We start from the raw sequence: 57671 nt of genomic DNA, 5'->3' as shown, positions 1-57671 counted from the left end.
CAAGGCAACAACTTGCGAACACGTTTCCGTCATCCCATAAGATTGAATGACTGGAATCCCTTTTTCCTCACACTGCGCTAATTTATCCGGAGCAATCGGTCCGCCGCCTAATAGCATTCCTTTAAAGCTGACGCTGTAGCCAGCTTCAGGATAGACAGACAATAATTTTTGTAACATTGTCGCAACCACTGAAATAACGGTTCCACGGCCTTCTTGTAAATCTTGTGTCACTTGCTGTTCATCAAATTTATCGTAAAGGCGAATACTACAACCTAAGACGAGTTGTCGAACAACAATCGACAATCCGCTAATGTGAAATAATGGGACTGCACACAACCAACAATCTTCAGCAGTAATCCCCATATTTTCTTGGGTGCCTCTAGCACTGGCCAAATGATTTTTAAACCGTTGCAAGACCCCTTTAGGCTGTCCTGTAGTTCCAGATGTATACATAATAGAAGCCACCGACTCTAAGTCACTTGGCTGTTGAAACTCCTGATGTGAAAGACTATGCTGTTTTTTAATCATTGGCTGAACGTCGACAAAAGAAATTTCTTCTAACAAAGCCTGCGTTTCAGGCGCACCAATAATCGTTTTAACTTGCGCATCTTTTAACTGAAAAGTCAGTTCAGCAAGTGTCAAATGCGTATTTAAAAATAATAACTCTTTCCCCAATTCCCATAAGGCTAGAATTGAAAAATACAACTCTTTGCTGTTCTTACTGAATAAAGCCACACGTTTTTCTTCTGGTGCAAGCACCTGTTGATATGTGGCTACCCAATGGCTGACTTCTTGTTGCACTTCTAAAAACGTCCAAGATTCATCCTGAAAATAAAAAGCAGGATGATCGGGACGTTTTTGTACTTGTTTATTTAACCAAGTCATTGGTTTATGGGAATTTAGGGAATTGATCGAAATCTGGTGTCCGTTTTTCTTTAAATGCATCTCGGCCTTCTTGTGCTTCAGCCATTGTATAGTAAAGAAGTGTCGCATCACCAGCTAATTGTTGCACACCAGCCAAGCCATCTGTATCGGCATTTAAAGAGGCTTTAATCATCCGTAAAGCAATCGGGCTTTTGGTTAACATTTCTTCTGCCCACTCCATTGTCACATCTTCTACTTGATCCAATGGAACAACGGTATTAATCCAGCCCATATCTAAAGCTTCTTGGGCAGAATATTGTTTACACATAAACCAAACTTCTTTCGCTTTTTTATGGCCGATAACGCGCGCCAAGTAACCTGAGCCGTATCCACCATCAAAGCTACCGACATTTGGTCCTGTTTGCCCAAACTTAGCATTTTCAGCCGCAATTGTTAAATCACAAACTAATTGTAAAACATTGCCGCCGCCAATGGACCAGCCTTTCACCATTGCGATGACTGGTTTGGGAATGACACGGATTAACCGTTGTAAATCTAACACATTTAAACGTGGAATGTTGTCTTCGCCAACATAACCACCATTACCTCGAACTTTTTGATCGCCACCCGAACAGAATGCTTGGTCACCTGCCCCTGTTAAAATAATAACCCCGACATCTTCTTTATCACGACTAATGTTGAATGCATCAATCATTTCCATGACTGTTTTTGGTGTGAATGCGTTGTGAACATGCGGGCGGTTGATAGTAATTTTTGCTACTTTGCCTGCTTGCTCAAATAAAATTTCATCATATTCTTTAATTGTTGTCCAGTTTCTCATTAGGAAACCTCCTTCATTAATCTCATCTTTTCTATTATACACAAGAATCGGCACTTTAGAGAAAAAGTCGCTTGAATTTTAAGAAAAAACATGGCTATTTCAAATTTTCTTCATTCCTGTATAATAAATAAAAAACCTTTTATTCTCTCTTTTATTAGAAAGGACTGATTACTATTCATCTTTTAGAGTATTTAGGCATCACGATTCAACACGTTTCTGCTGAGAAATGTCAGCTTACTTTAACGGTAAAAGACGTGCATAAACAACCCTATGGCCTTGTCCACGGGGGCTTAAACGGCGTCTTAATTGAAACTGCCTGTAGTTTAGGCGCGAACGAAAACGTTCCTGAAAACACTTTTGCTGTCGGCATAGACTTACAAGTAAATCATCTTCGTAGTGTCCATGATGGTAGCCTTACCGTGATTGCGACACCCGATCACTCGGGAAAGACCCTTCAAGTTTGGGAAGCAAAAATATATAACGCAGACCACCAATTGACGAGCGTGGGGCGTTGTACCTTAACAAATCGACAAAAAAAACAGTAATCTTTACAGGTTACTGTTTTTTTGTTTATGGTTTTTAATAAGTAATTAGATTACTTCGTTTATTTAATTTTAGTACCAACCATTTGCTAACCAGAATGATTTAGCTGCATCCCATGAACCATAGCGACCTGCTACGTACTGATCTGCCACGCGTTCTTGGTTGGCAGGTGAATAGTCACCATTTAAATAAGAGGCAGATAATTGGTAACGACCGATATACTGACCGTTTGTTGCATCGTAAGAACCACTAGATTCACGTTGTGCAATCCACTCTTTTGCATCACTGCTTGCGGCAGGTGCTGCTGGTTGCGCTACTTCTTGAGCAACAGGTTGTTGTACTTCTTGTTGTACTTCTTGTTGTACTGGTTGTGCAACAGGTTGTTCAACTACTTGTTGAACTGGTGCAACTTCTACAGCTGGTGCTGGAGTATTAGCAACTTCTTTTTCTGAACGAATAACTAATTGTTCTCCTTCAAAAATTAAATCAAGGTTTGGCAATTTGTTATCAGAAGCAATTTTTTGAATTAAGCTATTGTCTCCTGCAAATTGATGAGAAATTGTTGATAAAGTATCTCCTGCTTTAACTGTATATAAGCTTTCTGCGTTTGCGTCTGTTCCTAAGAATAATCCTAAACCTGCGGCCAAAGTTGTTCCAAGTAAAATCGTTTTGATTGATTTCATGTATGTTTCTCCTTTGTAATTAAAAATATTTGATTGTTGCTCTTAGCTCTCGGCAACAACCACGTCTGCTTCGCTTTATCGAAACGACTTCACATACTTTATCATCGAATGGCCGGCCGTAGGTGAATATCTCGTGACAATTTATTACTAGAATGTCGGTTTTGTTACATTTTGTAATAAAAAGCTGCTGGAAGCTTGATATTATCCTGTTTATATTTTGCGAAAAAAAGTTAAAAAAACAGGATTTTATTTTTGAGAAACCGTTTTCTAACCCTTGATTAGCCATTAAATGTCGTTTTTTTTACATTCGTTTCAGTCAAAAAGTAACAAAATGTTAAAGATACTAGACATGAGAATGTTTTTTTCAAAAACTCACGCCTAAAAAGAACAAGTGTTTTCTTTGAATTTTTTTTATCATTCACTACTTTTATTTTTCCTTCTATTATATAGATAAATTTTTTGTCGTATTCATTTTTCGATTCTGAAAAAACACTAAGCACTTCCTATTGAAACAAAAAGAGTTAAACAAAAAAATCTTATATTTTGCTTGTTATTTATTCATTTTAATCTTATTCAAAAAAAGAACAGCTAAAACGACTGTGAAAACAAATTATTGAAAATAAAGCAGAATAAATATTCATTTTCATCATAATTCACGAATAAAAAACAAACAATCGCTCGAACGCTTGTTATTTAAAAACATAATCAGTTTTTTCTCTTTCTATTTTCCAATCTATGAGTAATAAAATATATGAATCTACATTTAAGTCATTTTATTATCAAATATTCTGAATATTATAAGAATTGGAGTTTTATCTATGAGTGACAAAGAACAACTTGAGAAATTAGACAAATCCTTTCTGGGACAACCGAAAGGACTAGCAACACTGTTCTTCACAGAAATGTGGGAACGTTTCAGTTACTACGGCATGCGTGCTATTCTAATGTATTACATTTACGATACCGTAGCCAATGGCGGTTTAGGTCTCCCCAAAGCAACTGCCTTAGCCATCATGTCCATTTATGGATCAATGGTTTTCATGTCCAGTATCATTGGCGGTTGGGTCTCTGACCGTGTCTTAGGTTCAAGGAAAACTGTTTTTATTGGTGGTTTGCTAATCATTGCTGGACATATTGTTCTCGCTACCCCATTTGGTGTCCCCGCCTTATTCGTTTCTATTATGTTGATTGTGTTTGGGACTGGGATGTTAAAACCAAACGTTTCAGGGATGGTTGGCCATCTTTATTCAAAAACTGACTTACGTAGAGATGCAGGCTTCTCCATTTTTTACATGGGGATTAATATCGGAGCCTTAATCGCTCCCCTTGTTGTCGGAACTTTAGGACAAGAATATAATTATCATTTAGGCTTTTCAGTTGCCGCAGTAGGGATGTTCTTCGGGCTACTACAATATTATTTCCAAGGACGTAAATCTCTTGCTGGAATTGGTCAGGCCCCAACTAATCCAATGTCTAAAGAAGAGCAAAAGAAATTTGCTAAAGCATTTATGTTGGCAATTGTCGTTGCTTTACTTATTTTTGGTGGCGCCTATGTCACAGGACATTTAACAATTGATTTCTTTATTAATACCATCAGCGTGTTAGGAATCCTGTTACCTGTTTATTATTTCAGCAAAATGTTAACGTCTAAAGATGTCACTGCTGAAGAAAAACCAAAAGTTCTGGCTTACTTGCCATTATTCTTAGCAGCAATTGTTTTCTGGTCATTGGAAGAACAAGGTTCGTCTATTCTTGCTCTATTTGCAAATGAACGGACGCAAACGAGTTTGTTTGGCTTCCCGATTGCCGCTAGCTGGTTCCAATCATTAAATCCTGTATTCGTAGTTATTTTGACCCCTATTTTTGTTACATTATGGACAAAACTAGGTAAACGTCAACCATCAACAGTTGTGAAGTTTTCACTAGGGCTAGTCTTTGCTGGTCTTTCCTTCGTCTTATTAATGTTGCCAGGTCTACTTTATGGTACCGAAGGACGGGTGAGTCCACTTTGGTTATTCTTTAGTTTCTTCATTATGATTGTCGGAGAAATGTGTTTATCTCCCGTTGGCTTATCGATTACTACAAAATTAGCACCGAAAGCTTTCGAAGCTCAAACCGTTGCTATTTGGTTATTAGCAGATGCCGCTTCACAAGCCATTAACGCTCAAATTGCTCGTTTCTATACACCTGGAACAGAGTCAGCATATTTTGGAATTGTCGGACTTGTAGCTGTCGTTGCTGGGATTCTCTTATTCATTGTGAAAAAACCAATCCAAAACTTAATGGGTGACGTCCGTTAAACCGTCAAAAAGTTGCCTTTCTCTTTTTTGAAAGGCAACTTTTTTATACAGCGTTTTGATAACGCTTTCATCAAGTGGTATACTAAATAGAAGGAGGACGAGGACATGCGTTACTTAATTGGCGGTATTTTTTTATTGATTAGTATCTGGCAATTCATTGTTACTGGACGAACATTTTCCTACTTAAAGAAAGAGGGCGGCAAAAGAACCTCACCATTTATTCTGTTAGGACTATGAAGTAGTTTAGTGTTTGCTATTATTTCATTTGCTGTGGCGATTGCTTCTTTCTTTTATGTGAGTTTTTAGTAGAAGGCTAGCCATAAGTAAAAGGAGCGAAATTGCTAGTCTCGCTCCTTTTACTTATTTTTTATGGTTGTTTTCCAATATAAGCTAAAATTCCACCATCGACATATAAGATATGTCCGTTAACAAAGTCAGAAGCGTTAGATGCTAAGAAAACTGCTGGGCCAGCTAAGTCTGCTGGTGTGCCCCAACGATTAGCAGGTGTTCGTCCCAAGATGAATTCGTTAAATGGATGCCCTGGTTCTCTTAATGGTGCCGTCTGCGGCGTTTCAATGTAGCCAGGTCCAATCCCATTACATTGAATATTATATTGTCCATATTCAGAAGCAATATTTTTCGTTAACATTTTTAGTCCGCCTTTTGCTGCTGCGTACGCACTAACTGTTTCACGACCTAGTTCACTCATCATTGAACAGATATTGATAATTTTGCCATGACCCTTTTCAATCATATCTGGAATAACCGCTTTTGCCATAATAAATGGCGCATTCAAGTCAACATCAATCACTTGACGGAACTCTTCTGCTGACATCTCCACCATTGGAATTCGTTTAATAATTCCCGCATTATTGACTAAAATATCAATAGAGCCGACTTCTTCTTTAATCTGAGCAACCATCGCTTGAACTTGCTCTTCATCAGTGACATCACACACATAACCACGTGCTTCAATCCCTGCGGCCCGATAATTTTCCAAGCCTTGTTCAACTGATTCAGGAGATAAGTTATTAAAAACAATTGTTGCTCCTGCTTCAGCTAGGGATTTCGCAATCTCAAAGCCAATCCCATAAACAGCACCTGTAATTAACGCTACTTTTCCATCTAATTGAAAATCATTCATTTTAAATTCCATGTTTTCTCCTCTTTCTTTGGTTTATTTTAATTGATCCATTGCAACCATATCCATGTCTGTGTACGTAATATTTTCTCCGCACATGGCCCAAATAAAGGAATAATTACTTGTACCAACCCCAGAATGAATTGACCAGCTTGGTGAAATAGCTGCTTGTTCATTACTCATTACTAAATGTTTCGTTTCGTCTGGTTTACCCATCATGTGGAAAATCCGCGTATCTTCTTCCATATCAAAATAAACATACGCTTCCATACGACGTTCATGTGTATGACAAGGCATTGTATTCCAAGCGCTACCTGGTTCTAAAATGGTGTAGCCCATTTGTAACTGGCAACTTTCACAAACGTTCGGATGAATGTATTGGTAAATTTTACGTTGGTTCAATGTTAATGGATCACCCGTTTCCATTGGGGTAATTTCATCAATACTAATTTTTACGTTGGGATATTTATGATGTGCTGGCACACAACTAATGTAAAATTTCGCTGGATTATCAGGGTTTTCTGAAGAAAAACGAACATGTTTTGTTTCTTTCCCAATATAATAGCCATCTTGTTTTTTCATTGTTTCTTTGGCGCCATCAATTTCAATAAAGCCTGGTCCCCCAATATTAATAACTCCTAGTTCACGACGTTCTAAGAAATAATCAACTCCTAATTCTTTGTCCAAAATAATTTCTAATTCTTCTGTGGTCGGTGTCACACCACCAAAAATCATCCGATCATTATGTGTGTAGGTTAAGCTGATTGCACCTGGAATAAAAACTTTCTCTACTAAAAATTCATCTCTCAATTGTTCTGTTGAATAGTGACGGATATCCGCCGGACTATGTGTATAACGTGTTTCCATATTTTGCATAACTAAAATCTCCTATCTATTTATTTTTCCTGAGCCCGTTGCCAAAAAAGCAAGGACTTCTTTTTGACTAAATTGATTACAATCACCATGGACAGTATGTTTTAACGCACTAGCCGCTGTCGCAAAATCAATGCAGGTTTGTGGATCATAGGCAGCTAATATGCCATGTAAAACCCCACCAGCAAACGCATCACCGGCACCGACACGGTCAACAATCGGTTGTAATCGATGACATTTGGACGTATAATACGCACCTTTGTACCATAGCGTTCCGATTAATTCATTATCTGTCGCTGAATGAACTTGACGTTTGGTTGAATAAAATACTTGAATGTTGGGATAACGTTCTTGCATTTTTCGGTAGTACCACGTTAATGCGTCTTCAAGTTCTTCCTCTGGTTCTGGAATCTCCAGTAAATAACGAGCATCTAATACCCCAGCTGAACAAATATCAACAAATGGAAGAATGGCCTTCAATGCCACGCTCGCTTCTTTCTGGGACCAAAGTTTCCCTCGATAATTAATGTCAAAACTTACTTGGCACCCTGCTTGCTTCGCTGCTTTAACTAACGCAACCGTCATACTTTGCCAATTTTTTGATAACGCCGCTGTAATCCCTGAAATATGAAAGATCTCTACTCCTGAAAACAGCTCATGTAAGTCCCATTCCATTTCTTCGATTTGAGCAAAGCTTGAATAGGCGCGATCATAGACAACACTGGCTGCTCGTTCTCCTGTACCAGTTTCCAAGTAATACGTTCCTAGACGTGTTCCGCCAGTTCGTACAAATTCCGTTGAAACCCCATAACGACTTAAATGCTTTTTGGCGGCTTCTCCTAATGAATTATCGGGCACTTTACTAGCAAAAGTCACTTGGTGGCCATAGTTCGCTAACGAAATCGCTACATTCGCTTCACCACCGCCGTAATGTACAGCGAAATTTTCTGTTTGTGCTACGCGTATTCCGACAGGCGTAGACAAACGCAACATGATTTCTCCCAATGTTACGACTTTCCCCATGTGCCTACACCCCTTTGATTGCTTGGAATTTTTCCATATAGGCTTGGGCAACCTCACGAACTTTTTCAAAATCCCCAGTTGCTGCTGGCGCTAACAGATTGCCACCAACACCGACGGCCGTCACACCTGCAGCGAACCACTCGGCCATATTTTCCAAACTGACACCACCCGTTGGCATAATATTTAACTGAGGCAATGGCGCTTTAAATGCTGAAATAACACTCGGTCCATAAACACTTCCCGGAAATAGTTTAATAATATCTGCTCCGCTTTTCAGTGCTTCTTTCATTTCTGTGATGGTCATACAGCCTGGCAAGTAAGGAACTTGATATAAATTGCAAATTTTAGCGGTTTCTTCATCGAAGCTTGGACTCACAATATATTCAGCCCCTGCTACAATAGCTAAACGAGCAGTCGTAGCATCCAAAACTGTCCCCGCACCAATGACTACGTCAGGATTCTCTTGGTATAACGCAACTAATTCCTGAATCACTTCTGTTGCTTGAGGAACAGTAAAGGTTAACTCAATCCCCCGCATACCGCCTGCTACAATGGCTTGACTAGCTTTTAGCGCTTCCTCTTTTGTCTTTCCGCGAACCACAGCAATCACGCCAGCATTTTCTAATTTTTGTAAAATTGATACTCGCTTCAACAGACTCCCTCATTTCTTATTTAGAAATATATATTTATTATAAAGAAATTCACAACTTCATTATACAGATAAAAAAAGAAAATGCAAACGTTTTTACAAAAATAAAAAAAGAAAGACAAACAAAAATCCCAATCGACTTTTGTTTGTCTTTCTTTTTCTACTATAATTTCGCTTCAATCGCTGCTTTTGTTGCCAAAAGGGCTTGATTAATCGTCGTTTTATTTTCCTCTGTCAAACGATATTTCGGCATGCTTACACTAAAAGCACCCGCAATTTCGCCATCTTTCATTAAAGATACTCCGCTACAGAAAATATCTTGTTCAATTTCTTCATCATCGTAAGCAACCCCCGTTTGTTGCACTTGTTTTAATTCTTTTTTCAAACGCAAGGGATTGGTAATCGTATTTTCGGTATAGGGAATTAATGTCTGCGTGTCTAAATATTGTTGCACTTGTTCTTCCGAAAATTCTGCTAAAACGGCTTTACCCATGGCCGAATTATACAAAGGTCGAGTAATTCCCACTTTCGAGGACATGCGAATCGTTTGATTTTTCGGTTCTAATTTATTGATATACAGAATTTCATTATTATTTAAAATCCCTAAATGAATGGTTTCATCGACCGTATTTTGAAGGTTTTCTAAATAAGGTACCGCAATTTCAGCTAAATCGATTTGCTCCACACTTTGATTCGCATAGCGAATCAATTTTGTTCCTAAGCGGTACGTCTTGTTCGTGTCTTTTTGAACATAGCCAATTAATGTTAAGGTTTCTAAAATTTTGATTGCCGTTGATGCCGTCATTTCGGTATTCTTTGCAATTTCCTGTAAGGTTTGATCGGGTTGTAAACTTAGACAGTCCATGATTTTAGCCGCTTTTAACAAGACTGTTCCGTAAGGTTTTGTTTCTTTCATCGAAACCCTCCTTTTCCATATAAGAAATTATATAGAAAAATAAAGAAATTGCAAGAAAAAAAGAACTCGAAGATTCATTCAGTAACGTTTTACTTTCACTTCAGGTCTTTCTCCCAGTCCTATTTCATTCTTATTTTCTTTTCTTTAACTCATCAGAAACATCTGCATCCTTAGGAATTAAAAGATACTCACTGACTTCTGTGGTTTCATTAAATACAACATATAATTTTTGTTCTTCATCGAAATCGCCCAAATCAATCGCTACGTAATTGGGACAAACTTCTGAGATACCATGAAACATTTGACTAAAGATTTTTTTCGTCATCCCCACATTACGATGCTGCTCTTCTGCTTTTTCCACCGCACTTTGTAACGTATATCCTTCATCTAAAAAACGCTTGATCCAATGCACTTTGACGACTGTATGTAACCGATATTTCCGTGGACCGTTTGCGTCTTTCGCAATAGAAGAAATATACCCTTTTTCTTCCCAATAACGAAGTTGACGTGGCGAAACTTCAGCAATTTCACTTAGTTCACTAATTCCTATCAACAAATTTTCTTCATTTAACAAACGCTGAATCATTTTTGACCACATTAGTTTAACTTCCTTTCCCTTATCCTTTCCTTAATTGTAGTTTTTTTTACACCTTTGTCAAGTAAGTTGACAAAGATTCTAATTAGTTGTAAAGTAGTTAATGCAATTTAATTTGAAACTTACAGAAAAAGGAGCGATATATGTGACTTCACAACAACCTGTGGATATTCACGGAAAACCTTATAACCGGTCGTTACTAGTCGGTGTTTTACTAATCGGAACATTTTGTACGATTTTAAACCAAACGCTTTTAACGACGGCCTTACCTACATTAATGAAAGAATTTGATATCTCAGCTTCAAGTGTACAGTGGCTAACCACTGGATTCCTACTTGTGAACGGCATTATGATTCCCATCAGTGCTTGGTTGATTAACAAATTCAGTTCAAAAAAATTATACATAACAGCGATGTCAACGTTCTTAATCGGAACCATCATCTGTTTTGTAGCGCAAGACTTCGGCATGTTATTGACTGGACGTCTTGTTCAAGCCGCAGGGGTCGGTGTATCTATGCCTCTTTTACAAACAATTATGCTTTCAATTTTCCCGCCTGAAAAACGTGGCGCTGCCATGGGCACAACGGGAATTGTTATCGGATTAGCACCCGCTTTAGGTCCAACATTATCTGGTTGGATTATTGATTCTTATACATGGCGTGACCTTTTTGGGATGGTCATTCCAATTGTCGTTTTAGTCCTAATTTTAGCTTCATTTTTAATGAAAAATGTCATTCAATTATCTAATCCAAGTATCGATGTCTTATCGGTCATTCTTTCTACTCTCGGCTTTGGTAGCTTACTTTACGGTTTCTCAAGCGTTGGTGATAAAGGTTGGGGTAGCCCGCAAGTCTATGGATTCTTAATTGTTGGTGCGATTGTTTTATGTCTTTTTACATATCGACAATTGCATTTAGAACAACCTTTCTTAGAACTACGCGTTTTTAAATCAAAAGTCTTTACTGTTGCGGCCATTTTATCTGGCGTAACCAACATGGCAATGATTGGCGCCGAAATGGTTTTACCTTTGTATATCCAAAATATTCGTGGCGAATCTGCCTTCCATTCAGGGTTAATGCTTTTACCAGGAGCGTTAGTCATGGGACTTATGATGCCAGTAACTGGTCGCATTTTTGATAAAATTGGTGCCCGTCGTCTTGCGATTACTGGGATGTTTATTTTAACAGCTGCAACGTTACCGTTTGCTTTCTTAACAAAAGCAACACCTATTATTTATATCATTGTCCTATATGCGATTCGGATGTTTGGTATTTCGATGGTCATGATGCCTGTGACAACTTCTGGCATGAATGCTTTACCAATGAATTTATTAAGTCACGGGACTGCTGTAAACAACACCTTCCGACAAGTAGCCAGCTCAATTGGAACAGCTGTTTTGATTAGTGTTTTAACAAATGTTACCAAAGACGGCTTACCTGCATCGGACTTATTAAAAACAGCCCCACTCACTTATCGCGATCAAGCAACAAACGCAACACTAAACGGTTATCACGCAGCCTTCTTCGTGGCAACAATCTTTGGCGTTCTCGGCTTGGCGATTACTTTCTTCTTAAATAAAAAAGAAGCGATGCCTGTTAAGGAAGTAGGTGCAATGAAATAATGATTATTTTCCTTTTAATCCTTTGCGTGTTAGGCTTTGCCTATACGAATGTATTTGGCCGAAAAGTCTGGCATAAATTCTGTATGGTTATTTTTGGTTTAGGGTTCTTAGCTTCGTTAAGTCTTATCGTTTTAAACGATAAAGATCATTTTGGTATGACCGAAGTTACTCAGGACAAAACGTTTGAACTAAAAAGCAGTAGTTCAAGCAAAGATGGCCCCAACATGTTATTGTACCAGCCGTTGGGCGATGGTTCCGAAAAAGTTTATTTATATAACACACCAGATAAAAAGAAACTACAAAAAACAGGAACGGAAAACGTCACAAACACGGTTCAAAAAGATGCTCAAAAAGCCACATTAGTCCAAAAAACGACGAAATGGTCCTATCAAGAGTCTTGGGCCAAAACACTATTTGGCCTTGCTGACAACGATAACCAATTTGCAAAACAAGAAAACACCTTCAACGTTGCTAGTGACTGGCTAGTTTTAAGTGCTGATCAAGCCAAAAAATTAGGCGAATATATGGAACAACATGCCGCTGATATCAAAAAAGAAGGGACTGAAACAGTTGGCAAAAAAATGATGGCTGCTATGATGGCGAATCCATCAATGTCCCAAGAAGAACAAGCGAAACTCACCGAACAATATACCAAAGAGTTTCAACAAGAATTGATTCAGAAAATTCTTAGTGACATGAAATAAAAAGAAGGACTGCCTGAGAAACTTATCAGGCGGTCCTTCTTAACGTTATTCCTATAAACTACACTTATCAATAAACGAGAGTTCTAAACATATCATTAATCATCGAAAACAATCTTACATGTCTATATTAATGTTCCAACTTGTCCAAAATTCCAAATAGCTTTATTTTTCTTTTTTAACTTTATTTGTTGCTTATTCTTCCAATTTAACGGATCTTGCTCATAGGTTTCAAAATCAATTTCAGCGACAAGCCATTCTTTTTTATTCTTGTCATAAACTAAAGTAACCGTAGCATTTTCACTTCCATCTCGAACATTTTCTTCCACTTTATCGTCTTTTAATCGAATTGAAATAGACAGGTCAATATATAAATCAAAACGAATCATTTGCAAATCATCAGTCACTTTCAAACTATCATTATTCATTATCAACACTTGAAAATCCTGACAATACATTTCCATTATCGGTTTGATTATTTCAAATGTTTCAATTAGCTCTTTTTTGACATCTTTTTCCACATTCGTTAATAAGTCAAAATTAAAATTATTTTGTATACAGTCATTATATGACTGATAAAAATCTGCAACCACACCTAAAAGCTGTTTTTGAATTGCCTGATTATTTAGAAATGTTTTTGAATCTGTTAAAATTACTTCCTTGTCCTGATCTAATGTGATTGTTTTCTCTTTAGACTCCAAGCCAAAAGAAGGATTTTCAACTTCAAATTCAAACTGATATTTTCCTGGAATCAATGGACCAATTTTATTGTTCTTGATTTCAACAGCTCTTTTCTTGTGAACAACAGAAACTTTCTCCAAATCACTCCCTGTTAATAACTGAATATAACGTTTTCGAGGTAAAAATGTCGTTTTCGGGAATAACCCTTTGGTTGTAACCTTCTTAAAATTTTTCGGATTCAGCAAAAACTGTTCATCTACATTCCCCGCTAATTGAGCAAAGAACAATGAATAGCTTTCTTTAGATATTGCTGAACCATCTGAATAAGTCGGACAAATCATCTTACCTGTGTCAGCGTCTCCCTCAGAGATAGTTCTAACTAATTTTTTTGCTATTGCTTCTGGTGCATAATAAATCCTTCTAATGACATAACTAGTAACGAATAGCGACAGCGTGAATACACACAAACTACCTATAACCAGTAGTTTCCTTTTTTTCATTATAAATACAAATCTCCCATAAATGCTTGTTTTAAATATTTAAATGAATGATTATTACTATTATCTGCGGTATCAATTGTCCACTTATCTGAATTTTTTGTTAAACGAACTTCATAGCCTTCACCACTTGAATAATCATTAGTATTAGTAGAAGCAGATTCAAACTTAGCAGGTAGTTGTTCTAATACATACTTTTCAGCATCGGTTTGCGCTTTGTCATAATCTGAATATTTCCCTTCATTTTTATCCACAAATTCAGAGACAATTCCTGTCAGATCAATACTATCAAAGTGAATTGTTTCTGGTTTTACATAAACAATCGCTGATTTTGGATAAAATTCTTTAAAAGAATAACTGATTTTTGCTTTTTTAGCATTTGCTGATTCAAATGCTTTCACCGCTGTCTCCAATTCTGCTTCTGAAGGTTTGTAATCGTAAAACTGTTCATTTAGCACTTGTCTAAACTCTTTACTAAATGTTTGTTGTTCCTCCCCTAAATTATTCGTTAAATTTTCTGCTGCTTTTTCAACTTGTTTATTTAAAAACACTGTATCAACAAAACCTTCAACTAGTTTTTGAGCTTCCTCTGAATTATCTGGATAATCTTTTGATTCAACAGCTACTTTGATATCCTTTTTCTTATCACCTAAAAAACTAACGGGTGCATAGTGAAGTTCATATTTTTTATCTTTATCTACTTTGAAAATAACATATCCATTAGTACTTTTTCCACCAGAAATAGATTCAAACTTAATCTGTTTAAAATTCTCATCCTCATTATATATATTTTTTTGAGCAATTTTATTGTCGTCTTCATCATAAAGATTAATTTCATCTGGAGATAAACTAAGTGTTTCTTTTCCTTTATTTTTGATTTTAATATTTAATGCTAAATAGCCCGTATCTTCTGTTACAGTTTCTTTTTCAGGAATAACATATGTTCCGTCTACAATCTGCATCGAAACCACTTTACTTGAAACTTCACCTTTCTTCTTTTCCGATTTATTTCCCCCTGTATTACCACACGCTCCAAGAAACACTATCCCGCACAAAAGTAATATACCCAACGACTTCCTAAAATATTTCATCTAAACACTCCTACTCTTTTTTTTATTCCGCAAGTAATCACTCACACAACAAATTATACCTAAATATTTTTAAAGTTCAAGATAAATATTTTTTTAAAAATATTATAAAAATAATAAATATAATAAATTTTACCAAAAAAATAATATTATAATGTACCCGAAACTTTGTAATGTTGTTACTTTTCCAATCTCTTTTTTCATTTAGACAAGAAAGGATATCCTTTTTTTAGTGAACAAACCTTAATAAATCATTTCTTCATAAAATCCAAACTATCTTATATAAAATTTAGTAGAATAATTTTAACAGTTATTTTAAAGTAACTATTTACAAAAAGAAAAACAAATAAATTTATAGAACTAGCATGGTAGATTTTTATCCACCTAAAACAAGCCTGTACAAAGTCAAACAAAAAATTCAAACTATTTTATTGGACTCCAATATTATTCAACATTTTTTCTACTATTTTTTAAATGTACATGTTTACATTTTAATTATTATTTTAAATTGTTTTTTAATAAAATATGCTTCCAGCACAATCATGTTGGAAGCATACCAAAGAATAAAAAACCCAAAATATATCTTTTTAATTATAAATCGCTTTAATCGGATCCATCCTCGAGGCACCAATTGCTGGAATAATCCCGAAAAAGATACCTGTGAAGACCGAAACTAATGTTGAAATAGCAAAGATGGACGGCGTAATAATTGGCGTAATCGAAATATACCCACCGACCACAGTTGCCAATAAATAGCCGCAGCCGACACCAATCAAACCACCAATCAATGTGATAAACGCTGCTTCCATTAAAAATTGGAATAAAATGACTCGTGGTTTAGCACCAATGGCCCGACGAATCCCGATTTCTCGTTTCCGTTCCGTGACAGACACATACATGATGTTCATGACGCCAATTCCCCCGACTAATAGGGAGATTGCAGTAATTGCCATCAGAAACATCGTCATACCCGTGACCATTTCTTCCATTTGTTGTTGGAGTTGTTGGTCTTGGTCGTTTTCTTTAAACGTTCCTTTCACTTCAGGATGATTTTCACTTAAAATAGTGATTGCCTGTCCTAAAATTGCTTCACGGTCCGCTCCCTCACGAACCTTAATATTGATGCCACTAATTGCTTTTGTTTTCGCTAATTTATTGTATGATTCTCGAGAAACAAAACTACTCATAGCAGTTGCCCAATCATCGTTCATACCCAAACTATCTAAATCTTTTGGTGCTAAAATACCAATCACCTTGTACATATAACCACCAATTGAAACAGCTTTTCCAATGAGTTGGCTAGGATCATCAAGCCGAATTTGCGCTTCAAAGATATCATGATTTAAGACAATCGCATCTGTATTTGCATCGCTCGGTTGAAAATCACGACCATATAAAATATCATTCTGCCCTTTAGTCGACGTAATGGATAAATTCGCTTGCGCCCCAAAATAATCCATTGGTACAAACAAATTGTCTCCGCCCCCCATCATTGATTCACCATATTGAGGATAAATACTTTCAATTCCTTGAATGTCTTGTAATTTTTTCAAGTCCACTCGGCTAAACGTATAATCTGGCTCTTCATAGGACATAAAATTGTCACTGCTACCATCTGACATTGTATAATGAATCTTCAAAACATCCGCGTTCACTGCACTGGATGCCTTCACAACTTGACGCTTCATCCCTTCACCTAGCGCAGAAATCGTTACGACTGATGTAATCCCAATAATAATCCCGACCATCGTTAAAAATACCCGCAACTTATGCGCCTTTAAGCTTAAAAAAGTACTAACAAATAAATTAGCAATCATCTAATCACCTCTTCTTCCAAAAAGCGACCATCTTTCATATGAATCACTCGTGAGGCATATTTTTTCATATCTTCATCATGTGTCACCATGACAATTGTTTTGCCCTGTTCATTCAATTCTTTCAATAATTCCATGATTTCTGTACCCGTTTCACTATCCAATGCCCCAGTCGGTTCATCAGCCATAATCAATAATGGATCATTCACCAAGGAACGAGCAATGGCTACTCTTTGTTGCTGTCCTCCAGAAAGTTCAGTAACTTTTGATTTGGCTTTTGTTTCCAAACCGACAATTTTTAGGTATTTTTCAGCAATCGCTTTTTTCTCAGCGCGGCTTTTTTTCCCTTCATAAACACAGGGCAATTGAACATTTTGACTAACATTTAAAGAATTAATCAAGAAAAATTGTTGAAAAATAAACCCTAGATATTCATTGCGAAAGGCTGATTTTTTATTTTCAGACAATTTTGAAACATCTGTTCCTGAGAAATGATAGCTTCCGTCTGTTAAGCGATCCAAGAAACCAATAATGTTCATCAGCGTTGTCTTACCGCTGCCGGACTTCCCCATGATTAAAATGAACTCTCCTTGATGGATGGTCAAGTTCAATTCTTTTAAAACATGTAGTTTTTCCTTACCTACCGGATAGAACTTGTTAATGTCCCGCAATTCAATGAGGGGTTGATTTGTATTGTTTGCTTCCACCATCAAGCCCTCCTATTTCGACGCATCTGTCATTGATTCGTTGGTTGCTGATTCATCAGAAGCAATCGCTGCATCTGATTCCACAATATCACCGACTTTTACTGGTTTTTTTGAAGAAATAACCACTCGGTCGGCTGATTCTAAGCCAGATTCAATCGCCATTTTGTCGCCATTTTCTTGCCCGACTTGGACATCACGACGAATGATGGTTCCAAAATCATTCACTAAAACGTAGGCCTGTTCACCCTCTTTTTGAATTGCTTTTTTCGGTAACTCAATCGCCCCTAAATCGCCTAAATCAATGGTTGCTTGCATATGATAGCCATTTTTGACTTTGTCTAAATTGGCCAACGCAATTTTGACGCTATAACTAGACATCGTCGTGCCGCCCTCTGGATTGCCACTCGCGGCATCGCTGTTGCCTTCAGGAGGATTATCATCGATGTAAGAAATTGAGCCATCCACAACCACATTGTTGGAAACAGAAGTTAGTTTAGCTTTTTGCCCAACACTAATTTTAGTCAAATCCTTTTCATTCACTTTCCCAGCTAAATAAAGATCTTCTGAAGTTAACCGTAAAATCGGTGAATTGGCATCTTTTACTTCTGGAATTGATACGCGGCCTTTGAAATTAGCCTTTGTGGAAATATATTGCTTCGCTCCTAAATCCGCTAAGGTTTCATTGGTAAAGGTAATCTCTTCATCTACCGCATCGACTTCTGTTTGATATTGTTCATTTAAATCATCACCAGACATCGTGCGGTCTTCTTCTTTAGTTTTATTAAATTTATCAATGGCCCGATTCCACTTATTATAGATATTCGCCCGCTTCGTTTCTAATTTGGCTAAGCTATTTTGTTGTGCCTCAATTTCTTTTGTGACCGCCTCATCTTCATAAGTAAATAATTCTGTGCCTGCATCTACGACATCGCCGTTTTTCACCTTAATCTCTGGATCCTTTGTTATTTTTTGATCGCGCGCAAAGGCTTCCATTTGTTCCGGTTGGATGACACCGTTAATATAAATTTGTTGCAAGTCAGGAACGTCAAAATAGTCAATTCCCCAGTCATCTTTAGGCGCTTGCTTGACAGCTACTTGTTGTGCATTTTTATTTAACGCATTCACAGTTACGATGCCCCCAACCGCAATTACCGCAACTGCCCCCAATATAATTATCGTTTTCTTCTTCATTTTCTTCGTTTCATCTCCTCATTCTGTCTATTTTCCCCAACAAACTAAATTGCTCGGTCGTTCACTTATAACTATTTAACCATGCTTGAATTCAAGAAACAAGGGCATTTCTCTAGGCCTTTAGTCTGATTTATTTCATTTTTGTTCATTTTTTTATTTATTTCACGACAATAAATAACCATTGTTGGGTCTTTGTATTTCAACAATCTAAAAAGGTTATTTTTATGTTATTTATAACTAAACTATGCGCAATCGAGATTTTTTGCTTCTTTTTTTATTTAAGGTACACTAGAAGAAACAATTGAAAGTGAGGGCTTGCCATGAAAATCATTATTTTTGGCGGTAGCGGTTTTTTAGGTCAACAAATCGCGAAAATTTTAGTCCAACGCCAACATCAAGTCATCAGTGTTTCACGTCATGGAAAGCCTGCCACGCTCTCCGCATCTTGGAGCCACCAAGTGCAGTGGGTATGCTCCGATGTTACTCGTGACACGAATTGGCAAGAACAAGTCCAACGTGCTGACTGGGTCATTGATACAGTAGGTATTTTATTTGAAAATCCACGAAAAAAGAAAACCTATCAACGGCTAATTCTGACGCCAGTGAAAAAAATCAGCTCTTTTTTAGCACAACAAAAAAAGCCAGCTAAGTTTTTATTTATTTCAGCCAATACTGTTCCTTTCCCTTTGAGAAAATATATGGATGCCAAATTGGCAGCAGAGGAACTAATCCACCAAGAAGTCGCCGAAGCAGTAATTTTTTATCCTAGTTTACTCGTAGGTCAAGAACGTACCGGCACCATACTTTTTAGTAAATGTATTTATTTTTTTAAGAAAATCCCCTTTTTAAAGAACTTATTTATTGGCTATGATCCCGTGCCTGTGGCAGAAATGGCACAAGAAATTGTTCACGTTTTAGAAGGCGGCAATTCTATTTACACACATAGAAGGACCCGTTAACAAGTTATCTCCCAATCGTCTCTGTCTAGAGGCGGTTTTTTTGTGTTACAATACAACTGTTCGAAGGAGAGAAGAAGCATGAAAAAAATTGCCATTATTGGCGGCGGCATTATCGGAATGACGTTAGCTAATTATTTAGATCCACAAAAATTTGACATTACCGTTTATGATGAAGGGATCGGCCAAGCGACTAAAGCGAGCGCTGGGATTATTTCCCCTTGGCTATCCAAACGTCGGAATAAGAAATGGTACCAATTAGCGCGAGAGGGCGCTGCCCTATTTCCAAAGCTAGTCAAAGATTTTCAGCTGACGGAGGATATTTATCGTCAATCAGGGACAGTCATTTTGCGTCCGGCAGCTGCTTTGGCAGACTTAGCCCATTTGGCAGAAGAGCGTAAGCAAACTGCACCCGAAATTGGAGAAATCACGATGTTGTCAGCAGTTCAAACAGCGAAGTTCTTACCGCTACTTAAGGAAACTCCCTCACTTTTTATTTCTGGCGGCGGTCGCCTAGATGGACCAGCTTATCTAAACCATCTTCAGAAACGCGCCGAAGCTAAAGGGGTCACTTTTTGCTCACAACGGGCGCACTTTCGACAACTGAATCAAGGGTGGGAAATTGTCACAAATTCAGGAAAAAAGAGCGTTGATTTTCTCGCTTTAACACCTGGTCCTCATTTAAAGGAATTACTCGCTACTTTAAATTTATCTGTGGACATTCGTCCCCAAAAAGGACAATTATTAGTTTTCGAGACCCCTTTTACAAACAGTCAGCAATGGCCTGTTGCTATGTTAGATGGCGAAGCCGATTTAATTCCTTTTAATCAAGGAAAAATTTTATTAGGTGCCACCCACGAAAATGATCAAGCCTGGGATTTAGAAGAGACTGTTAGCGCTTTTCAACAACTAACTTCTGGGACTGCACCATTTCTAAAAGAAGCAGAGCAGCTTTTTAAGCAACCCATGCATTACCGCGTCGGTACACGTGCTTATACATCTGATTTCGCTCCGTTTTTTGGCCCTTTGCCAGAAATGCCCCACCTTGTGGTTGCTAGCGGACTTGGTTCATCAGGACTCACTACTGGCCCATTCATTGGTTACCAATTAGCTGAATACTTCAATACAGGTGCCTTCAAAGGAGAGCTTTATCAAAAACCACTTAGTCAATATGTTAAAAACAACCCCTCACTTTAATCAGCGAGCGGTTGTTTTTTCCCTTTAATTAAGAAATGTGAAGTATCTTGGTAGAAGGATTTTGTTATTATGCTACTTGTGGTCGCGCATAGCGTTCTACGTTTTGTTTAATATTTTTAACCGTTTCTGGATCTTCAATGCCCGTTACTTCAGCAATCACTGTATCAACGCTTTCTTGGTCAAGCATTTCCTGTAATTGACGGCTTTGTTCATCTTCTGGATCATGATAATTAAAGACAATACCAATCATTGCTAATAAATGCGGCGACACTAGATTGCGTTCCTGTAATTCACGTATTGGTCGAATAAACCGTTCTTGCGCACCTAATTTTCTGATTGGTGTCCGTGCTACACGTGTAATAGCATCTGAAATATATTTATTTTGGAAACGTTGAATAATTTTTTCAATATAGGCTGCATGTTCTTGTTCATCAAAATTCCATTTAGCCACTAAAAGTTTACCGGTTTCCTGCAAAACTGATTTGAGTTGTGCTACCACTAAGGCGTCCTGCATCGCTTCGTCAATAGTTTGATAGCCTAACAACGCCCCTGTATAGGCAACTGTAGCATGGCCAGTGTTTACACTAAATAATTTTCGTTCAATATACGGCTCTAAATCAGCAACGTAATGAACGCCTTCTAACTGAATCTCTTTGGCTTTTCGGTTGGTATCATCAATGACCCATTCACAAAAAGGCTCAACTTGAACAAAAAGTGGATCTTCATGTTTTTGTAATGGAACAATCCGATCAACCGCCGCATCAGGAAAACCAATCCATTGTTCAGCATAAGCTGGGTTTTTCAAATATTTGGCCACTTCTTCTGCTAAAAAGGTTGAACCACCAATCATATTTTCACAAGCGATAATATCCAGCGGCTTTTGACAATTTGCTTCGGCACGTGCATCAATTCCTTGAGCAATTAATTCAGCAATTCTTGGTAAAATATTGGGACCAATCGCCGTCGTGACTAAATCGGCTTCCGCAATTGCTTCTACTACTTTTTCTGGTTCTGTCATGTTATTTAACCCGGTCACATTTTCAACGTTAATTTGTTGATGTGAGGCATCGGCCAATTCAATTGTATAACTTTTACGTTCTTTTAACGCTTGAATGATGGTTTCATTAACATCCACAAACGTAATATGAAACCCGTTTTTAGCTAAAATTTCGCCGATAAAGCCGCGTCCAATATTTCCTGCTCCAAAATGTACTGCGTTCATTCTTATTCTCTCCTTTAAGCAATGGCTAAATTTTCTGTTATTTCTTCTTTACTTAATGCGTCGGCAAGTTGCACCACGTTATCCATATCACTACAATAAAGTGCAATTTGTTGGACTAATTGCAAATGTTCTTCACCGACTCCGGCAATCCCAAATAATACGGTAGCAATTTTTTCATCTTCTTCGGTGCCAAAATTAACGCCCTCTGGGACTTGCACTACACAGATTCCTGATTTTTTCACTAATTTTTTGGCTTCTTCTGTTCCATGAGGAATGGCAATAAAATTCCCCATATAAACAGATAGCAATTGGTCTCTTTCAATCATTGCTTCGATATAAGCGGGCTCAACACAGCCTGCCTCGACTAGTTTTTCGCCGCAAAAGCGAATAGCTTCTTCTTTTGTATTAAACTGTTGATTTAATTCAATTGAAATATTCGTAAGATTTTCCATTGTTTTCTTCCTCTCTAGGCACTTTCTTTTAAGAGCGAAACCACTGTTTCATATTTTTGGGGATTAACCATACTTTTTACTGATAAGTGTGTCGCTTTCGGTGCTTTTTTACGGGCTTGTTCCGTTAGTTCAGCTTTTGTGACAATTAAAGCCTGTGTTTGTTGAGTTAATTCATTAATATTAATTTTTCGAATCGGCATTGAAATTTTCTCTTTATCTAAAATTTCTTCTAAGACTTTCATTCCCATCGTTGCTGACCCGACACGATCATCGTGAACCAAAAGAATCTCATTGACATTTGCTAAATCTCCCTCAATTTCAGAAGCAGGTGTTGCTTTGGAGGCTGTTGGTTGTGCGTCGTTTTTTTCTTTGGTACCTGATAGTTCAGCCACAATTTCATCATAACGTGGTGAGTTCAAGAAGTTTTCAACTGCTACAAAGGTTGCATTAGGTGCTTTCTGTTTGGCTCGTTCTTGCAATTCCGCTTGTGTGACAATCAATGTATTTCCCTCATCGGTCAAATTATTAATAGCCCGATTCGTCACAGTTTGTACTAAACCAGCCTCTTGGACCTTTTTCCGTAAGATAGACGCACCCATTGCACTAGAGCCCATCCCAGCATCACAAGCAAAAATAATTTGTTGAATTCCTGACAATGAAGCACTACCATTTGTGACAGTTAATCCTTTTGATGCTGCTTTAGCAGCTTGGGTTTCTTTCACTTTTTGGGCAAATTCATCACTTTCTTCTTTCGCATCTGCTTTTAAAATGACTGCGGATACTGCAAAGGAAACAGCAGTTGCTGCCAAAACACCTAAAATAACTGGTAAGTAAGAACCCATTGGTGTCATCGCTAAAATAGCTATAATGGAGCCTGGGGAAGCGGGCGCACGTAAACCAGCATCTAACGTTTGGAAAACCAAACTACCTGTCGCGCCACCTGCAATAACCGATAAGAATAATAACGGTTTCATCATTACATATGGGAAGTAAATTTCGTGGATACCACCAAGGAAATGAATAATTATTGCTCCCGGCGCAGAAGATTTTGCCGCACCTTTTCCAAAAAACATAAATGCTAATAAGACACCTAACCCAGGACCAGGGTTTGCTTCTAATAGGAAAAGAATTGATTTACCAGCCGATAAGACTTGTTCTGTCCCTAAGGGTGTTAAGATGCCATGATTAATCGCATTGTTTAAAAAGAGCACTTTTGCCGGTTCAATAAAAATACTCGTTAATGGAATCAAATGAGCATTTAAAATGATTTCCACACCACGTGCCATTGCAGCAGTCAGCGCATCGACAATTGGGCCAATCGCTGAAAAACCAAGTAAAGCTAACGCAAAACCAATTAATCCAGCTGAAAAATTGTTTACTAACATTTCAAAACCAGCTTTAATCCGATGTTGGAAATACTGATCAAATTTCTTAATTGTAAAGCCACCAAGTGGACCCATAATCATGGCACCTAGCATCATCGGAATATCGGTTCCCACAATCACGCCCATTGTCGCAATTGCGCCAACTACGGCACCGCGATCACCTGCAATTACTTTCCCACCAGTGTAGCCAATTAATAATGGAATTAAATAGGTCAACATTGGGCCAACCATCGTGGCAAAGGCTTTATTGGGCAGATATCCATCTGGGATAAATAGCGCTGTCAAAACGCCCCACGCAATCAACGCCCCGATATTGGGCATCACCATGCTAGATAAGGTACTGCCAAGTCTTTGGACTTTCGCTTTAATTGATACTTTATTTTTTTCTGGTACTTGTTCCATTTTTATTCCCCTTCTCTCAAGTAACTTTTCTTGTTGACTAAATTGTATCCGCTTTCCGAATCTGGAAAAAGTCGTACTTTGGCACAAACCATTGTGCCAAAAGTTGAAAGAAAAAAGCACGTGTTCTCTAGTTACGAAAACCAGAAAACACGTGCTTATTCCATTTCTAATAATTTCAATAATAAATGAACAACTTTTTATGCTATACTCAAATTGGCGACTTGCCTCGAAAGGAGGTGCATCACATGTACGAGATTGTCACAAAAATTCTTGTGCCGATTTTTGTCGGGATTGTCCTGAAACTTGTAACCATTTGGTTGGAAAAACAGAACGAGGAATAAACAAGTTGCTTTCAACCGCTGCTGTCTAAACAGCAAAAAAAGACACCCTACTACTGATAGGGTGTCTTTTTAGTGCATCCATGCACGACTTTGTCACAAGTTACCTTAAATTTATCATAGGGCCTATTTTTTGTCAAGGAATCTTCTTATCTTTTTTGTTTAATCTCTTAAATAAAAATATTTTAATTTTTATTATAAAATTATTTAAATAATTATTGAACATTTCAGAATGAATTGATTTTTTACTACCAATTTTTTTCAGACGTAACTTTAGGCTTGAGTCAGAATTTTTTGTGCTTCATCTATTGTTTGACAATCACTGAGCCGCTGAATGTTTTCGAGATCTGAACAGAAAAAAGCTAATTCTTGAAGCATGCTTAGTTGCCGTTGACTTTTTAAAGCAACGACAAATAACAAAGTAGCTATTTTTCGATCTGCTTCCGTACCAAAGTTGACCCCATCAGGCACTTGAATAAAGCAAATCCCTTCTTTTAAAACTTGTTCATCTTGTCCTTCCGCATGAGGTAATGCCACGAAGTTACCGATATACACACTGACTTTTTGTTGACGTTGATACATTGCTTTGACATAGTCAGGCGTGACCAACTGATTTTTTAGCAGTAATTCACCAGAAGCTGCTAGCGCTTCCTCCCAACTAGCATACGACTGATTCAACATTATTTGCTCCGCTGTAATTTCAAACATCTCTCAACACCTAGCCTTTCATTTCTTCAATTAATAATGACGAAAGCAACTGATAAACAATGGCTTCATTTCCTGAATGAAAAATTTCTGTATTTAAATCATTCATAATAATCGCACCACTGATTTTTCCTAAAATTTTCCCGATTGTTTCATCAATCGGCATCGGCGCTAGCATGAGTAACATACGTTGTAACTGCATCGGCTTTTTATCCATCCCTTCAATCATAAGTGGCTGGGCCAGATTAAAAATACAAAAAATAGGCTGTGTCACTGCTGTACTTGAGGTATGGAATAAGGCCATTTCCGTCTGAGGAATCCCAATAGGCGCTTGCTCGTAACGTTTCATCAATTGCTGACAAACGATTGCACTATCGGTGATTAAATCTGCGGAAAGTTGCGCGAGGGCTTGTTGAACGGTTTCTGCTAAATCCGCTTGATTATTTAAATCTGCTATGAAAAATGTTTCTAATAGTTTACTAATTTCTTCCATGAAAGCGACCACCGTTTCGTAGCTTTCTTCGCCACCTATTTTTTTCACAGGCGCTTTCCTAAGCGAGCGTTTTTCGTGACTAATCCGCTTAAACTCTTCTTTCAATTGGCGGATTTCATCGTCTAAAAGTAACGGTGAGATCAATTTATATTTACCATTGTATCCTGGTAATAACGAAGTGGAAATCACTAAGTCATAGTTTTCCTCAACATTCACCTTACCTAAATCCGCAATCCGAAAAAAATGAATCTGGTTGATAAAAGGAAAGTAGCGCCGTAATCGCATTTCAAGCATACTTGTCGAAGCCAAGCCGCTAGGAGAAAAACCAGCAATATCAACTTCCATAATTTTGGGACTCCGTTCTAAAGAATTGGCAAAATGAAGTACCATGTAGGCAATTTCCTCTTCCGATAAATTCTTTTGCGGAAAAATTTGCGGCAACGCTTGGCGTAAAGCCGCAGCTATTTCTTGATATTGATTCATAATCCGTTCTAAAATGGGATTCGTTAAATCTTCTTCTTGTAAAACCGCCCGAGAAAAAACACCTGATAAATGCGTCAACAACATTTTATACAAATTGGTATCTTCGAAAAAATTAACTTCCGTTTCTTGACTTACTGCTTCAATCAGTTGTTTCACTGCATAAGCCAGCTGAGTGTCAAAATGTTCATCAAAAAAATCTTCATCAAAAGAATTAGAAAAATCACTTAATAAGCTAGCAAAAAAAACAATCTCACTGACAGCGTATAGTTGTTTTGTTTCAGCAGCGACTTTTGAAAAAAGTCGTTTAGAACAATTTAGAAAGGCCTTATTCATCTGCCCAGTATAGGTCTCATCAGCTAAATAAAAACCTGCAGTGACCCGATCCATCGCAATTGTTAACATTAAAATCAAATGTTGTAATTTGCGATCACTTAATGCTGGAAATAAAGTTTCTACTTCTGGCTGAACAATTTTTTGTGCAAATGCTAAATGTTCTGCATGAATAAACTGAAAGAAAAAATGGTCGTTTGTTGTTAATTCGGTAAAATGAAAAAATTGGTACTCATTAATTTCCATACTTAGAATATTCGCCATTAGAAGACGGCGATATTTTTCAGAACCAGTCACTTCATAGCCTTGATTCCGAGAAATCGTCAACGGAATCCGAGCAATCCGTGTTTCTAATTGTTTAATATCGGCATAAAAAGTCGTATTACTAATACAATACGTTTCCAGAAAATAATGCATAGAGACTGGCTCTTTTGTTTGAAGTAATGTCAATAAAATCGCATGTTGCCGCGCCAAAGTAGAAAGTTCCTGTGTCTCTTCTCCTAAAATAGCAGCCTGAATTTCCGTCATCGCTGCTTCATCTGCTTGAATCGAAAAGCGCCCACGAGCTACTTTTTCCAACGTCGCGCCCATCGATGCTAGCGAGGTTTCTAAATTTTCTAATTCACGATATACCGTCCGGCGGCTAACCTTTAACAAATTCATCATGCGGTTTACTGAAACGGGGGTGGGACTATTCACTAATTCCGTTAATAGAACAGTTTCTCTTGTCGTTAAAAACATCTATCAGCTCCTCCTTCCAGCCATTCTTGATACTCTTTCTTATTCAAAAAACTAGTAACTACGTATAAATTTTGTTGCGTTAGATCTAAATGATAGGCTTGCGCCAGTTCACGAGTCACTACGTAGGTTGTCTCCTTGGTAAAAAAGACTGTTTCCAGTGGTTCTTTAGATACTTCAATCGCGACTCCTTGTTTCGCCGCTTGTTGCCGCAATAATTCCATTCCCATTGTTTGCGATCCTCGAACATTCTCGGCATATAAAAAAACAAGCTTCTGTATTTGTTTTATCGGGTTCGTTTCAGTAGACTCTGAACCAAGTGAAGATTGCTCTTGAGAAGAAGCAGTCAGTTTGGCTAAAACTTGCGGGTAATAGGATTTAATTTCTAAAAAATTTTGAACACTCACCATATCCTTTTCTGGGACGTACTTTTGTGCTAACTGTTTCAATTCTGCTTGAATGACCACTAATGTCTTAGGCTGCCACTTCATCTGATGAACGGACTGGTAAGTCACAGGTATCTCCAAGTCCACAGCTTTTAATTGTCGGCTTAGCAAACTAGCCCCCATGGCACTTGAGCCCATTCCTGCATCACAAACAAATAAAATTTGCTGATAGTTAGGTGTGACTGTTTCCACTTGGTCTTCCTCCTTCATCTTTATCATTGAAACTGGTTCAATTCCTCGTTGACGTTTTAATAACAAGCTTGCTATTGCAAAAGAGCACAGAAAGCTAACAAAAATTCCGCTAAAAACCGCCAGCCTCGCATCAGTCGGGGAATTGGCTAAAATCGCAACCAATGAACCTGGCGAAGCTGGAGCATTTAGCCCCACATTAAATATTTGAAAAACAAGCGTACCACTCATTCCTCCAGCAATTACTGCTAAAAATAAGCGCGGATCCATCAAAACAAACGGAAAATAAATTTCATGAATGCCCCCAATCAGTTGAATCATGGTGGCACCTCCTGCTGTTTTTCGTTGTCCTAAAGGCCCAAACAGCAGAAAAGCAACCAAAACGCCCACGCCTGGTCCAGGATTTGTTTCCAATAAAAATAAAATGGACTGACCTGTTTGACTAGCGCCTTCTAAACCTAGAGGCGTTAATAATCCGTGGTTAATCGCATTATTAAAAAATAACACTTTTAAGGGCTCTAAGAAAACGTGAACCAATGGCAAAAGATTGGCTTCAATTAACCAAGAAGAAAATTGATACAGCCAAAAACTAGCACTTTCAACAGCAGGAGCTACAACCAGAATACCAAAACAGCAAAGCAGTCCTCCCACAATTCCTGCTAAAAAGTTTTTAGTCAGCATCTCATAGCCTTCTTTAACTTTCGGTAAGAGAATTTGTTCAATTTTGGCGAAAGTATATCCTGCTAAAGGACCAATAAACATAGCACCAAACAACTGTGGAACATCTGTGGAAACAATCACGCCCACTGTCGCAATAGCAGCAACGACGCCGCCACGTTGTTCCTCGAACATTTTTCCGCCTGTAAAACCAATTAAAATCGGTAAAACAACTCGAATCATTATCGTTTCGACTTCAGAAAGAGCTAGCCGTAGATTTCCTGTCGTATAGCCAGCCATCAAAGACAATAAGCTCCACGCAATAAAAATACTCAAATTTGGCATAATCATCCCACTCAAACGATGACCAAAACGACGTAAATAGGGAGTTACTTTCACAAACTTATGTTTAAAAAAGAGCGAATGCATTTCTTTTTCCTTCATATTCCTTGTCCCTCGCTCTCTATGTAGATAATTAGAATACTTCTATTATATGAAATTTCACAAAAAAATAGTATAGATTTTTGTAAAATAATTCTTTTATACACCTCACAAGAGAATCCGTTTACATTAATAGAAAAAACTTTTATACTAAAAGAAAGAAACTCTTCGGATTGGAGGCCAATTATGGCAATCAAAGCAATTGTAATGGATATTGATGGCACCTTGTTAACTTCAGAAAAAAAGATTTCACCAAAAACGCGACAAGCATTAGTAGCTGCACAAAAACAAGGCCTCTCACTGATTTTGGCTTCTGGCCGCCCGACTAACGGTATGCGGCCCTTAGCAGATGAATTGGAGATGGCTCATTATAATGGACACTTACTTTCCTATAACGGCGCTTGTGTCACCCATCATGGCAGTCAGCAACAACTATTTAACCAGACAATTTCAAAGTCATTGAGTCAACAAATTTTAGAACATTTGAAACAATTTGACGTAATTCCAATGATTAATGATGAAACATTTATGTATGTCAATGATGTTTTTCATAACACCTTACATTTAGAGACTGGTGATTTTAATATTATTGAATATGAATCACAGGGCGGCAACTTTCAATTATGTGAGTGGCATGATTTAGCCGCCAGACTAAACTTTCCCTTGAACAAAATTTTAATTGCTGGTGAACCCGCCTATTTACAAAAATATCATGAGGCCATCTACGCGCCTTTCAAAGAAACCGTCACCGCTGCTTTTTCCGCTCCTTTCTATTTTGAATTTACCGCTAAAAATATTGATAAAGCGCGTTCTTTAGAAAAACTAACCCTACAGTTAGGCATAACTGCTGAAGAAGTAATTGCTTTTGGTGATGGTCACAACGACTATACTATGTTGGAATGGGCCGGCACGGGAATTGCTATGGAAAACGCCGTTGACGAGCTTAAAAGCATCGCAACGGAAGTCACTTTATCCAACGACAATGACGGCATCGCTGTTGCATTAGCCAACTTTCTTTAAGAATGTTGATTGATGTAAGCGTACGCCGTCATTTTTTATTGCCTATTCAAATGTCGTGATTTTTTCTGGTGCTAAACGAACAGATTCATAACCAGTTTCCATGCCCTTACCCACAGATAAAATCATTACTGGGACATAGCGCTCTTGATCTAAACCAAATGTTTCGGCTAATTTTTCCGCTTCAAAACCACCGATTGGATTTGTTTCATATCCGTGAGCTCGGGCCACTAACATAAATTGCATAGCTGCTAAACTCGCATCAATTTTTACGATGTCATTCATTTGTTCTCTGCTTAAACTTTCATAATGGGGAATAATGGCTGCTAATTGTTGGTCCCGCACTTCCTTAGGCATTTTACCACTAGCATAGGCTTGATTGTAAATTTCCTCTCCTCGCTCATGGCAGTTTAGATCACCAAAAATTAAGAGCATTGCAGAAGATGTTTCATTTTGACGCGTATTAAAGCGAATTAAGGGTTTTAATTTTTCTTTGCCTGCTTCACTTTCCACTACGACAAAACGCCAGGGCTGCATGTTAACAGAAGAAGGGGCAGTGGTCGCTTCTTGAATCATTGTTAACATTTCTTCATGAGAAATTTTATGGGTTTCATCGTACACCCGAACCGATTTGCGGCCAAAAACAATCTCTGAAAAATCATTCGTTGTATATGTTGTCATTCTATCATACCTCTTTCGTTGTAATGCTTTGATCTAGTTTTGTCAAAAGTTCTTTTAACTGGCGACAGTCGTCCTTTGTAAATGTACTGGGAATAATTTCTGTTACCGTTTGTTGCTTGGCTGTACATTGCTGTAGTTCTTGTTGTGCTTTTTCTGTTAAATGCACTAGCACTTCCCGATTATTTTCTGGATTTCGCTGTCGTGTCACATACTGTTTCTCTTCTAAAATTTTCAAGTGGCGAGTGACCGCACCACTATCGATTTTTAAGTGTTCTTGAATCTCCGTTTGAAGACACGGCTGACGTTCTTTTAAAATCATCAGCAACTCATAACGAGTCAAACTCAAGCCAACTTGCTCTTCAAAAACTTTGGTAATTTTTTGATCTAATACCTTTAACTGACATAATAATTGGCTGACTTCCCGTAATGATAACGACATAGTTTCCTCCTTAAAAAAATGACTCGTCAACAATTGACTAGTCAACTATAACTGTTTCTTTCTAAAAATGCAACCTTTTTTACAAGAAAAATAGAACAATTGACAGAGAGAAACTACAGTATTCCCCATCAACTGTTCTATTTTAATCAATCTATTTTTCGGTAACAGGTTCTGCTGATAACCGCTTAATCCCTAAACCAGTAAATGCACTGACCATTGAGAAGACAGGCGATAATAAGCTAAAGAAAACAAATGGTAAGTAAGTCAACGTTGGTACGCCAAAGGTCCCCGCTACGAAGCTACCTGCAATCCCCCAAGGAATGAGGTAGTTAATAACCGTCCCACCATCCTCCAAGGTTCTGCCTAAAACAGTCGGATCCAAGCCTTCTTTTTTGTAAACTTCTTTAAAGGCATTCCCTGGTAAAATAACCGATAGGAATTGTTCACCAATAAAAATATTTACGCCAATTCCTGTTAATAACGTTGATAAAATCAATTTCGGTGTACTGCTCATTTTCTGCGAAACAACTTCCATGACCGCAGAAATCAATCCTAATTCCATTAATAAGCCACCTAGAGACAACGTTAGAATAATAAGTGCCACAGTCGGCATCATGCTCATAATTCCGCCACGACTTAATAATTGATCAATTTGTGCGTTCCCCGTTTGAGAAACAAACCCATTTTCCAACGTGTTTCCTAATGCCTGCAACGATACTTTCGGATTTTGAATAATAATCATAATTACTGCCACAATAATGTTTAACAAAATCGTGATAATCGCTGGAATTTTGCGCCAGGCACAGATTAACATTAAGGCTAATGGTAACAATGACCAAATGGAAATGGTAAAGTGGTCTTCCAATACTTGAATAACTTGAACTACTTCTGTCAGACTTGTATTCGCGTACGTTTGCCCTAAAATCATAAACAAGATTAAAGAGATGATAAATGCTGGTACAGTCGACCACATCAAGTTTTTTATATGTTTAAACAAATCCGCTTCAACAATCGCTGCGGCTAAGTTTGTTGATTCTGATAAAGGCGACATTTTATCACCAAAAACTGAACCAGAAACAATCGCCCCCACAACTAAAGCAGGGTTTAATCCTAAGGTACTGCCAATACCGAAAAAGGCAATTCCAATTGTTGACATCACTGTAAAAGCACTACCTACTGCACTGCCGACAATCGCACAGACAATAAAAACTGACGGCACAAACCATTTAACACTAATCATTTTAAAACCAAAAACCATAATCGTTGGAATAATTCCTGCTTGAATCCAAACGGCAATCAATGCCCCCACTAAAATGAAAATAAAAATTGGAATAATCCCTGGCTTCAAGCCATCAACAATCCCTTTATGCATTTGATCAAATGGTACTTTACGAAACATTGCGTAGCCTAAAATCAATGCAATCACAAACAAAATAGTAATATTTGGCGATATCTTTAAGCCAATTACTCCTGTTGCAATAGCTGCCACAATAATTAATAACACGATACTTGCTTCTCGAACACTCACGGTCTTCTTTTTCTGTTTTTCTTTCATTTCGTTACTCTCCTCTAATCTTTTTTCTGAATACTCTGACATTAAAGGATCTTATGATAACGAATAACCCCTCCACAACTCATTGAAAACGCCTCCTAAAGCTACATAAAAAGAGAGATTCATCCTTAAAGAATAAGGACGAATCTCTCCGCGGTACCACCTTAATTAGAAGCTTACTTGCTTCTCGCTTATGTATTATGTAATTGTTACTACTTATTAGTGTAATTCACAAATAGACTTGATCGATTCGCAGCAACCATCGACTTTCTGAACAAAACATCTATTTCCTACTGGGCTAATAATTTATGAATCTCAATATACCAAGAAGAAACCGACTTGTCAACGAAAATAGTATAAAAAATTTTTTCACACGCCTACAAAAATTACTTTTTCTTTTTGTAAAAATAGAAAAGCGCCTCCGTTCTCACGAAAGCGCCTGTTAATTAATGGGTTGTGCCACCTTGTAGTTGAATATCTTCTTGCGTTTTTACTGCTGCTTCAATCATATAGAACAAAGAATCTGTGATTGCTTCTAATGACATAGAAGCAAACGTTGGTTTATCAATTGTTTGTTCTGGTAGGAACGGAACATGAATAAATCCGCCACGAATAGTTGGATATTTAGTGTTAATTAAGTGTAGTAAGTGATACATAATATCATTACATACAAAGGTTCCTGCTGTATAAGAAATCGCTGCAGGTAATTGATGGTCATGACAATTTTTTACCATCGCTTTAATCGGTAAATTTGTAAAATAGGCTGTTGCTCCATCTTCAACCAACGGCACATCGCTTGGTTGTTGTCCTGCATTATCCGGGATACGCGCTTCCGCTAAATTAATCGCCACTTTTTCAACAGTGACTGTTTGGCGGCCGCCTGCTTGTCCAACACAAATCACCATATCTGGTTGATGGGTTTCAATTGCTTCAGCCACTTTTTCACCACTAGTGCCAAAAACAGTTGGCACCTCAACTTTAATAATTTCAGCTCCTGCAATTTCAGCAGGTAATTTTTTGACTGCTTCAAAGGCAGGATTGATTGCTTCTCCTCCAAATGGATCAAAGCCAGTAACGACAACTTTCATTTCGATCATCCTTTCTTATTTGAATAGAATCATATAAACAATTTGGAAAATTAACATGAAAAGTGCAATCGGCAATTGATTTTTAATGACGCCGTACTTATCTTTCATTTCCAACATGGCTACAGGTACGATATTAAAGTTCGCAGCCATCGGTGTTAACAGTGTACCACAAAAACCACATGTTAAGGCAACCATCCCAACTAATGCGGGATCTGCACCTAAAGAAAAGACAAACGGCACACCAATTCCGACTGTCATCACGGTTATTGCTGCAAAGGCATTGCCCATGATAGCCGTAAAAATAACCATTCCCACAGCATAAATAATAATCCCTACATTGACATTTCCTGCCGGTACTACGGCACTAACTCCTTTTGAAATAATCTCACCAACACCAGCGCTAGTAAAAACAGCCCCTAAACAAGCTAATAGCATTGGCAACGTACTAAGAGGACCGACTGTTTCTAACATTTCCGCCGCATCATCAAAAAATACTTTCGGCGTATTATTTTTAGAAAAGAACATCATGATGAAAATCGCTACAAAGACACCAACACCGACACCGACTAAAGCTCCTAAAGTAGTCAATGTGGCAAAAAGAATTGCAAAAACCCCGATACTTAGTGCGGGAATAAAAATCTTCATTCCTAATTTTTGAGACATTTTTTCCATGTATTCTTTCGAAGGTAAGCGACTTTCTCCTTTTGTCACTTTTTGAAGAATTGCCGGAATTGTCATCACAAAAATAAGTACGCCACAGGCAACTGGTGGAATAAACCGACCAAAACCGATTAAGATCCCTAAGATTCCCCAGAATAAACTAGTCCCATACGCATGTTGATTGGTTTTATCACGAAAACTACGAAAACTTGTGTATAACAAGATAATCCCCATAAAAATATAAAGGACTTCCAATAACTTTGCACTCAAATCAATACTTGGATCTGTGAAAAAACTCATTTCAGTCCCTCCTGTCCATAATATTTTTTACGTAATCTTTTTTCTTTTAAAGTAAAGTAAATACTTGCCGAAATTAAGGCAACTAAGGCGACTGGTACTTCCACTAAAGCCAATTTACCTAATGTCACTTCATAGCCTAAATCTTTTAATGTTGATTGAACAAGTAATGCCCCAGCCCCACCAACAAACAGAACTTGACCAAAGAACCAACAGATATTTTCCATGGCTGAAGCCATCCCTTTTAGTTCTTCTTCATACTCTGGCACCATTGGTAAATTTTTTGATTCAATTGTTCCTAACGCCATTGGCAAAATAATCGGACGCACAAAACCTGCTACCCCACCAAAACTTACGTTAAAAGCGGCGAAGATAATCCGAAAGACACCATAAATGTCAATAATCACACCAGCAGATACCTTTTTGAATCGTTTAATCAACGTAGCCGCTGACTCTTTCAAGCCATTTCTTTCTAACGTTCCTGTTGCTAACATAATAATAATAAAGATAGCCATGCCTCGATTATTCACAAAGGTTGTTCCTAGTGTTTCTAGCATCGATGTCAAACCAAGCCCGCCAGTAAAAGCCGTCACTATTAAAGCAACCATCACAATCAAGATAGCATCAAATTTCAATGCGAAGCCGACAATGACGATCAATACGCCTAATAAAGGTAATAAATCCATCAAATCTCTCCTTCTTAAAATAAAATTTCACTTTCCATTATATGCCAATTTTCGCTCATTTGTAAGACTTTTTTAATTTTTAATGTTATTTTTTCTAAAGACACAGTTTCCAACACTTTTTAGAGCTACCACTCGCACTTTTTTCTTTTTTCCGCTAGAATAAAAGAAACAATAACATTGAGGAGGATTTTTATGTTCCAAACTTTTAGAGAAAATTTTCGGCGCCATACCCTATTGCGCGACGCCGTCTTTATCGTTATCGGAAGTGCCATTGTCTTTAATCCCGGTGCTTTCTTCCAGTTCGTCGGTTATTTAATTGCTGGTTATTTGATGCTTTTAGGGTTAATTAATATTTATGATGACTACAAAATAAAAAAACAAACGGGTAGCTGGGGACTTGGTTTCGTAACAGGTTTAATCTTTGTCGTCTTAGCAGTAGCCTTTTTATTTTTTGCACCAGTGATCGTTTCGATTCTGCCGTTTTTATTAGGGATTAGCATTGTTATAAACGGCCTCGTTCAATTGACTCTTGCTTTAAATACTCGTCAAACAGGCGCGCTTATCTACAGTATTCTGGTTTTAATCGCTGGAGCCGTTTTAGTTTTTAATCCCTTCAAAAGTCTCTTAGTTTTGATGCAAGTCTTTGGATTTATCCTGATTTTCATGGGTGTCATTGAAATTATTGGTCATTTTAGAAATAAAGCTTAATGAAAGGAGCAACTTATGGATAAAGAAAGTACCAAGTGGATCCGCTTTTTAGGTGGGAAAAATTTACTTTACACATTAACTATCCTTTGTCTAATTGCTGTAACTATCTTTTTATTCAACACTGTTTCATTTATCTTTAAACCAATTTTTGTTATTTTTAGTGCCGTCTTAGGCCCGGTACTTTTTGGTATTATTCTATTTTATTTGCTTAATCCAATGGTGAAACGCCTTGAGAAAAAAATTCCCCGTGTTTGGGCGATTGCGATTCTCTATGTCTTAATTATTGCATTACTAGTGTTAGTTGGACTGCAACTTTTCCCAATTATCCAAGACCAAACGGAAGAATTAATCAAACAATTCCCAAGTTTTTGGAAAAGCACGCTCCAAACAGTACAAGAATTTATGGCTAAAACACCTTTTGCAAAAGATTTAGAATCTGCTAATGAGTCGATTAATCAGCTCTGGGGCAAACTTGCAAACTCCTTTAAAGACTTTGCAGGGGATTACCTACAAACAGGCGCACAAGGTCTGGGAAGCGTCTTTTCTGCAGTCTCTTCTACTTTCCTAACCTTGTTTACAGGACCTATCATCGCCTTTTTCCTTTTAAAAGACAAAGAAAAGTTTTATCGCTTTGTAAAAGGCATCATTCCCCCAGCTTTTCGTCCTGATTTTGACGAATATAGCCAAATTGCCAACATTCAAATTGGCGATTATCTAAAAGGTCAAGTCATTGCTTCGTTGGTTTTAGGGATTATGTATTGGCCAGCTTTTCTATTAATTGGTTTACAATTTGGTAGCATTTTAGCTTTAGCTGCGGGTATTTTATGTATTATTCCTTATATCGGGCCATTTATTGCCTTTATTCCTGGATTGATTATTGCCTTTCAGGATTCCACATTTATGGTAGTTAAATTTGTTATCGTCTGGTTTGCCATCCAATTGATTCATGGTGATTTTGTTATTCCTCGTGTGATGGGCGATAAATTAAAAGTCCATCCGATTACTATTTTACTTGTCTTGTTAGTTATGGGTGAACTGTTTGGTTTAATGGGCGTTATTTTTGGGATTCCAATGTATTGCCTAGTTAAAGTGACAGTCATTTATTTATTCCGCAAATTCAAACAACGCTATAACCGCTTTTATGGTGACAACGGCGAGTATGAACACACGAATTTTACTAAAGATCAATATTTAAAATAATACAATGAAAAAACTGGGACATAAGCCGTTTAGACTTATGTCCCAGTTTTTTTACCATACTTCTCTAGCAATTTCTTGAAGTAATTGAACTTTGCGCCATTGTTCTTTCTCCGTCAAACGATTTCCTTCTTCCGTCGAAGCAAAACCGCATTGCGGACTAATACTTAAGTTTTCTAAAGGAACAAACTGTTGGGCTTCTTCAATTCGTGCTTTCACTTGTTCAGTCTCTTCTAATTCAGGAAACTTAGAAGTAACTAAACCTAAAACGACTTTGCTGCCATTATTTTGCCAATGTCTTAATGGTGAAAAGTCCCCTGCACGATCTGAGTCATATTCCAAGAAGAAACCATCATAATTCGTAGCAAATAATTCTTTTGCTATCGGTTCATAACCACCTGAAAATAACCAAGACGAAGCATGGTTCCCACGGCAAATGTGCGTGGTTACAGTTAAATTTTCTGGCTTACCAGCTAAGGCTTCATTAATAATCGTGGTACACACTTGTGCAATTTCTTCTGGCTGTATTCCTTTTGCTCGTAATTCTTCTTGTTTTGTCTGATCCGCTAGAAACGCCCAATTTGTATCATCAAATTGCAAATAACGGCAACCTCTCTCGTAAAAGGCCGCAATTGCATCTTTATATGTTTGTGCTAAATCCTTATAAAAATCACCAATTTCTGGATAAATTGTTTGAATGCGCGAGGTGCCATCGTTAGATAAAATTTCTTGACGTAAAATCATGGTCGGACTAGGGATCGTTGCTTTGGCTACCGTGCCATCACCAACTTCCACCACCTCTTTTAAAAATGAAAAGTCCTCTAAAAATGGATGTTGCGCAGGAAAAGATATTTTATCCACTACGCGGATATTATAGGCCGGAGCTGCTTTTCCATGAAAGGTTTGGTTATACCCCGTTTCTGGGATATAGCCTGTCACACCATTTAATCCTTCTAAGAAATCAATATGCCAAAAACCGCGACGAAATTCACCATCTGTGATTCCCCGTAAGCCGCCAGCTTTTTGTTTTGCTACTAATGCTTTGATTTCTTCATCTTCAATAAGACGTAGCTCTGCTTGAGATAAAGCACCTGCTTGGACCTTTTTCCGTGCTTTCTTAATTGTTTCTGGACGTAAAAAACTTCCCACATGATCAACTGTAAAAGGAATCTGACTACTCATTTGCCTCACTCTTTCCTATTTTTATTTATAAAAAAACGCCCTTTTACTAGCCGTAACTAGTAAAAGGGCGATTATTATCGCGGTACCACCTTTTTTCGGAAAGATGACTCTTTCCCTTCAACTGACAATCATAATCAGCGGTCTTGTTAACGAAAGACATTACGTTTTTGCCTACGTTTCGACAAAAATTCCTCCTAGGCCATTTTTCGATACAGACATCTAACTTTTTTCACCAACCAAAGTCTCTCTACCAGCTGTCTTGCATTTACTTTCCTATTCAACGGAAATTATTAGATTATAATTAGAATACCACGTTTAGCAAATTTGTCAACGGAGATGGATGAAATAGTAATGAAAAAAGCAGCTTCTTTTCAGAAGCTGCTTACGTCTATTTTTATCATTGCTGATTAGGCAGAGTGTCCTACGATTGTGCTACCTGAGTAACCAAAACCGACACGCGTAATACCTGGGTTAATTTCCCAATCACGGTGACCGCTACCTGAAGCTGTTACCATGTTTGTTTCATTGTACCACGCCATGATTACTGAGTTACCTGGCGCCCACATAATTGCGATAACTTCATCTCCACGAGACCAGTGATCATTTGGAATGCCACCTGCTTCAACTTGTGCTGCACGAGCAGTTGCAGAAGCTGCCAAACCTGCATCCCATACTACTGGACGTAAACCTAATGATTGACGTAGAACGTTCAATGCATTGATTGTTGGATCAGCAGAAGGCGCTGGTGTTGGTTGCTCTGGTTCTGGTGTTGGTGGTGTAACTGTTCCACCACCAGTTTGGCCACCATTATTTCCATTATCACTTGGTGTTGTAGGGTGTACTGGTTGTTCTGATGAAGAAGAGCCAGTATTTTCTGTTGCACTATTATCTGTACTTGGTGTAGTTGTTTCAGTTGTTTGTTGCGTGCTTGATTCAGTTGCTGAGCTTGAGCTTGCTGGTGCTTGCGCTTCTGTTGTTGAAGAAGAGGCAACTGGTGCTTCTGCTTTTACTTCAGCTTTAGCTTGAACTGGTTTTGCAGCAGCTTGTTTAGCTTTTTCAGCTGCAGCTTTTTGTTCAGCAGCTAAGCGTGCTTGCTCTGCTTCAGCAGCTGCTTTTTGTTTTTCTAAGCCAGCTTTAGAACTTTCAGCTGATGATTGTTCTAATGCTAATGAAGCTTTCATTACATTTAATTCAGATTGTTTAGAAAGTAAATCTTGACGTTTTGTTTCTAATTCAGCTTCTGTTGCTTCAAGTTGTTTCACTTTTTTCTCGTTTTCAGCTTTTTTATCAACAACAGCTTGTTTGTCTTCTTTTTGTTGTTGCATTAAGTCGTTGTTGGCACTTACGATTGTTGAAACAGCTTGAACACGGCTGATTGCATCTGCAACTGAGTCCGCATCTAAAACTGCATCTAGCATTGTTGTGCTTTGTCCATTAACTTGAACATCACGTGCTTGATTTTTGATTGCTTCGTTACGTTTTTCAATACGTTGATTCAAGTTTGTAATTTCTTGTTGTAATTGTTCTGATTTTGCTTTTAGTGTTTGCTTTTGTTCACGTAAAGCCATGCTTTCATCAAATACTGAAGATACTTCTGCTTCTAAAGAAGATACTTGTGAAGCTAAATCCCCTTGTTTTGCTTTTAATGATGAAATTTCTTGATTTTTTTCTTCAATTTTTTTATCAACATTGTCCGCCAAAGCGATGCTTGGGGTAGCAATTGCTGATAGCGTTAATGAACATAGTAATACTGATGCAAATAGACGTTTCTTCACTTGTCATTCCTCCGAATTAATTTCTAAAGTTTATTTAAAATATCTTAATCTTTTCTTACGACAAAAACATTCTACCACACCCATATTTCAATTAAGCAATAGAAATGTTACAAAAACATTTCAGATCACTCGTTCTTTCTCCATAATAGGTAAACTTACCTTTTGTAAGGCTTTTACACCTTGTCATGACTGGTTTTCACGTGTTTTCAATTGTTAAACAATTCTTCGATTTTTTTTCATATTTTTTCTTTTTTTATTCAAATTTTGCTTCTTTTTTGTCGATATATGCTTTTTTTCGTAAAATTAATCATTTTCCCTTCTTTTTATCAAACGTTTTTGTTACAAAATTCGTTATATTTTGGTAATGAACCAAGAAAAAGGCCGCTTCGTTGAGCTGCCTTTTATTGCTTTATTTAAAGAATTATTTTAGTTTCTCTGCTTAAGTAAATAGAATCCAGATAAACCTACCAACAAACCACCTAATAGTAAGAATACTCTTTGAAATTTCTGGGTTTCGTTTGTTTTTGGCAAATGTCTGTCATTGGGTGTAGCCTTCGTTATTTTTTTTGCTGTTGTGTTCGTCTCTGCTGAGAAATTATTATCCTTGAGTTCTGAGGTTGTTGTGGTAGTTTCTACAACAATTGGTTTTTCAGCACTCGAATTTGTTGTAGCAGTCTCAGAACTTAAAGACTCATTCGTACTTGTATCTGTTGTGCTGGAAACAACTCCTTTACGACGATTTGTAAGGATAAATTCATCCTTTGTCTTTGTCATTATACTGTCAAATTCAGCTGGCACGTTCACTTCTTCTATCTGATATACAAAGTCTTCACCCCTGTTATTAAACTTTGGTAATGCTACTTCTGCGCCATTAACCGTTACTTGATTAATCAGCTTTTGATAGCCTTCTTTTTTGGTTAGTTGCATGACTTCTGAAGTAGACCAAGCAGCTTCTTCTGTTATCGCTTTTCGAGTTACTTGATATTGAATTGCTTCTGGAATTTCTTTTTCTGCAATATTTTCCCAGTTCTTAATCAATTTTAATTGTACAGTAGGTGCTTTAATTGCTGGAATCGGAAAATCAACTGCTTCTTCTTCTGGAGTTGGTTGTAACGTAGTACGATCATTACATAAAAACCATGTATCTCCTTTAAAATCATTTGTTTCTGTGTTCAATCTAATCTGATAAGTTAATGTTAAACGTTCGTTCTTTCCTAATGAAATAGTAGAAATATGGAGCACTTGATTTTCTTCTGTAACTACGACATCAGTCAATAAGTCACTAGCCTCTGACCATTCACCCGTTGGCATTTTTCGCCAACCTTTTAGTTGGTAGTTATCTTCTGTGAAATTCCCAGCACCTTGTAAAAGAATATTTTCTCCCATTGGATCGATAATGAGCCCCTCATGGATAGTATTATTGATACTCCCAGCTAATTCTTTCAGTGCAGTGCCCAAACCAGATAAATTTTCATCAATAATCAAATAATTTTTAGGATCAGAAGCTATATTCCTACTAATATACTCTCCTCTTAACGAAGGATTAGCTGCAATTGAATAATAAGTATCTCCTGATTTTTTTAGAGAAACAATGGTTCCTAACGTATTATCTGTCACTGTTGTACTGTTTGTTTGGATAGCGTTAGCATCAGTAGAAGCACTGTTACTTGTATAGTACTGATTGGATTCTGTTTGAAACTCTTCCATGTAGGACGATGTATGGTAACCGTTGTAATCGATAATTTCACCATTATTGGGATAGCTTTGAGCATTTTCTCTAGGTAAAAAACTAGCATTTGCACTACCATCACCAATATGAACCAACATCTTTTTTGCATTTGGACGACTTTTTTCAGCCAATAAACGTTGCCCTTCTAGCAAGCCTTTTTGCATAAACGTACCTGAATGTGGCTCGGCTGTATTTCTTAAAAAGTCTTCTAAGTCATTCATGTCTGTAGAAAAATCCGCGGTGGAGTAAGTTAGTCGATTATAGGCAACGATACCAATTCGAACATGACCATCTGTTAATGAATCTGAAAGTTCTTCGCCGAATTGTTGCAAGCCTTTCAAAGCGTTGTTTAATTTTTCACCTTTCATTGATGAAGAATAGTCAATCACTAACACTAGATCAATAGGGCTTTCTGTCTGATTTCCTTTTACATCTAAAGTCACATTAAAAAGCCCTTGCTGGCCTGTTACAGCCGCCACACTTTTCTTCAAATAAGCTTCATCTCCATAATTCACATATTTTTCTTCGTCAAATGTCGCTTCAGGGGCATGACCATAATCATAATTGTTTGTGTCTCCCTCACTAATTCCGTTCGTTAAATAATGACCTTGTTCGTCATTTTTATAGTTAAAATTGTATGTTTCTGCGGAAACGTCTATACTAAAAATAGTCATTAGGAAAAAGAACATAAATAAAAATAAGGTTGTTTTTTTCAATTTTTTTAACTCCTTTGTGGTAAGTAATTTCTCATTCAAATGAAATTTGAGCGATATATGTAACTTACTACAGAAATAACTTTTAAGGAGACAAAAAAATGTACTTGTTAAGTACATTTTTTTAAACAATCGAATAAAAAACAAGTTATACTTATTTTAACAAAAAGAATCGAACCAATTGGAGAAGAATAATGGAAATATTAGACACTTTTTTCGGCTCAGAAGTTAAAAAGGAATTGGATTTACTGCGTTTGTTGTACCATAAAAAAAACTTTATTCGTATTGAAACACTTAGTCAATTGTTACAAATGGATCGACGTTCAATCAATAAATACTACGAATCCTTAATTAATAAACCTTATGTGTTGGCTAATAATTGTTCACATATTTTCTCTGCCGAGCGGGGTAAAGGCTATTGTTTCATGGGGTCAAAAAAAGAATATAAAATTTTGACGAAGCAAATTTTGCAAAGTAGTCCGTATTTTACATTGCTCGAAAAACTATTCTTTGAAAGTAATGTTCATTTAACAAAATTTAGTATGGACCAATTCTTATCCGAATCAACTGTTCGGCATAAGGTTGCTGAGTTAGATACCATTTTAAAAACCTTTGATTTTTCGATCCAGAGAACCAAAGGCGAGATTCGTTTAGTTGGTGCTGAACCACGCATTCGTTTTTTCATGATTGCTTTCTATTGGCGCGTTTTTTCTGGTCTCGATTGGCCATTTGCTGACGTTTCGCAAACAAAATGTGAAACCCTTGCGAAAGAACTGATTGCTTTAGGCTATTTTCCAGCTAATCAATTGAATATGAAACTTATTTGTTATATTTTAGCGGTAAATATTATTCGTTATCGAAAGGGATTCCAGACAAATTTCCTGCTTTCTGAATCTATTTCTTCTTTATCTGATGAAGATCAAGAAGTACTGCTTCAATTTGTTGATACTCATCATCTACTAAAAGAACATTTAGAAAATCAATTAACGAACGCCTTTCTGTTACCCAAGAGTGAAAGTCATCTGATTTTTTTATTTCTATTAACAAATACAACAGTACAACTCTCGAACAAACACTTTACAGATTTAATCGAACCTAACCGACCTTTTTCAGAGACGAATTCTTTTATTAAAAAGATTCTTCACTCCCTTGAAACAGAAAACCCTCATGCCTTTGAAACGACAAAAAACAGGGTCTTATTCACAAAACAATTAGTGGCTGGCCTTCTTTTCGTAGAGTTATTTGAACAAATGGATTTTACACTTACTGGCTACAATATTAAGAAGTATTTATTACAAAATTTTGCTCATTTATTTGAGCATGCACAAAAGATAGTCACCGAGCAAGACATCTATGTTTCGAACCCAGCTAAACAAACTGGCTTAGGCCTTCAATTATCGATGGCCTACACGTTAATTACTGCTCCAACAGCTTTCAATCAAACAATTCACATAAAAATAGAAACAGACTTACCTACACCGATTGAAGCGATTATCATTCAACGAATTCGTGAAACGTTTGCAAGTTTCTATCACCTTGCAATTAATCAATTGTCTGAAGAAGATAGGTACGACCTTTATTTAAGCACTACGCCTTTGCTCCAAGTAAAACAAGCTGCACCATTTTTATTAATTAATGCGCAAGTTTCTTTATCTGACTTACTAGCGATTCAAGAACAATTAGTTCGGTTGGTAGCAAAGAAATGATTTAATTCTGTTAATAAATAGAACTCGTGGAACAAAAAAATAACTAAAACAGGATCAATCAAACACATCTTTACCTTTATCAAAAAAAGCTCAAAATGTTAGTTTTGACAACTAACATTTTGAGCTTTTTGTTTTTTTCTTAACGAATGATTTCGACTTTTTTGTCTGTCTTGACTGTAACACGGCCGTTTTTAATAACATATAACCGTTCTGGAATATCAATAATCGCATGTTCAACCACTTTTGTGTCTAATAAGACTAAATCTGCTTTATTCCCAACTGCGACACCGTATCCTTCTAGTCCCATCGCACGAGCAGGACTTGTTGTTACCATTGGTAGCACTGTTTTTAAGTCATCCGCTCCACCTAGGTGCCCAACAGGAATGGCTAGCATCGCTGTTTGAACAATATCCCCTGTGCCATATGGTGTAAAAGCATTGCGAATATTATTTGTAGCAATACAGACATTCACGCCACCATCGCGTAATTTACGAATTGGCGTAACCGCACGTCGAACATTGTACTGATCACCACGAGCCCCTAAATGTAAATCCGTTGCTGGTAAAGCCATCACGCTAATATTTGCTTCCGCCATTTTTGCAATAATAGGCGCCAATTCTGCTTCAGGTAAGGCATGCAATGCCGTTAAGTGGCCCACTGAAACACGGCCTTGGTAGCCTTCAGCAATGGTTTTTTCACATAAATATTCAATACTCATATCATCAGCTTCATCGGCAAAATCTTGGTGTAAATCTACATCTTTATCATATTTTTTAGCAATTTCAAACACTAAATCAATATGTTCTTTCGCTGGTGCATCATTATAAGGAATACCGCCGACAATGTCTGCGCCCATATCCATTGCTTCATACATCATTTGTTCTGTTCCAGGGGCTTTAAAAATTCCTTCTTGCGGAAATGCAACTACTTGCATGTCAATTAACTCTTTGTATTCTTCTTTCAAACGCATAATTGTTTTGAAGCCAGTAAAACCTTGCGCTGGGTCAAATTCTGCATGCGTTCTTAACGCCGTGGTTCCATGAACGATTAACATTTCTAAGGCACGTTTAGCACGGTCGTAAATGTCTTCTTCGGTAAATGTTGGTTTTAATTCTGCGGTTACTTCAATCGCTTCTTTCAACGTACCTGATTTATTTGGTTTACGATCAGCGATTAATGCCTTGTCCAAATGTAAATGGCTTTCTACAAAACCTGGGATTAAAACACGACCATCTGCTTCGATGACTTCTTTGGCATCGCCAGTAATAACTGGGGCGATTTCAATGATTTTTCCTTCTTTAATAGCTACATCTTGTAATGCTTCACCGTCTTGAAGACGAACTTGTTTAATTAATAAATCCATGTTTTCCACTCCCTAAATTGTTTTTTATCCAAAGATTAAACCGATAACTAATAATAGTACAGAGGCAATACTTAACCATTTCACGTTTCCTTTAACAACATCCAAAATTGGAATTTGGAAGCCTGAAGATAAAGCTTGCATAGTAATATTAACGAAACTCATTTGACTACCTAAACCAACACCCATTGCTACAAAACCTAATGCTAACGGCGGGAAGTTCAACGATACAGCAACTGGTAGCACTAAAGTTAAAACAGAACCTACGTAGGCCCCAGCTGGAATCCCAATTAAAATCCCTGTTAAAATAGCAACTGGCACGACAATAAAGGCTGGTGCATTTTCAGCAACACCTGCGATTACAGCAAACGTTCCTGTTTCCGCAATAACATTAATAAAGGCTAAGAAAATCCCTACTTGGAATAAACGAGTCAAAATATATGTAGACCCATCTACCATCGCTTCGACAGATTTGTTCATTGAGAAATCTGTACATAAGAAAATTAAAACTAATGTTAAAATCATGTATACAAGTGGCGTAAAGAAGGCAAAACCAATTAAATCATTCACAATTGGTCCAAAAATTACAGCAAACAATAAGAAAATGGCTGGCAAGGTAATTTTAAATAATTCACCATTGCTCTTTTTATCAAATTCATCATCTGCCGACTCTTTAAAGCCAACATTTCTATGTTTCGTTCCCCAAAAGGCTAAAACAATCGCTAATGCTACGAAGAATAACCAGTAAGGTCGCATGGTTGAAACATATGAACCGACACTGATATCGCCTAATTTTGAAACAATACTTGATTCTAATGAAGCGGGTGATGTTGTAAATGATACCGCAGCAGCTAAAGACATTGCTGCAATTAATTCAGGAACAACGCCAACTGCAGCAAAGGCCAATGGCGCAATAACCATCGCACTTCCGCCACCAATTCCTGACATATATGTGGCTGCGGCTAATAAGATAACAATAAAAGCTGAAACATACTCGACTTTTCCTTTTGTGCCTCGTTTGGCTAAAGTTAATGCAGCTGAATAACTACCTGCTTTAAAGACCGCCATCGCAACAGCTGAATTAATGATGGGAACGGTAATTCCTAACATCATCGGGATAGCTTCCAACATCTGTTTATTCGCTTCTTCTAGTCCAATGCCACCAATCAGCATCGCTAAGATGCCACCAATTAAACCAGCGATAATCATATCGACTTTCATAAACAATAGAACCAAAACAACAATCAATGGAATAATCACAACTAATGCCATGATTCCTGTCGGGGCAACTACATCCCCAATCTCATCAGCAAAGGCCGCAACTGGCACAAAAATACTAACTAAGAATGCAAAAATAAGTGCTACTTTTGACGATTTTTTCATTTTACTTTCCTCCAATAGAAAGAAGGCGAGAGCAACGCAGTAGCGAATACTCTCTGCGCTCCTCATTATTTGGCAAAGGCACCTTGCCCGCCATATTTATCGTAATGTACAATCTCACTAACTAAATAATCATAAATACTTTGTGGAATTTCAATGCCTTCTGACATGGCTTTTTGATAGTTTAGCTGACCAATTTCTCCTGGATAGTAAACTTGTTGAAACCCTTCTGCTGTAGGCACACTATGAAGTTCTTCCACCATTTGATTAATATTTTCTTTAAATCGTTCAGAATCTGTAAAGCGGCTTGGATCAATGACTAAAAACATCTGACCCAGATTCCGTTTCTCCGTTAAATCCGCATACATGGAGCTGACATGTTTGCCAAAAGGTAAGCCTAACAACGAACCAGCTAAGACATCGACCATCATCATTAGTCCATATCCTTTTGGTCCTGAAATCGGCAATAAACCTCGTACTTCATAAGGATCAGTCGTTGGCTGGCCTTTTTCGTCTACTGCCCACGTGTCGGGAATTTCAACATCTCTTGAACGTGCATCTAAAATTTTCCCCCACGCCTGTACTGTCGTAGCCATATCAAACACGACTGGTTCATGACCTGCTCTAGGTGCTGCAAAAGCGATTGGATTTGTCCCAAAATAATTGCTTGTACCACCAAACGGTACCACCATTGGATCAGATTGACACATCGAAAGAGCAACCATGCCTTGTTCCGCTGCTTTTTTAACATAATACGATAACGTCCCGCTATGACTCGTTTGAGAAATGCCAACATATGCTAACCCTGATTCTTTGGCTAGGTCAACTGCAGCAGCTAATGCTTCGTTACAAACAAATTGACCCACGCCATTATCGCCATGAAAAATGGCAGTGGACGGTCCAGTTTTTTCAAATGATAATTCGGGGTCAATCGTGATCCCGCCTTTTGCAATCCGTTCCGCATAATAATCCATACGAACCGCACCATGTGAATGAATACCGCTAGCATCTGCAAAAGTTAAATGTCGAGCAACTTCTTCGGCATGTTCAGAATGTAAACCAGCAGCTTCTAATTTTTGTTTCATCAGCTTTTCTAATTTCTCCGGTGTAACGACAACCATTTCTTCCATTGCGCTTGCTCCTTTATCATTAATCTTAAAAAAGGGAAAGAAAACAAGTGATTTTCTTCTTCGTCCTTGCATTTCCTCCCCTTTTTTCACTACTTATTGCTACTGTTAAAGACAGTATAGTCAATTTCATCCACTGATTTTGCAACTAGGATAGCAGAGTAAACATCTGAATTGACATTTAAAATTGTTCGTAACATGCCAACAAACCATTCGACGCCTGCAAAAATTGCAATACTCTCAATGGGTAAACCCATTTGCGGAACAATCACTGCCAGTGAGACTAAGCCCGCACCGGGAACAACTGCGTTTGCTAGTGAGACAAACGTTGCTGTAATTGCTAAGTAAATCATTTTCGTAATATCAAACTCTAGCTGATACATCTGAGCGATAGTCATTACAGTAAAAGCCATATGCATCGCTGAACCGTTACTGTTTAATGACATACCTAACGGCAACACTAAGTTAGTAATTCGCTTACTTAAACCTAATTTTGTTTCTGTTTCTTCCAAAGCTACTGGTAAAGTAATTGCTGAAGAAGTTGTCGCCAAGGCCATCACAGACATATTTTTCATGTTTGTAATTAAACGTAGTGGACTTACTTTACAGTACAATGTGATAACCAAAATCCAGATGCCCAAAAATAAAATAGTTCCTAATCCATAGACCAATAGATACTTCACTAACGGTAAAATAATTTGAAGGCCTAAGTGACTAATTGTTGAAGCAATTAAAGCAAAAATCCCCAGAGGTGCTAGATACATGACGTATCGAATGACTGTAATGATAACTTCATTAAAGTCCACAATTATTTGGAAGAGTTGTGTCTCTGGATGGCTTTGTAAGTATTTATTCAGTGCTAAACCAAAAAATAATGCAAAGACAATAATTTGAATAATCGATCCTTGAGTCAGTGAATCAAAAATATTTTTCGGAACGAAATTTAAAATCGTATCAGTGATTGAGATTTCTTGCGCTTTAATAGAAGCATCTTGGAAGCCAGTCATTTTAACACCGTATCCTGGATTAAAAATGACTGCCATTAGTACGCCCCATAAAGCGGCAGCTAAGGAGGAAATCCCGAAAACAGCGATTGTTCTACCCCCAAGGCTCGTTAATTCTTTTGGATTAATACTGCCAACTGCTTGGACAATTTGCCCTAAGATCAAGATAGGAATAGCCATTTGCATCAGTCGCAAAAAGACATCTCCAACTATTTTCAAGTAATTGCCGCTAGCAGGAATCAAGAGTCCTACGAGGATTCCTACGACAACAGCAATTGCAATTTGGGTGATCATGGACGGTTTTTTCATGGTAAACTACCCCTTTTGACTGATCACAGTTCCTGCTTCTTTATCGATGTTTTCTAAGTTTTCGATAGAAGTAATGATTGCTTTCCGTTTGTCATCACCTTTTACGAAGTCTAAGGCAGCTTCGATTTTTGGTAGCATACTACCAGCAGCAAAGTGACCTTCTTTAATGTATTCTTCTGCTTCGGCTACACTGATTTGTTCTAATGCTTTTTGATCTGGTTGATTGTAATTAATGTAGATGTTATCAACGCCTGTCAAAATAATCAAACGGTCTGCATCAACGTTTTCAGCTAAAACACGTGCAGAGAAATCTTTGTCGTTAACCGCTTCCACGCCTACGTATTGTCCGTCTTCTGCTACGACCGGAATGCCCCCGCCACCAGAACAGATAGTTAAAACGTCCGCCTCTACTAAAGCACGAACCGCCTCTTTTTCAACAATTTCTTTAGGCATTGGTGATGGAACAACTTTTCGGTAGCCACGGCCAGCATCTTCCACATACGTAGAGCCATCTTTAGCTGCTTCCGCGTCAGCTTCTTCTTTTGTATAGAATGGACCAATTGGTTTGGATGGTTTTTTAAACGAAGGATCTTCTTTGTCCACACGCACTTGCGTAACTACAGAGATAACTGGTTTAGCAATGTTACGTTTTTCAAACTCATTAGTTAAAGCATTTTGTAACCAGTAACCGATGCTTCCTTGTGTCATCGCAACACAAGTATCCAATTTCAACGCTGGATTTTTTTCACTTTCGCCTGCTTTTTGTTGTAAAAGCAAATTCCCTACTTGTGGTCCGTTTCCGTGACAGACAATGACTTGTTCCCCTTTGGCAACAAATTCTGCAATATATTTGGCCGCGTGATTAACGACGGCTTTTTGGCCTTCATCTGTTGGATCCGTATCTAAAATAGCATTCCCACCTAGGGCAATTACGTTTAAACTCATTGATTGATTCGCTCCTTTTTAATAAAGCAAAGACAAAATCTTTTCAGTATCGACGGATAAGAAATAATTTGTTTACGAAATGAAAGATTTTGTCTTGCTCATTTTGATTGTTTCAGTCATTATCGAAGGGATAATTAACCTAATTTCGGTTTACTCTCATCTTTAGCTAAGAAAGCAAAAGCTAGTAAACCAATAACTAATAGTACACAAGAAAGATAGAAGCCAACTTGCATTGAGCCTGCTGTATCTGCTAAATATCCTGTGACATACGGTGCTAAGATTGACCCTGACATCCCGATAAAATTATAGGCACTTAACGTTGTTCCTAAGGCCGCTTTTGGTGCATGTTTGGTAACAAAAGTCACCATAATTGGATCTAACGCTAATTTCCCTGTTAACCCATAAAGAATTAAAACAGAAATTAACAATGTCCGATTTGTTACAAAAGCAATCGCAAAGACAGATAGGATTGCTAAAGGTACTAATGTAAAGACTAATTTTTTCGTCGCACCTGTTTTATCATTCAAACGAGCGAAGATTAAGGCGCCTGGAATAGAGGCCCATGGTACAAGTGATGAAATGAAACCAACGCTCGCTCCTGTAAAGCCACGTTCAGCAATTAAAAATTGTGGCAACCAAGTAATAATGACAAAGTTTGCATAAATACTTGTGAAACATAAAATAAATGCGGCTAATAAATTACGATTTGAGAAAATTTCTTTTAATGAGATCTTTTCTTGTGGTCCTTCTTCAGCAGCTGCTCGTGCAGCTTCTTCACCAGGACGAATCACTTTTTCTTTCAAAATTGTATAGAAAAGAATTCCTACGATAAACGTTGGAATCGCCATGATAAAGAATGGTTTGCTCCAATGTTCACCATTTTCTAAAACCAACTTACTTGAAAGTAGGTACCCACCTGATGTACCGAAGGCCATCCCACTATTGATGATGGCATTACCGATGGTCCGTTTACTAGCTGGAATCGCTTCTGTCGATAGCGCATATTGTGGGCCATAGTAAGCTCCTTGACCAATACCAGCAATTGCACGAATGACTAAAAACATAACAAAGGTTGTCGCTAATCCACTAAAATAAGTAGAAATAGCAAGAACGATAAACCCAACAGCAATGACTAATTTCCGCCCAATTTTATCGCCAATCATCCCAAAAGGAATCTGTGCAACAGCATAGGTTAGAAAGAAGATACTATTGGCTAAACCAAGTTGTGTGTTACTTAGACCAAATTGTTCTCCAATGACCCCCATCACTGGATTAAAAATAGTTCGTGTTGCGTACATTAAAATCCAGCCTACGAAGAAAATGGCTACGACTTTAATCCAGTAACTATTGCTCACTTGCACTGCTTGATTTTTTTTACTATTCTCCATGTCTTCTCCTCACTTCTCATCTAACTCTACAGATTGTAAAGCTAGTAACATTCCAAATGACATATCTTTACCAGAGGAATGTCCGATTTGTATAATTCTGTCAATATTTTCGTCAACTCTATTATCCCGATGGTTCTCCAAATCCAAGAGTAACTGATACAACAATGAATTTACATATCCTTTAGCCGAGCTTGCAATATAGCCTTTACTAACATCTGTTGTGGATAAATTTGCTGCCGAAAGAGTAGCGGCTAACGCCGCAGCTCTTTCATCAGCAAGTATGAACAAAATTGTTTGATACGCCACTAAAATGTCATCACCACTCGGGGTTAACCCTTTGCCCCGACCAATCAGATAATTCGTTACTTCTTGCCATTCCGATAGTGTCCAAACTTTTTGTTTTTGACTCATTTTTTTGAAAATATGCTTTGCTCGTTCGTCTAAAGGCAGGCCAATTCTACGTTCTAAGTTTCTCGCTAATAAGCGGTCTCGCAACAAGCGTAATTGGTCTTTTTCTAACTTGAAATGAGTAATGTTTAAAGAAACGACCTCGGCAGGTGTGAGTTGGATCGTTTTCACGCCGACTGTACTGTAAAAGGTCAACTGATTTTCTGTGATTTTGACTTTATTACCTTGTTGTACATACGGAAAGATTTCTTGAAACAATTGATCTGGCAAAAACATACCAAAGCTTGATAAATAATTATGGAAGTTTGCAACATTGATTAATTGATCCTGGACTTTCAGATTAAATGAACGTTCAAAAACACTGTGAATGGTTCCCATCTTGCCATATTGGTGGATAGGAAAAATGTAGTCACTAATAACTAGTTGGTTATTCAACCGTAATGCCTAGTTTCTCAGCATACGCTTCTAGGGCTTTTTCAAAACAGCCTAGAGGTGCTCTAACTGTCCCTGCACCAATTTGACCAACACCGGCATTTTTGTGTGCAATCCCTGTATTGATGATTGGTGTAATTCCTAATTCCACCACTTTACGGATATCAATTCCTAAACAAGTTCCTTGGAAATCCCAAGTTGGAATTGAGAATGTTGGGTTGTGTCCTTCACAGATTTTTGCCATTTCATTTGAGGTTGCTAACGCATCTTCAAAGCCACCTGCACCAACAAACCGTGTTACGCCAGGTGCAGCTACCATAGCCATTGCTCCAACGCCTACTGTTTCAGTAATTGCACTATCCCCGACATCAGGATTTCCGTCTTCTTCGCTGAAACCAGTGAAGTAAAGACCTTTTGGTGTATTTACTGGTGCGGTATGCCATTGATCGCCTGTTTCTGCAATCCGGACCCCAAAGTTCACGCCGTTACGAGTCATCGTTGTGACAATCGTTCCGTTGGTATCTTTACGGGCACCATCAACAATTGCTTTTCCAGTTGCCATCATGACATTTAAGAAGAATTGATCTGTGTCAGCTAAGAATTTGATTACTTCGTATTTTTGATCTTCTGGAATATCTGTTTTGATAATTAATGGAGACAATTCTTTTAAGAAGTTCAATGATGCGGCAATATTTCTTTGGTGGAACTCGTCACCCATTGTAATAGAGCGCGCAATCAATACGTTTAAGTTCAAGCCTTCTTCAGAAAGTTTCAAGGCTTTCGCAATAGTTGGTCCTAAAACATCTTTAATCCAATCTAAACGATCAACCACTTCTTGTGAATAAGCACCAAAACGCAATACTTTACCGATACCTTCATTCAAGATACAGTATGCTTCGTTACCTTCTAAGCGATTTTCCACAACAAAGACTGGCATATTACCAGAAGTAATACCGCCCATTGGTCCTACTGCTTTTACATGGTGACAAGGAATGAAACGTACTTCGCCAGCTTCAAAAATCTTCAAAGCATCTTCTTCATTGTCTGCCCAACGTTCGAATAATGCAGCTCCGATACAAGCACCTTTCATTGGTCCAGTCATTTCAGACCATTGGATTGGTGGTCCAGCATGAAGTAATGTTTTTTGTGCGTCATCATTTAATTCTGGAATCACTGATTTCGCAGGTACCACATCTACTAAGAATGGTTGTGCATTTTTAATTTTGTCTGTTACTTTGTGATTTTCAGCTTCGATTTGTTCACTGTAATCTTCCAAAGCATCCAAAATTTTAATCATTTTTTTATTGCCGTTAGCACGTGGACGCCAGTTAAATTGAACAGTTTCGCCACCGTAATCAACGATTGATTCTGTAAAGCTTTGCAACCCAACGTTAATGATTCTTGGTTTGGTTGTTAATAGTTCCATTACTTTTTCGCCTGGTTTTGGTACATCGACAGTTGGTCCGTTGTAAGCAACCACTTCTTTATCGTCTTCTGAAATTTCGATTCCTTTTAGCAATAAAGCTAATTGAACAGCTTTAGCATTGCTTTCTGCAACTAAAACGCCGCCTTCTTTCAAGCGATCAACCGACGATTGGTAATTTTGCGGATCTTTCGTCGTCCCACAAACAGTTGCAACAAAGTAAAGATCACGTCCGGCTTCTTTGGCTGTGGCACGCGCTTCTTCAATTGCTGGTAACAATGCACCAACCATGTCTTCATGAGCACCGTAGCCTAACACCACATCGAATAAGATAATCCCCGTTTTTTCATCTTGTGCGTATTCACGAATTTTTTCGATACGAACATCTGGGTCAATCATTGGGTGCGGACGACCTTGTGTATACATATCATCGCCTAAGTCAATGACTTCATAACCGTGAGATTTCAAGACATAACCTTCTGCTTTCACTAAACCGCCAAGGTCTAAAGCTTCAGAAATTAACATACCTGCTTCAGAAGCTAATGTACCACCTGAATATAAGCCTTTTACAACTTTATCTTCTGGTAATGTTGGTACAGCTGGTTTTGCTAATGCTTCAAAGTAATTTTTCTTCACGGCCACATCATTTGCTAAATCAACAGCAATTTTAGCTGTTTCTTCTAATGTATGAGCTAGATAAACTTTGCCTTCGTGACTTGTTGGTTTTTCTCCTAAGAAAATCGCAACGACTGGTTTTGAAATGCTTTGTAATAATTCAACCACTTCATCACGAACTTCTTTTGCAGGTGGTTTAGAAATAACTGTAATCACATCGGTTGGTTCGTGATTTTCTAAAGCCACAATAGCATCTTTCACTGTGATAGCGCCTACTTTGTCGCTTAAGTCACGACCACCAGTTCCAATGGCGTGAACAACTCCGCCACCTAAGCGGTCAATAATCGTTGTAACTTCTTGAATCCCTGTTCCTGAAGCACCAACAACGCCAATGTTTCCTGGAGAAACAACATTTGTAAAGGCGATTGGAATACTTGAGATAATACCAGTTCCACAGTCAGGCCCCATCATTAGTAAGCCTTTTTCATGCGCTAATTTTTTCAAACGTACTTCATCTTCAATTGACACATTATCCGTGAAAGAGAACACGTGTAAATCATTTTTTAAGGCACGTTCCATTTCTGGCGCACCATATTCACCAGGAATACTGAATAGCGCTACATTCGCCTCTGGTAAAAGATCAAACGCTTCTGACCAAGAAGTCGCTGCTTGTGCTTCTTCACTAGTTCCCTTTGCTGATAAATCATCTAAGAATTCATCAATCGCTGGCATAACTTCTTCCATGATGTTTTCTTTTTCACTGTCAACCACAATCATCATGTCGTTTGCAGATGCACTATTGGCCTCATCCGTTAACAAGTTTGTGTTGTTAAGGATGTCTTTGTTGGCATCTGTTCCCATCATGATTTGACTCATGGTTACACCATCTAATGCATTGATTTTATTGGTCAATAACATTAAATTGATGGAGTCTTGGTAATTGTTTTTCAAAATTACTGTGTGTAACATTGTTCATCCTCCTATCTATTCCTTACAATGCTATTGTATCGAAATGAGAAAGTGTTTTCATCGGACATAATTCTAAAAAAATGGTATAATTTTTATCCATAAGAGGAAAAAAGGAGAAAACGATGAAATTAAGAGAGTTATTATCGATAGGTGACTTAAAAAAAGGTAAAATTTTGACGAAAGAGATTGGTTTAGACAATGAAGTTGACTCGGCAATGGTCTTAGAAGCGATTGATATCGAGAACTGGAGTAGAAAGAATCAGTTAATTTTGACTTCTTTCTACGCATTGCATGATCTACCCGAAAAAGAGTTGGAAAATTTTTTCGTAAAGATGCGCCGAATTGGCATCAGCGGCTTAATTTTGAAAACAGATCGATTCATTAAAATGATTCCAGAGTGGTTTATCGAATTATGTTTCAATTATGAAATTCCTTTAATTAAAATCACACAAGACATTAGCTATGAAAAAATTCTGTTTACGATTTACGAGCCTTTGTTGAATTATCAGTCGCATGTCTTACGTACGTATTACGATGTGCGCCAACGTTTCACCAAATTAGAGCGCCACTACCCAACGGTTGAGACGATTATGCAAGAATTTTATGACATCATTAAATTACCCTTCGCTTTAAAAATGTTGGATAAACATCTGGAAATTAGCGATGGCGACTTACCCCATGATGCGATTGTGCTCTCAAGAGAAAAACTAAAAAACAGTGAGTTCACTAAAAATGATTATTCTCTTTTAACACTTTATTCTCATGCCAACCCCAAAAAACAGTTGGCACTAGAAGTTTCTATTTTCAATAGTTATTCCACTAATTGTTTACTTCTGGTTTATTTACAAGATGAAAAGGTTAAAGAAACGGATTTAGTGATTATCGAAAATGCGATTGATGTCTTACAAGAAAAATTCAATACCGAAAATTTATTAAAAAAAGAACGGTATACTCGTTTGAACAACTTAGCGGATGCTATTTTACAAAATACACCGCAAAATCCTGACGAGCTAAACAGTTTGCTTCGTGAAGTGCAAATGCAAGAACTAGATTCTTACCAAGCGATTGCTTTTTCTACTAAAGACACCAATACACAACTCATGAAAGAACGAATTATTGCCTTACTTCGTACCCTGCGTGTGAAATCCATCTTCTTTGATCAGCTAAATTATTCGGCGGTCCTTTTTAACTTCAATGAAAGTGATGGAAAAATTACCAAGCTGCAATTAAGTCGTTTATTAGCTGAACTTTTAGAAGAAAACGACACGCTTACCGTTGCCGTCAGCAGTTTAAAATCACGAGAAGGGATTAAAGAGCTACTGATTGAATGTCTGGACATTCTGCGCTTTAATGAAACTTTTTATAACGGACCAATTGTCACCTTAGCCGATATTGGGGTATTTAAAAATTTTATCCGCGAAGACCAATTGGAAAATTTAGACGAATTAATTCCTCGCGCACTTTATCAATTAGCCGAAAATAACTACGATTTGTTTGAAACCTTGTACAGTTTTTTCCAAAATAATCGCAATTATAAACAGACCTCTGAAGCGATGTTCCTCCATTCAAAAACGATTCGTTATCGTTTAAACAAAGTGGAACAACTTCTTGATATTGACTTAGCCAATCCCTTGCAATTGTTAAATTATGAAATTGCCACATACATTATAAAGATGAGGAGACGTGCACTTGAAAAACAATCAAACACTCGCTAATGGC

The 57671-nt window shown here is 37.6% G+C and carries 51 protein-coding genes, 1 pseudogene and 2 other annotated features (2 of these 54 running past the window's edge); of the genes and pseudogenes, 15 read left to right on the top strand and 37 right to left on the bottom strand.

What is annotated here, in order from left to right:
- Nucleotides 1-885: the 5' portion of an o-succinylbenzoate--CoA ligase gene (locus tag IGL90_RS01755; protein ID WP_048737166.1), read on the bottom strand. The gene continues 573 nt to the left of window position 1, outside the view; the window shows 885 of its 1458 coding nt (coding positions 1-885); its start codon is at nt 883-885; its stop codon lies beyond the left edge, outside the window.
- 4 nt (nt 886-889) lie between these two features.
- Nucleotides 890-1759 carry a 1,4-dihydroxy-2-naphthoyl-CoA synthase gene (gene menB, locus IGL90_RS01750; RefSeq protein WP_002391106.1) on the bottom strand — a complete coding sequence of 290 codons (870 nt, stop codon included), beginning with the start codon at nt 1757-1759 and terminating at the stop codon, nt 890-892.
- A 110-nt stretch (nt 1760-1869) separates the two neighbouring features.
- Between menB and IGL90_RS01745 the strand changes: the two genes are divergently transcribed.
- Complete coding sequence (locus IGL90_RS01745) at nt 1870-2250, top strand: PaaI family thioesterase (RefSeq protein ID WP_174078518.1); 381 nt, start codon at nt 1870-1872, stop codon at nt 2248-2250.
- Between the two features lie 69 nt (nt 2251-2319).
- Here IGL90_RS01745 and IGL90_RS01740 read toward each other — a convergent pair whose 3' ends face one another.
- Entirely contained in the window at nt 2320-2931 is a 612-nt protein-coding gene (locus IGL90_RS01740) for a LysM peptidoglycan-binding domain-containing protein (RefSeq protein WP_048737106.1), read from the bottom strand.
- Between the two features lie 818 nt (nt 2932-3749).
- On the opposite strand from IGL90_RS01740, the gene IGL90_RS01735 reads away from it, so the two are divergent.
- Both IGL90_RS01735 and IGL90_RS01730 read left to right on the top strand, forming a co-directional pair.
- On the top strand, nt 3750-5231 hold the full coding sequence (locus IGL90_RS01735) for a peptide MFS transporter (RefSeq protein ID WP_002355315.1): 1482 nt from the start codon (nt 3750-3752) through the stop codon (nt 5229-5231).
- 105 nt (nt 5232-5336) lie between these two features.
- Nucleotides 5337-5537: pseudogene (locus IGL90_RS01730) on the top strand (hypothetical protein).
- Nucleotides 5538-5598: 61 nt separating this feature from the next.
- Here IGL90_RS01730 and IGL90_RS01725 read toward each other — a convergent pair.
- The 6 genes from IGL90_RS01725 to IGL90_RS01700 all read right to left on the bottom strand — a co-directional run bounded on the left by IGL90_RS01725 (nt 5599) and on the right by IGL90_RS01700 (nt 10431).
- Nucleotides 5599-6387, bottom strand: a complete 789-nt coding sequence (locus IGL90_RS01725; RefSeq protein WP_002355302.1) for a gluconate 5-dehydrogenase — start codon at nt 6385-6387, stop codon at nt 5599-5601.
- 21 nt (nt 6388-6408) lie between these two features.
- Entirely contained in the window at nt 6409-7248 is an 840-nt protein-coding gene (gene kduI / locus IGL90_RS01720) for a 5-dehydro-4-deoxy-D-glucuronate isomerase (RefSeq protein ID WP_002355301.1), read from the bottom strand.
- A 12-nt stretch (nt 7249-7260) separates the two neighbouring features.
- Nucleotides 7261-8268: a sugar kinase gene (locus tag IGL90_RS01715; RefSeq protein ID WP_002385349.1), complete on the bottom strand. Its 1008-nt coding sequence runs from the start codon at nt 8266-8268 to the stop codon at nt 7261-7263.
- 4 nt (nt 8269-8272) lie between these two features.
- Nucleotides 8273-8920: a bifunctional 4-hydroxy-2-oxoglutarate aldolase/2-dehydro-3-deoxy-phosphogluconate aldolase gene (locus IGL90_RS01710; protein WP_002367887.1), complete on the bottom strand. Its 648-nt coding sequence runs from the start codon at nt 8918-8920 to the stop codon at nt 8273-8275.
- Between the two features lie 160 nt (nt 8921-9080).
- A complete protein-coding gene (locus IGL90_RS01705) occupies nt 9081-9833 on the bottom strand; it encodes an IclR family transcriptional regulator (RefSeq protein WP_002355294.1) in 753 nt (250 codons plus the stop codon).
- A 130-nt stretch (nt 9834-9963) separates the two neighbouring features.
- Nucleotides 9964-10431 carry a MerR family transcriptional regulator gene (locus IGL90_RS01700; RefSeq protein WP_002383688.1) on the bottom strand — a complete coding sequence of 156 codons (468 nt, stop codon included), beginning with the start codon at nt 10429-10431 and terminating at the stop codon, nt 9964-9966.
- A gap of 100 nt (nt 10432-10531) precedes the next feature.
- On the opposite strand from IGL90_RS01700, the gene IGL90_RS01695 reads away from it, so the two are divergent.
- Nucleotides 10532-12049, top strand: coding sequence for an MDR family MFS transporter (locus IGL90_RS01695; RefSeq protein ID WP_002385351.1), 1518 nt, complete (start codon nt 10532-10534; stop codon nt 12047-12049).
- Nucleotides 12049-12753 carry a DUF4811 domain-containing protein gene (locus IGL90_RS01690; protein WP_002361178.1) on the top strand — a complete coding sequence of 235 codons (705 nt, stop codon included), beginning with the start codon at nt 12049-12051 and terminating at the stop codon, nt 12751-12753. The genes IGL90_RS01695 and IGL90_RS01690 overlap by 1 nt, the downstream gene beginning before the upstream one ends.
- 122 nt (nt 12754-12875) lie before the next feature.
- Here IGL90_RS01690 and IGL90_RS01685 read toward each other — a convergent pair whose 3' ends face one another.
- From IGL90_RS01685 to IGL90_RS01665, 5 genes are all read right to left on the bottom strand, one after another.
- Nucleotides 12876-13931 carry a hypothetical protein gene (locus tag IGL90_RS01685; RefSeq protein ID WP_048737109.1) on the bottom strand — a complete coding sequence of 352 codons (1056 nt, stop codon included), beginning with the start codon at nt 13929-13931 and terminating at the stop codon, nt 12876-12878.
- The gene (locus IGL90_RS01680) at nt 13931-15019 is read right to left on the bottom strand and encodes a DUF4352 domain-containing protein (protein WP_010819732.1); all 1089 of its coding nucleotides are present in this window, start codon (nt 15017-15019) and stop codon (nt 13931-13933) included. Before IGL90_RS01680 ends, IGL90_RS01685 begins: the two co-directional genes overlap by 1 nt.
- Nucleotides 15020-15603: 584 nt before the next feature.
- Nucleotides 15604-16833 (bottom strand): ABC transporter permease, encoded by a 1230-nt coding sequence (locus IGL90_RS01675; RefSeq protein WP_002355288.1) that lies wholly within the window; start codon nt 16831-16833, stop codon nt 15604-15606.
- Complete coding sequence (locus IGL90_RS01670) at nt 16830-17540, bottom strand: ABC transporter ATP-binding protein (RefSeq protein WP_002383683.1); 711 nt, start codon at nt 17538-17540, stop codon at nt 16830-16832. Before IGL90_RS01670 ends, IGL90_RS01675 begins: the two co-directional genes overlap by 4 nt.
- Nucleotides 17541-17549: 9 nt before the next feature.
- Nucleotides 17550-18728, bottom strand: coding sequence for an efflux RND transporter periplasmic adaptor subunit (locus tag IGL90_RS01665; protein WP_002355284.1), 1179 nt, complete (start codon nt 18726-18728; stop codon nt 17550-17552).
- 320 nt (nt 18729-19048) lie between these two features.
- On the opposite strand from IGL90_RS01665, the gene IGL90_RS01660 reads away from it, so the two are divergent.
- Together IGL90_RS01660 and IGL90_RS01655 are read left to right on the top strand one after the other, a co-directional pair.
- A complete protein-coding gene (locus tag IGL90_RS01660) occupies nt 19049-19687 on the top strand; it encodes an NAD(P)H-binding protein (RefSeq protein ID WP_002373205.1) in 639 nt (212 codons plus the stop codon).
- Nucleotides 19688-19765: 78 nt separating this feature from the next.
- Nucleotides 19766-20881, top strand: a complete 1116-nt coding sequence (locus IGL90_RS01655) for an NAD(P)/FAD-dependent oxidoreductase (protein ID WP_048737111.1) — start codon at nt 19766-19768, stop codon at nt 20879-20881.
- Nucleotides 20882-20948: 67 nt separating this feature from the next.
- Here the strand turns inward: IGL90_RS01655 and IGL90_RS01650 are convergent, their stop codons facing one another.
- Genes IGL90_RS01650 through IGL90_RS01640 form a run of 3 tightly spaced genes read right to left on the bottom strand, consistent with a single transcriptional unit; the run spans nt 20949 to nt 24342 of the window.
- Nucleotides 20949-22103: a mannitol-1-phosphate 5-dehydrogenase gene (locus IGL90_RS01650; protein WP_002355280.1), complete on the bottom strand. Its 1155-nt coding sequence runs from the start codon at nt 22101-22103 to the stop codon at nt 20949-20951.
- 14 nt (nt 22104-22117) lie between these two features.
- On the bottom strand, nt 22118-22555 hold the full coding sequence (locus tag IGL90_RS01645; RefSeq protein WP_002355279.1) for a PTS sugar transporter subunit IIA: 438 nt from the start codon (nt 22553-22555) through the stop codon (nt 22118-22120).
- A 14-nt stretch (nt 22556-22569) separates the two neighbouring features.
- Nucleotides 22570-24342, bottom strand: coding sequence for a PTS mannitol-specific transporter subunit IIBC (locus tag IGL90_RS01640; RefSeq protein WP_002405272.1), 1773 nt, complete (start codon nt 24340-24342; stop codon nt 22570-22572).
- Nucleotides 24343-24587: 245 nt separating this feature from the next.
- Here IGL90_RS01640 and IGL90_RS01635 point away from each other — a divergent pair, with 245 nt between their 5' ends.
- Complete coding sequence (locus tag IGL90_RS01635) at nt 24588-24683, top strand: type I toxin-antitoxin system Fst family toxin (protein ID WP_015543884.1); 96 nt, start codon at nt 24588-24590, stop codon at nt 24681-24683.
- Nucleotides 24684-24953: 270 nt separating this feature from the next.
- Here IGL90_RS01635 and IGL90_RS01630 read toward each other — a convergent pair whose 3' ends face one another.
- From IGL90_RS01630 to IGL90_RS01620, 3 genes are read right to left on the bottom strand one after another with little or no spacing between them, the layout of a single operon-like run.
- Nucleotides 24954-25388, bottom strand: a complete 435-nt coding sequence (locus IGL90_RS01630; protein ID WP_016632886.1) for a PTS sugar transporter subunit IIA — start codon at nt 25386-25388, stop codon at nt 24954-24956.
- A gap of 10 nt (nt 25389-25398) precedes the next feature.
- The gene (locus IGL90_RS01625) at nt 25399-27432 is read right to left on the bottom strand and encodes a BglG family transcription antiterminator (protein WP_048737118.1); all 2034 of its coding nucleotides are present in this window, start codon (nt 27430-27432) and stop codon (nt 25399-25401) included.
- Nucleotides 27423-29165, bottom strand: a complete 1743-nt coding sequence (locus IGL90_RS01620) for a PTS transporter subunit EIIC (protein WP_048737120.1) — start codon at nt 29163-29165, stop codon at nt 27423-27425. The genes IGL90_RS01625 and IGL90_RS01620 overlap by 10 nt, the downstream gene beginning before the upstream one ends.
- 183 nt (nt 29166-29348) lie before the next feature.
- Here IGL90_RS01620 and IGL90_RS01615 point away from each other — a divergent pair, with 183 nt between their 5' ends.
- On the top strand, nt 29349-30182 hold the full coding sequence (locus tag IGL90_RS01615; RefSeq protein WP_048737122.1) for a Cof-type HAD-IIB family hydrolase: 834 nt from the start codon (nt 29349-29351) through the stop codon (nt 30180-30182).
- A gap of 42 nt (nt 30183-30224) precedes the next feature.
- On the opposite strand, the gene IGL90_RS01610 is transcribed toward IGL90_RS01615, so the two are convergent.
- The 6 genes from IGL90_RS01610 to IGL90_RS01585 form a co-directional block, all read right to left on the bottom strand.
- Nucleotides 30225-30860, bottom strand: coding sequence for a nitroreductase family protein (locus tag IGL90_RS01610; protein ID WP_002358386.1), 636 nt, complete (start codon nt 30858-30860; stop codon nt 30225-30227).
- Nucleotides 30861-30864: 4 nt separating this feature from the next.
- On the bottom strand, nt 30865-31299 hold the full coding sequence (locus IGL90_RS01605; protein ID WP_002362972.1) for a MarR family winged helix-turn-helix transcriptional regulator: 435 nt from the start codon (nt 31297-31299) through the stop codon (nt 30865-30867).
- 151 nt (nt 31300-31450) lie between these two features.
- On the bottom strand, nt 31451-32896 hold the full coding sequence (gene nhaC / locus IGL90_RS01600; RefSeq protein ID WP_048737123.1) for a Na+/H+ antiporter NhaC: 1446 nt from the start codon (nt 32894-32896) through the stop codon (nt 31451-31453).
- Nucleotides 32897-32985: 89 nt separating this feature from the next.
- Nucleotides 32986-33161, bottom strand: a binding site (T-box leader).
- A gap of 136 nt (nt 33162-33297) precedes the next feature.
- Complete coding sequence (gene pcp / locus IGL90_RS01595) at nt 33298-33939, bottom strand: pyroglutamyl-peptidase I (RefSeq protein ID WP_002355269.1); 642 nt, start codon at nt 33937-33939, stop codon at nt 33298-33300.
- Nucleotides 33940-33954: 15 nt separating this feature from the next.
- Nucleotides 33955-34899 carry a DUF979 domain-containing protein gene (locus IGL90_RS01590; RefSeq protein ID WP_002355267.1) on the bottom strand — a complete coding sequence of 315 codons (945 nt, stop codon included), beginning with the start codon at nt 34897-34899 and terminating at the stop codon, nt 33955-33957.
- Nucleotides 34896-35582: a DUF969 domain-containing protein gene (locus IGL90_RS01585; RefSeq protein ID WP_002355265.1), complete on the bottom strand. Its 687-nt coding sequence runs from the start codon at nt 35580-35582 to the stop codon at nt 34896-34898. The genes IGL90_RS01590 and IGL90_RS01585 overlap by 4 nt, the downstream gene beginning before the upstream one ends.
- A gap of 192 nt (nt 35583-35774) precedes the next feature.
- Between IGL90_RS01585 and IGL90_RS01580 the strand changes: the two genes are divergently transcribed.
- Both IGL90_RS01580 and IGL90_RS01575 read left to right on the top strand, forming a co-directional pair.
- Nucleotides 35775-36290 carry an HdeD family acid-resistance protein gene (locus IGL90_RS01580; protein WP_048737125.1) on the top strand — a complete coding sequence of 172 codons (516 nt, stop codon included), beginning with the start codon at nt 35775-35777 and terminating at the stop codon, nt 36288-36290.
- Nucleotides 36291-36305: 15 nt separating this feature from the next.
- Nucleotides 36306-37490: an AI-2E family transporter gene (locus tag IGL90_RS01575; RefSeq protein WP_048737127.1), complete on the top strand. Its 1185-nt coding sequence runs from the start codon at nt 36306-36308 to the stop codon at nt 37488-37490.
- 51 nt (nt 37491-37541) lie between these two features.
- Here IGL90_RS01575 and IGL90_RS01570 read toward each other — a convergent pair whose 3' ends face one another.
- Together IGL90_RS01570 and IGL90_RS01565 are read right to left on the bottom strand one after the other, a co-directional pair.
- On the bottom strand, nt 37542-38669 hold the full coding sequence (locus tag IGL90_RS01570) for a 5-methyltetrahydropteroyltriglutamate--homocysteine S-methyltransferase (protein WP_048737129.1): 1128 nt from the start codon (nt 38667-38669) through the stop codon (nt 37542-37544).
- Nucleotides 38670-38729: 60 nt separating this feature from the next.
- Nucleotides 38730-38959 (bottom strand) — a binding site (T-box leader).
- Between the two features lie 117 nt (nt 38960-39076).
- Complete coding sequence (locus IGL90_RS01565) at nt 39077-40444, bottom strand: PcsB-like coiled-coil domain-containing protein (RefSeq protein WP_002370200.1); 1368 nt, start codon at nt 40442-40444, stop codon at nt 39077-39079.
- 185 nt (nt 40445-40629) lie between these two features.
- On the opposite strand from IGL90_RS01565, the gene IGL90_RS01560 reads away from it, so the two are divergent.
- Nucleotides 40630-40809 (top strand): hypothetical protein, encoded by a 180-nt coding sequence (locus tag IGL90_RS01560; RefSeq protein ID WP_033627607.1) that lies wholly within the window; start codon nt 40630-40632, stop codon nt 40807-40809.
- A gap of 61 nt (nt 40810-40870) precedes the next feature.
- Here IGL90_RS01560 and IGL90_RS01555 read toward each other — a convergent pair whose 3' ends face one another.
- On the bottom strand, nt 40871-43006 hold the full coding sequence (locus IGL90_RS01555) for a VWA domain-containing protein (protein ID WP_053084802.1): 2136 nt from the start codon (nt 43004-43006) through the stop codon (nt 40871-40873).
- Between the two features lie 74 nt (nt 43007-43080).
- Here IGL90_RS01555 and IGL90_RS01550 point away from each other — a divergent pair, with 74 nt between their 5' ends.
- Nucleotides 43081-44592 (top strand): helix-turn-helix domain-containing protein, encoded by a 1512-nt coding sequence (locus IGL90_RS01550; RefSeq protein WP_048737131.1) that lies wholly within the window; start codon nt 43081-43083, stop codon nt 44590-44592.
- A gap of 139 nt (nt 44593-44731) precedes the next feature.
- On the opposite strand, the gene IGL90_RS01545 is transcribed toward IGL90_RS01550, so the two are convergent.
- From IGL90_RS01545 to fdrA, 8 genes are all read right to left on the bottom strand, one after another.
- The gene (locus IGL90_RS01545; protein WP_048737132.1) at nt 44732-45955 is read right to left on the bottom strand and encodes an amidohydrolase family protein; all 1224 of its coding nucleotides are present in this window, start codon (nt 45953-45955) and stop codon (nt 44732-44734) included.
- A 24-nt stretch (nt 45956-45979) separates the two neighbouring features.
- Nucleotides 45980-47401, bottom strand: coding sequence for a hypothetical protein (locus IGL90_RS01540; protein ID WP_025192776.1), 1422 nt, complete (start codon nt 47399-47401; stop codon nt 45980-45982).
- Nucleotides 47401-48462, bottom strand: coding sequence for an ureidoglycolate dehydrogenase (allD, locus tag IGL90_RS01535; protein WP_010777368.1), 1062 nt, complete (start codon nt 48460-48462; stop codon nt 47401-47403). Before allD ends, IGL90_RS01540 begins: the two co-directional genes overlap by 1 nt.
- An 89-nt stretch (nt 48463-48551) precedes the next feature.
- On the bottom strand, nt 48552-49772 hold the full coding sequence (locus tag IGL90_RS01530; RefSeq protein ID WP_002361159.1) for a dicarboxylate/amino acid:cation symporter: 1221 nt from the start codon (nt 49770-49772) through the stop codon (nt 48552-48554).
- A 6-nt stretch (nt 49773-49778) separates the two neighbouring features.
- The gene (gene arcC, locus IGL90_RS01525; RefSeq protein ID WP_002355252.1) at nt 49779-50717 is read right to left on the bottom strand and encodes a carbamate kinase; all 939 of its coding nucleotides are present in this window, start codon (nt 50715-50717) and stop codon (nt 49779-49781) included.
- A 134-nt stretch (nt 50718-50851) separates the two neighbouring features.
- Nucleotides 50852-52105, bottom strand: a complete 1254-nt coding sequence (locus IGL90_RS01520) for an MFS transporter (protein WP_002355251.1) — start codon at nt 52103-52105, stop codon at nt 50852-50854.
- 9 nt (nt 52106-52114) lie between these two features.
- Complete coding sequence (locus IGL90_RS01515) at nt 52115-52948, bottom strand: DUF2877 domain-containing protein (RefSeq protein WP_002355250.1); 834 nt, start codon at nt 52946-52948, stop codon at nt 52115-52117.
- A complete protein-coding gene (fdrA, locus tag IGL90_RS01510) occupies nt 52941-55952 on the bottom strand; it encodes a DUF1116 domain-containing protein (protein WP_002355249.1) in 3012 nt (1003 codons plus the stop codon). The genes IGL90_RS01515 and fdrA overlap by 8 nt, the downstream gene beginning before the upstream one ends.
- Nucleotides 55953-56074: 122 nt before the next feature.
- On the opposite strand from fdrA, the gene IGL90_RS01505 reads away from it, so the two are divergent.
- Together IGL90_RS01505 and IGL90_RS01500 are read left to right on the top strand one after the other, a co-directional pair.
- Nucleotides 56075-57667, top strand: a complete 1593-nt coding sequence (locus tag IGL90_RS01505; protein WP_002355248.1) for a PucR family transcriptional regulator — start codon at nt 56075-56077, stop codon at nt 57665-57667.
- Nucleotides 57642-57671, top strand: partial view of an alpha/beta hydrolase gene (locus IGL90_RS01500; protein ID WP_048737134.1) — the 5' portion only. It continues 783 nt past the right edge of the window; only the first 30 of its 813 coding nucleotides appear in the window; the start codon lies at nt 57642-57644; its stop codon lies off the right edge, out of view. Before IGL90_RS01505 ends, IGL90_RS01500 begins: the two co-directional genes overlap by 26 nt.

The sequence above is a fragment of the Enterococcus sp. DIV1307a genome (assembly GCF_050537425.1).
Lineage (GTDB): Bacteria > Bacillota > Bacilli > Lactobacillales > Enterococcaceae > Enterococcus > Enterococcus faecalis.
This window is presented reverse-complemented; position numbering and strand designations above follow the sequence as displayed.

Bases quoted from the DNA above. Each gene is read 5' to 3' on its own strand.
- IGL90_RS01740 (WP_048737106.1), bottom strand. From the start codon at position 2,931: ATGAAATCAATCAAAACGATTTTACTTGGAACAACTTTGGCCGCAGGT.
- IGL90_RS01735 (WP_002355315.1), top strand. From the start codon at position 3,750: ATGAGTGACAAAGAACAACTTGAGAAATTAGACAAATCCTTTCTGGGA.
- IGL90_RS01725 (WP_002355302.1), bottom strand. From the start codon at position 6,387: ATGGAATTTAAAATGAATGATTTTCAATTAGATGGAAAAGTAGCGTTA.
- kduI (WP_002355301.1), bottom strand. From the start codon at position 7,248: ATGCAAAATATGGAAACACGTTATACACATAGTCCGGCGGATATCCGT.
- IGL90_RS01715 (WP_002385349.1), bottom strand. From the start codon at position 8,268: ATGGGGAAAGTCGTAACATTGGGAGAAATCATGTTGCGTTTGTCTACG.
- IGL90_RS01705 (WP_002355294.1), bottom strand. From the start codon at position 9,833: ATGAAAGAAACAAAACCTTACGGAACAGTCTTGTTAAAAGCGGCTAAA.
- IGL90_RS01700 (WP_002383688.1), bottom strand. From the start codon at position 10,431: ATGTGGTCAAAAATGATTCAGCGTTTGTTAAATGAAGAAAATTTGTTG.
- IGL90_RS01695 (WP_002385351.1), top strand. From the start codon at position 10,532: ATGCAATTTAATTTGAAACTTACAGAAAAAGGAGCGATATATGTGACT.
- IGL90_RS01690 (WP_002361178.1), top strand. From the start codon at position 12,049: ATGATTATTTTCCTTTTAATCCTTTGCGTGTTAGGCTTTGCCTATACG.
- IGL90_RS01685 (WP_048737109.1), bottom strand. From the start codon at position 13,931: ATGAAAAAAAGGAAACTACTGGTTATAGGTAGTTTGTGTGTATTCACG.
- IGL90_RS01680 (WP_010819732.1), bottom strand. From the start codon at position 15,019: ATGAAATATTTTAGGAAGTCGTTGGGTATATTACTTTTGTGCGGGATA.
- IGL90_RS01675 (WP_002355288.1), bottom strand. From the start codon at position 16,833: ATGATTGCTAATTTATTTGTTAGTACTTTTTTAAGCTTAAAGGCGCAT.
- IGL90_RS01670 (WP_002383683.1), bottom strand. From the start codon at position 17,540: ATGGTGGAAGCAAACAATACAAATCAACCCCTCATTGAATTGCGGGAC.
- IGL90_RS01665 (WP_002355284.1), bottom strand. From the start codon at position 18,728: ATGAAGAAGAAAACGATAATTATATTGGGGGCAGTTGCGGTAATTGCG.
- IGL90_RS01660 (WP_002373205.1), top strand. From the start codon at position 19,049: ATGAAAATCATTATTTTTGGCGGTAGCGGTTTTTTAGGTCAACAAATC.
- IGL90_RS01655 (WP_048737111.1), top strand. From the start codon at position 19,766: ATGAAAAAAATTGCCATTATTGGCGGCGGCATTATCGGAATGACGTTA.
- IGL90_RS01650 (WP_002355280.1), bottom strand. From the start codon at position 22,103: ATGAACGCAGTACATTTTGGAGCAGGAAATATTGGACGCGGCTTTATC.
- IGL90_RS01645 (WP_002355279.1), bottom strand. From the start codon at position 22,555: ATGGAAAATCTTACGAATATTTCAATTGAATTAAATCAACAGTTTAAT.
- IGL90_RS01640 (WP_002405272.1), bottom strand. From the start codon at position 24,342: ATGGAACAAGTACCAGAAAAAAATAAAGTATCAATTAAAGCGAAAGTC.
- IGL90_RS01635 (WP_015543884.1), top strand. From the start codon at position 24,588: ATGTACGAGATTGTCACAAAAATTCTTGTGCCGATTTTTGTCGGGATT.
- IGL90_RS01630 (WP_016632886.1), bottom strand. From the start codon at position 25,388: ATGTTTGAAATTACAGCGGAGCAAATAATGTTGAATCAGTCGTATGCT.
- IGL90_RS01625 (WP_048737118.1), bottom strand. From the start codon at position 27,432: ATGTTTTTAACGACAAGAGAAACTGTTCTATTAACGGAATTAGTGAAT.
- IGL90_RS01620 (WP_048737120.1), bottom strand. From the start codon at position 29,165: ATGAAGGAAAAAGAAATGCATTCGCTCTTTTTTAAACATAAGTTTGTG.
- IGL90_RS01615 (WP_048737122.1), top strand. From the start codon at position 29,349: ATGGCAATCAAAGCAATTGTAATGGATATTGATGGCACCTTGTTAACT.
- IGL90_RS01610 (WP_002358386.1), bottom strand. From the start codon at position 30,860: ATGACAACATATACAACGAATGATTTTTCAGAGATTGTTTTTGGCCGC.
- IGL90_RS01605 (WP_002362972.1), bottom strand. From the start codon at position 31,299: ATGTCGTTATCATTACGGGAAGTCAGCCAATTATTATGTCAGTTAAAG.
- nhaC (WP_048737123.1), bottom strand. From the start codon at position 32,896: ATGTCAGAGTATTCAGAAAAAAGATTAGAGGAGAGTAACGAAATGAAA.
- pcp (WP_002355269.1), bottom strand. From the start codon at position 33,939: ATGAAAGTTGTCGTTACTGGCTTTGATCCATTTGGAGGAGAAGCAATC.
- IGL90_RS01590 (WP_002355267.1), bottom strand. From the start codon at position 34,899: ATGAGTTTTTTCACAGATCCAAGTATTGATTTGAGTGCAAAGTTATTG.
- IGL90_RS01585 (WP_002355265.1), bottom strand. From the start codon at position 35,582: ATGGATTTATTACCTTTATTAGGCGTATTGATCGTCATTGTCGGCTTC.
- IGL90_RS01580 (WP_048737125.1), top strand. From the start codon at position 35,775: ATGTTCCAAACTTTTAGAGAAAATTTTCGGCGCCATACCCTATTGCGC.
- IGL90_RS01575 (WP_048737127.1), top strand. From the start codon at position 36,306: ATGGATAAAGAAAGTACCAAGTGGATCCGCTTTTTAGGTGGGAAAAAT.
- IGL90_RS01570 (WP_048737129.1), bottom strand. From the start codon at position 38,669: ATGAGTAGTCAGATTCCTTTTACAGTTGATCATGTGGGAAGTTTTTTA.
- IGL90_RS01560 (WP_033627607.1), top strand. From the start codon at position 40,630: ATGACTGGTTTTCACGTGTTTTCAATTGTTAAACAATTCTTCGATTTT.
- IGL90_RS01555 (WP_053084802.1), bottom strand. From the start codon at position 43,006: ATGTACTTAACAAGTACATTTTTTTGTCTCCTTAAAAGTTATTTCTGT.
- IGL90_RS01550 (WP_048737131.1), top strand. From the start codon at position 43,081: ATGGAAATATTAGACACTTTTTTCGGCTCAGAAGTTAAAAAGGAATTG.
- IGL90_RS01545 (WP_048737132.1), bottom strand. From the start codon at position 45,955: ATGGATTTATTAATTAAACAAGTTCGTCTTCAAGACGGTGAAGCATTA.
- IGL90_RS01540 (WP_025192776.1), bottom strand. From the start codon at position 47,401: ATGAGGAGCGCAGAGAGTATTCGCTACTGCGTTGCTCTCGCCTTCTTT.
- allD (WP_010777368.1), bottom strand. From the start codon at position 48,462: ATGGAAGAAATGGTTGTCGTTACACCGGAGAAATTAGAAAAGCTGATG.
- IGL90_RS01530 (WP_002361159.1), bottom strand. From the start codon at position 49,772: ATGAAAAAACCGTCCATGATCACCCAAATTGCAATTGCTGTTGTCGTA.
- arcC (WP_002355252.1), bottom strand. From the start codon at position 50,717: ATGAGTTTAAACGTAATTGCCCTAGGTGGGAATGCTATTTTAGATACG.
- IGL90_RS01520 (WP_002355251.1), bottom strand. From the start codon at position 52,105: ATGGAGAATAGTAAAAAAAATCAAGCAGTGCAAGTGAGCAATAGTTAC.
- fdrA (WP_002355249.1), bottom strand. From the start codon at position 55,952: ATGTTACACACAGTAATTTTGAAAAACAATTACCAAGACTCCATCAAT.
- IGL90_RS01505 (WP_002355248.1), top strand. From the start codon at position 56,075: ATGAAATTAAGAGAGTTATTATCGATAGGTGACTTAAAAAAAGGTAAA.